This is a genomic window from Psychromonas sp. SR45-3 (assembly GCF_014163575.1).
Classification (GTDB): domain Bacteria; phylum Pseudomonadota; class Gammaproteobacteria; order Enterobacterales; family Psychromonadaceae; genus Psychromonas; species Psychromonas arctica.
The window spans coordinates 57672-115342 of the sequence record NZ_JACJDP010000009.1 but is presented as its reverse complement, the minus strand read 5'-3'; the positions used below and the strand labels follow the sequence as shown (position 1 = coordinate 115342).

Here is a 57671-nt window from a genome sequence, read left to right as displayed (position 1 = left end):
TCTTGATTGAACGCTTCTATTGCTTGTTCATCATCTTCGGTAAAGTTAGCGACTTTTTCGCGCCACTCCATTTGTTGAATTAAGAAACCAGTATCCTGAAGGGTACGCTGTTCTAATTCAATATCTAAGCCACTCAGTTTTAGTAGGTACTGGGCTCGCAAGCAACTGTCTTTTAAGGTTTGAAAAGCATCATTAATTTCTGTGCTTTTTTGCATAGCTTGTAGGCGTGCACGATCATCTTGCATTGTGAATTTATCTGGATGGAATTGTTTTTGTAAGTCACGGTAAGTTTGAGATAACCGAGTTTGATCGACAGAAAATTCAACAGGTAGAGAAAATAACTCAAAATAATTCAAAACGATTTCCTAACTTGGTAATAATAAAACAATAAAGTCCGACCATACTAGTGTATTAGTCAGACTTCAATAATATCGAGACTTGCGTTTTTATACGCTAAAGCTTTCACCACAACCACATTCACCATTAGTGTTAGGGTTATTAAATTCAAAACCTTCGTTAAGACCTTCTTTAACAAAATCTAACTCAGTACCATCTAAATAAAGTAAGCTTTTTTTATCAACAATAATATTAACACCGTGGTCGGTGAACATTTCATCATCGTCGTTTAGAACGTCTACAAACTCAAGTACATAAGCCATTCCAGAACAGCCTGAAGTTTTAACACCGATCCGTAAGCCTAGGCCTTTACCACGGTTTTTTAAAAAATTTGATACATGCTTTGCAGCAGGTTCTGTCAGTGTAATAGCCAAAATCGACTCCGTTTATTTAATTCATAAACACGCTAAGTGATAGTACAACACTATCACTTAGCTATGTTTTCTAAGCATTTTTGCTTTTGTAATCTTCAATTGCTGCTTTAATTGCATCTTCTGCAAGAATAGAACAATGAATTTTTACAGGAGGTAAAGCAAGCTCAGCAGAAATTTCAGTATTAGAAATTTTTCCAGCTTCTTCTAATGATTTACCTTTAACCCATTCAGTCACTAATGAGCTAGAAGCAATTGCACTACCACAACCGTAAGTTTTGAACTTAGCATCTTCGATGATACCGTTCGCATCAATTTTAAGCTGTAACTTCATTACGTCACCACAAGCTGGTGCGCCAACCATACCCGTTGCAACACTTTTATCATCTTTATCAAATGAACCAACGTTACGTGGATTTTCATAATGGTCGATTACTTTTTCGCTATAAGCCATGATTGTATTCCTTATATTCTTTTAATAGTGTTTACGTCGGTATTGATTAATGATGAGACCATTCAATGCTGTTTATGTCGATACCTTCTTTGTACATATCCCATAATGGCGACATATCACGTAAACGGCCGATGTTTTCACGGATAATTTTAATAGCGTAATCAATTTCAGCTTCAGTAGTGAAACGACCAATACTAAAACGAATTGAACTATGTGCTAATTCGTCGTCGCGACCAATTGCACGTAAAACATATGAAGGCTCTAAACTCGCAGAAGTACACGCACTACCAGAAGAAACTGCTAAGTCTTTCAGTGCCATTACTAATGACTCACCTTCAACATAGTTAAAGCTAATATTAATATTACCTGCAACGCGATTTTCTAACGAACCATTAACATACACTTCTTCCATATCGTTAACGCCATTTAATAGACGATTACGTAATGCTAGAACACGTTCGTTTTCGCTTGCCATCTCTTCTTTTGCAATACGGAATGCTTCCCCCATTGCTACAATTTGATGCGTCGCTAATGTGCCACTACGCATACCACGCTCGTGTCCACCACCGTGCATTTGTGCTTCTAAACGAATACGCGGTTTACGGCTAACATATAATGCCCCAATACCTTTAGGGCCGTAAATTTTATGACCAGAGAAAGAGATTAAATCCACTTTCATTTTTTGTACGTCAATTTCAATTTTACCGGCACTTTGTGCGGCATCAACGTGTAAAATAGTCTTATTAGCACGACATAATTCACCAAATGCAGCAATATCTTGAATAACACCAATTTCGTTATTCACATGCATCAGACTTACTAATACTGTGTCGTCGCGTAATGCTTCTTTTAATTGTTCAGGTGTTACGATGCCATCTTCTTTTGGGTCAAGATAAGTCACTTCAAAACCTTCACGCTCTAATTGACGACAAGTATCTAAAACCGCTTTATGCTCAGTTTTAGCAGTAATAATATGTTTACCTTTTTTCTGGTAAAAATGTGCAGCACCTTTAATTGCAAGGTTATTTGATTCAGTTGCACCTGATGTGAAAACTATTTCACGAGAATCTGCATTTAATAAGTCGGCAATTTGCTCACGAGCAATATCAACGGCTTCTTCAGCCTGCCAACCAAAACGGTGAGAACGTGACGCTGGGTTACCAAAGTCACCATCTACTGATAAATACTGCACCATTTTTTCAACAACACGAGGATCAACGGGGGTTGTTGCTGAATAATCAAGATAAATCGGTAATTTCATTTTTTTCTCCACTGCCCTTATTTAGAGATAATATTAAGCAGTTCGTTATTAGTAAATTTATTATTTTGTTGTTCAGAAACATGCTGTACATGTTCACTAGCCATTAATTCATCTAATGTAATACCGTCTAAAAATGAACTAATTCTGGTACTTAATTGCTCCCATAAAGAATGCGTTAAGCACTGTACGCCATCTTCTTGACAACCACCTTTACCTGAGCATTTACGCACATCAACGCTTTCATTTACTGCATCAATTATCATTGACACTGAAATCTCTGATTTGCTTTTGCCCAACTTATAACCGCCACCGGGACCACGTACACTACTTACTAGCTCTTTTTGCCTAAGCTTTGAAAATAATTGCTCCAAATAAGAAAGCGATATTCCTTGGCGCTCAGAGATCTCAGCAAGGGGTACAGGGCCATTGTGCTCTTTTATTGCAACATCTAGCATCGCAGTGACCGCATAACGGCCTTTTGAAGTTAATTTCATAGTAGAGTTCGCTATAATAAGTGTTTAACAACCATATCGGTTAAAAACGAATGACTTAATACACTCAGTATAAATACCTGACAAATTTAGTCAAGTAAAAAACCCTACACTTTAGTTGGTTTTATTTTTTATTGATGCTTTCATCTTTTAGCGCACCTTTCTCTACACTTTCTATGGATTTTTGCATGCTACTAAAAATACCTCTAAGCATTCTTAACTCATTGATTTCAGGACGAGCACGATTCAATAGACGACGTAATTTATCCATCACCAAGCCCGGATGAGCGGGTACAATAAAGCCAATTTGAAACAGTGTTTTTTGTAAATGTTCTAGCATACCTTCGAAGTCAGCCGCTCTCGGGTACTCCTCGACAACCTCAGGAAATGCTTCTGAGGCTAAAAATGCCATTCGCACTTCATAGCTTAATGTTTGCACGGCCATTGCTAAGTTGAGTGAGCTATAGTCTGGATTTGCAGGAATAAACACATGAAAATGACACTTTTGTAGTTCATCGTTGGTTAAACCGCTGTTTTCGCGACCAAAGACTAATGCTACTTTGTGTTTTTTTCCTTCACTCGCAACTTTAACACCCATTTCTCTTGGATCTAACATAGGCCAATCAAGGGTTCTAGGGCGCGCACTTGCACCAACGACCAAACCACAATCTTCAATACCTTGATCGAGTGTTTTATAGACTTTATGATTTTTTAATACATCGCTGGCTCCAGCTGAAAGAGCAACCGATTTACCATCGACTTCACATTCAGGATCGATCAACACTAAATCAGTCAAGCCCATTGTTTTCATTGCTCTAGCAGCGCTGCCAATGTTGCCAGGGTGAGAGGTACCAATTAATATAATGCGAACGTTATCTAGCATCATTTTTCCTTCGTGAAGAGTAAATTTTTTGAGCGCAAAGTTTAGCACTGTTTGTATAACAACTAAACCATTGTAACTGGGCATTTTAAACTAAAACGGCATTTAATAGATGAATTTTCAAGCAATTAAAATATTGCACAATTATGTGACCTGTGTATAATTTCGCGCCGAAGGAATTTCCCTTCATGTTCTTTTAAAATCTAATGGTGATCCTATGCATCCAATGTTAAATATTGCGATTCGTGCTGCGCGTAATGCGGGTAAAGTAATTGTAAAAGGTTATGAAAATTTAGAGTCTGTTGAAGTTGAAGAAAAATCACTTAACGACTATGTAAGCAGCGTTGATAAAGAAGCTGAATTAGCAATTATTGGTACATTACGTAAATCATACCCAGACCACAGTATTATTGCTGAAGAGTCAGGTATTGATAACGGTGCAGATACTGATCACCAATGGATTATTGACCCACTAGATGGGACATCAAACTTCATTCACGGTATTCCTCATTTTGCCGTTTCAATTGCATTAAAAATCAAAGGCCGTACCGAAGTCGGCGTTGTTTTTGACCCTATCCGCAATGAATTATTCTCAGCAGTTCGTGGCCAAAGCGCACAAATCAACGGCTACCGTACCCGTACTAGCACAGTGCCAAAATTAGCTGGTACTTTGTTAGCAACAGGTTTCCCGTTCAAACAAAAATACAACCTAGAAACATACTTAAACATCTTCCAAGATTTCTTTAAGGATGTTGCTGATATGCGTCGTGGCGGTAGTGCTGCACTTGACCTAGCTTACGTTGCTGCAGGTCGTATGGACGGTTTCTGGGAATTTGGTTTAAAACCTTGGGATATCGCAGCCGGCGAATTATTATTAAAAGAATCTGGCGCAATGATGACTGACTTTAACGGTGGTAATGACTACTTTAAATCAGGTGATGTTGTTGCAGCTAATCCAAAACTTTTAAAAGAAATGTTAACGGTTATTCGTAAGCATAATGCTTAATTAATCGTCTTTCATTTGTTGAAAAAAACAAAAGAACAACCATTAGATTAAAAAAAGCCAGAACAAATTGTTCTGGCTTTTTGCTATCTAGCGATTAATTCATTTGTTATCCACATAAGAAGTAAATTCTTTAACTTTGCTTTAAAAAACATTCCCCTCGATCACTTATCACACAAGGTTTAGTGTACAAAGTCTAGACAGCACACCGCTTATTGTGGTTTAACGTTGTGAAACGATTAATAAACTAAAATAGATCATCACAGTGCCAGACAAACGTTGTGTCCAACGATTTAACCACGACTCTTTTTGTTGCTGCAAACTTTTTAACTTATCAACGACAAAAATCAATGAAGTAAACCAACTAATAATAAATACAGCATGGATAGCAACAAACAAAAATGCAGTGCTTATATGCGCTTCATCAAAACCAATGAATTGTGGAAAAGCAGCTAAATAAAACATCGACACTTTTGGATTTAGTAATTGTGTTAAAAAACCTTCATTAAAAAAAGTAATAAACCTACGTCCCATTACACCCAGCTTCTTTTCTGCTGGGCACTTCGCCGCTGCGTTCATTAGAGCTTCTGCACTGACTTGAATGTTTCCTCCCTCGTTAAATTTTTTACTGTTATTAAAAGAGGTGTAAATAGCTTTAACACCAATATAAAAAAGGTAGGCAGCTCCTAGTAACTTTATTAACATAAATAATTCAGCGGATTGCATAACTAACGCAGATAACCCAAAGATAGATAATCCTCCATGAATAAATGTTGCACAAGCAATACCCACTACATTAATTAAAGCTGACGATTTAGGGTTGCTTGCTATCGTTTTAAGTATTAAAACACCATTAGGGCCCGGTGAAATAACCAGCAAAAATGCCACTAAGCTAAACGCTAACACTTCATTCATCTTTATTGCTGCTTATTGGCGCAATGTTAAAGCAATACTCACCACAGCATGGTCAGTGCTTTCACCATCGATATCAAAACTTGGATTAATTAAATGTTTGTCCGTATTGGTATAATCACTGACTTCAAAATAACTGGATTGATCAGCAGCATCAAACTCACTGGATAATAAAATATAATCTAACACTGAACTGCCTTGCCCAAAATAATGGGTGGCAGCACGCGTTAAAAGTACTTTAGCATCAGCTGACTGATTGTCTTTATATAAGTCCCAGGCATCTCGTAAAGCGTAAAACTTGACTAGCTTTTGCTGCGTTTGGTCATTATTAAAAAGCAAATTCGGGGTTACTAAGTGCGCTAAAATACCATCACTTAATGGGTTATTAAAGTCTCCCATCAATATCATCGCATTCCCTTTTTTCGCACGTCTCTCCAACATTTTCATCATTAATAGTGTTGCTTCACTACCACGTTGAACCGAAGACGCCCACCCTCCTGCAACTTGTGCTTTAAACTGCTGAAGCACATTTCCCTCTAATGAGGTTAATTTATCTGTTTGTGCCTGCCAAGATGCTCGTTTTGATTTAAAATGCACCACATAACAATCACTGTCCCCTATATGGGGCAACTCAATGGTAGCTCTTAACACTTTACGACTAAAACTAAAGTCAGCTGTTAACCCTAATTGCAAAGCAAGTTCAGTATCAACAGCAACGCTAGAAATAGCTTTGATTGGAAATTTACTTGCTAAAGCAACCACAGGATCACGATAGATAAAATCATCTATCACAGTAGGCAGATCAATCACTGCGAAGTATTGATAACCTGCCTCCTTTACTAACGCCTGCAATGACTCAGCACTAAAAACCTCCTGAAAGCCAATCACATCAGGCTGGTGTGTTGTTAAATAGGTTGTTATCCACTGTTGCTTTTTTTGCCACTGTTGTACGGAATAGATGCGATCAAAATCATAGAAAGCATCAGGTGGTGCTAAATAATTAAAAAGATTAAAGGTCGCCACTTTAATCTTTGTATATGCCACTTCATTACTTACCTCAGAATTAGGCAGCAGTGAGTTGGCTTCATTTATACTAGGTGTTAATACCGAATTATTTGACACAAAATCCTCATTATCAATGGTCATTGAACCAGTATCGCACAGTGTGAATGACTTTCACGATAATCGCTATAAATAACCTCTGCTTAGAGTAAGCAAAAACAGTCGAAGGTGTTATTTTCATGCATTTAAAATTTTTTAGGAAAATATACTGCAGCTTCCATGAAGAGTCTTTGAGCTTGGTAGATAAAGCACATACTGAAACAATAAATGCACAGTAATAGTCAAAAATTAAGCAGCTATATAAATGGCTATAAGCATCAATATAACTCACAACTGAATGACAAATAGAAAGAGAATGACAATCTGAAAGCATTGCACTTAAAAATAAGCCTTATCAAAACATCCGACTAATACGATACAAAAACCTATTGGTTGCAACTATTTACAAAAAATTGCTCATTAATAGCACAAGTTTAGTACGAATAAATAATCAAATGATGATCATATCGGCTTAACACATTACACTGTGCTTTATTCAATCAATACCACTCCCCTCAAGAGGATATGTTTAATGAAATTATTTTTAAAGATAGCAGCAGCTTTGATTGCGCTTTTATTATTAATCGTCATTATTGTTGTCACTTTCATTGACCCTAATGATTATAAACAGCAGATTCAAGATCAAGTTAAGAAGTCAGTTAATAGAGACTTGGTCATCACAGGCGATTTAAGTTGGAGTTTATACCCTCTATTAGGTTTCCAAAGTGGTCAAATTACCCTATTCAATAGCCCAGAGTTTAAAGAAAAGACACTATTAAACGTCAAAGAAACAGCAATTTCTATCAGTGTATTACCTTTATTGAAAGGAAAATTAGAAGTTGGCGAAATTATCTTGGATGGTGTCGAATTTAACTTGATCACCAATAAAGATGGCTTATCAAATCTAGATAACTTACAACCTGAAGAAACAACAGACACGGCTAACGCACCAGAAGAAGAAACATCGACACAAGACCCTAGCGCGCCATCAGATCCCTTAGATCTGTCACAATTCGTACTGTCTGGCCTGAATATTACTAATGCGCAATTAAAAGTGATTGATCACCAAAAAGGTGAGACACAAGAAGTTGACATTAATAGCATGAGACTGAGCGAGTTTGCTTTTGATCAAACAGCTCACTTCAGCTTAAACAGCACGCTAAAAAATGTACAAGTTGAGGCGGATATTTCATTAGAAACAGATCTATTTGTGGACGCCGCATTAAATGTTGTGGAACTCACTAATTTAACCATTGAAAGTGACGTACTTGCTGACGCATTATCAGGTAGTACCCTAAATACCAAATTTAAAAGTGGATTAAAATACCAAGTTGGCACCAAGCAGTTAGATATCAAAGCCATCACCATTAATAATCAATTTTCAGGGGCATTCTTGGAAGGTGACATTTATATCAACAGTAGTGATATTAATATTAAAGACCATAGCCAACTTACACTGGGCAAACTGATCATGACCAGCAGTTTAACCGGTAGTAGTCTAGACAATAATAAATTAGAAACTAACTTACAAACAAATCTGGCAGCTGATATCAATAAAAAAACAGCGGCGATAAATAAGTTTGAACTTAAAAATACAATTACAGGTGAGCAAATACAGGGCAATGTAAATCTTTCATTTAAACAAATGAATGTCAGTAATTTTGAAAAAATTATTATTAATCAATTCAAAATGATCAGTGAATTAAATGCCCCAAGTATCAGTAAAGAAAAAATCAACAGCACGATTAGCAGTGAAATTAACTACGACCTTGCTAAGCAAAAACTTAGCCTTAATAAGCTGCAAACAACAGTTAATGATATCGAGTTAGGCGGAGAATTAAGCTTCATCCAACAAGCGGTTCCTGTTATCCGTTATAACTTAAAAGGTAACGTATGGGACTTAAATCCCTATTTAGCTTCAAGTACAACAACAGAGTCAAGCAACAAAAATGAAGAAGCAAGAAAGTCAGGTGAAAAAGCACCAACCACAGAAAAAGAAGTTGAGCCTGACTTAAGCAGTCTAAAAACCTTGGATATTAAAGGTGATTTAAGTATTGCAGGCGTACTTTATCAAGATATTAAAATCGGAAAAATCACTAATAACTTAACCGTAAAAGATGGCAGAGCGACGCTGAAACCGTTAACAGCAAAACTTTATGATGGCTCATTAAATATTGATGCTTGGGTTGATGAAAGTGGCGGTAAAAACACATATAAAGCCACAACCAGTATTAGCAATATCACCTTGATACAATTATTAAAAGACACAGCTCAAGTGGATCTATTAAGCGGTACTGCAAATATGAACTTAGTCGCTAGTGGGCAAGGTTTAACAGCCACCAAAATTCAACAAGGTATTGTTGCCAAAGGTGACTTTAAAATACTTGATGGAGAATTATATGGGATTAACCTTTCTCATGAAATACGTGTCTTAAAAGCAAAAATACAAGGTAAAACAATCGCACCGGATAAACTGGTTAAGAAAACAGATTTTGCTTCATTACTAGGTGACTTTACTGTAGAAAAAGGCATTGCTAACAATCAAAAACTGACCATGTTATCACCCGTTATTCGTTTAGATGGTACCGGCATTGCCAATACTATCGAGCAAACGATTGACTATAAATTAGGTGTAACACCATTATCGAAAACAGATGAAAGCACCAGTTATGTAGATCTAAATGGTATCTCTATACCGTTGCGTATCAAGGGAACTTTTACAAAACCAACCTTTGCTTTAGATACTGAAGGCGCATTAAAAGCGCAAATAGACGCAACCAAAAAAGCGGTAAAAGATAAAGCAGAACAAGTCATCAAAGATAAAGCAAAAGACATTCTTTCAGGTAAAAAAATATCCAAGGGTGACTTAAAAGAAGAAGCAAAAGATTTAGAGAAAACATTAAAAGGTTTATTTAACTAACTTTTTTACCCTTTCAAGTCTTAAATACAAATAGCTGACACAGGAAACTGTATCAGCTATTTTTTTAATGTTTTTCTAGGGTTACTGACGAAAAAATAACAGTAATTACATAATAATATCAATCTGGATAAATGATCTAGATTACTACCTTTCAATTAGTTAATTGCGTTAACCTTGTACCGCGAATCAACCAAAAGAGATTAATGCCTAAATTATTTAATGCTTGTTACATTTATGAAGCTTGCAACAAAGAAATAGCCCACATTAACAAGTAAAATTGCCTACATTAATTAATATGATTGCTATAACATAAATAAAGAACCTATCTTTGTAGTAAGGACGCTTCCTTGACATCACCAATACTCGACTTTTTAAACAAACAAATATCCATCAAAAAGGTAGCTATTAAGGAAAATACAATCGTCTGTCGCTTAGGAGATCATTGCGATAATCTTGTGGTATTAACCAAAGGTAAAGTGAAAGTCATGCGTATTGCGGAAGATGGCAGACATATTACACTTTACAACGTTCATGCTGGTGAAAGCTGTGTATTAACCACGTCCTGCCTATTTAATGAGAAAGCATTTCCCGCTATTGCAATCACTCAAGTTCACTCAGAAGGTTATGTTATCTCCAAAAATCAATTAAAACATTGGTTAACGACAGAGCCTATATGGCAAGCTTTCATTTTTAAAATGTTAACCGAACGTATGGCAGACCTAATTTTAAAAGTCGATGAACTTGCCTTTGATTCATTACAAACACGATTAATACATTGGTTATCTGTACACAACCAAGCACCACGTTTAAAAATAACTCATCAAGAGATTGCACAAGAACTCGCTTCATCAAGAGAAGTGATCAGTCGCTTACTTAAAAAACTGGAAGAGAAAGAATTGATAGAGTTACACCGAGGTGAAATAGTCTTACGTAAGCAGCTTTTATCCTGACTTTTGTGCAAGTCAATCTATCCAATTAGATATATCATTTTATTTGAAAAGCATTTAAAAACATCTATTTAAAATAAGTATAAAAGCAATGTGACAATAGTTACATACCCGCCAGTTATGAAGCGTAATAATACCTCAAGAGCAAACAACAGGAGGTATTCTCATGAACAAAAACATCGGCAATACGGATCGCACCATAAGAATGGTATTAGGTTTAGCGCTTATTATTTGGGGTATTATCAGCGTTAATTACTGGGGAGCTATTGGTATTGTGCTGATAGTAACGGCATTAGTAAAAACCTGCCCAGCTTATACTATCTTAGGCGTCAAAACCGATAAAGACGAACAGTAACCCTGTTTATATATTTGGTTATGCCATAGTATCTCGGTTGCATAACCAATACAGACGACCAAATCACCAGCCTAATAAAAACCAACAAGTGAATGACGAATAACAGATAAGATAAAGGGATCTGTCTCGACACCACTTTCAAGCAACAAATGCCCTCCCCTCCTCGAAAACTAAAACCTTTAGCACTTGTACAGACGTATTGAAGTTTCAGCTCGTGACTGAACAATGCATTTTGATTGGTAACAGGTATAATAAATGACTTAAATTGACTTTCACATCAAGGAGAACTTATCTAGTGAATATGATTAACGGGCTTAAAGATATAATTGATAGTTTTGATACCTTCATTCTTGACCAATGGGGAGTACTGCACAATGGTGGTGATGCATTCCCAGAAGCTATTAACGCATTAAAATTTTTACAAGCACACAACAAAAAAGTCGTTATCTTATCTAATAGTGGTAATACTGGAACGTTCTCCTATAGCCGCTTACAAGAGTCAGGCATTAGCCGTGATTTATATCTTGATGTACTAACTTCTGGCGATCACATGCGCCATAACTTTGCTTCAGACAAATTCAAACAGTTGGGTAACCAAGCTTTATATTTTTCTTGGGATAATAACCACAGTGTACTAGCAGATTGTGGCCTGACTGAATCAACACGAGATGAAGCTTCGTTTATATTATGTTGCGGGGTTGATCGAGGTAGCCTCAAGGCTTATTTAGATGACTTAAAATGGGCTTATCAGCATAAACTTGAATTGGTGGTGAGTAACCCAGATCTGGTTGCTATGCAGCCCGATGGCACCTTAAAAACTTGCCCTGGTTCGATAGCGAGTGCTTACCAAAAGATGGGGGGAACGGTGCACTGGCACGGAAAACCACAGCAAGAAATTTATAGAATGTGTAAAGAGTTAGTGGGAGGTTGGGAAAATGCGATCGCCGTAGGTGATAGTTTAGAGCACGATATAGCGGGTGCGAATGCAGCTAATATCAGTAGCTTATTCATCACTAGTGGTATTCATGCGAAGAGTATTAGCAACCATCAAAGTATTGAAGATTTATGTAATGAGTATGCTGTCAAACCTACTTTTTATGTCGATTGGTTTAAACAATAATAAAATTAATCATACTCATGTTGATAGTGACAGGCAGCCCTATACGGTGCCTGTTATCACAGTGATGTACATTAACACTTTTTAATTGGACAGCTTGTATATTGAATAATTTATAAACTGCATTGCCCACAACTTACTTATCACCACGCTCAATCGTATCGCTTGTAAACTAAATTAACTAAGTTTTAGCAAGGTGATTAAACGTTAAACAACCTTATTTTGTTCAATGAGGAGCTTTTCAAAATCAATGTGTGAAAGAGGTTTAGCTAATAAATAACCTTGTCCCAGCAGACAACCCGCATCTATTAATAGTTGCTTTTGTTGTTCTGTTTCAATGCCTTCTGCTATTACTTCAATATTCAGTTTTTTTGCCATCACTATAATGGCTTCACATAATGCAACATCTTTATTATCAGCTGACATATTTTGCACAAAACTTTTATCAATTTTCAAATAATCAATAGCATAGTTTTTAAGGTAAGAAAAAGAACAATAACCCGTACCAAAATCATCAATTGACACAGCAATACCCTGCTCTCGTATCGTATCGAGTACATCAACCACTTCATCTTGATTTTCCATCACTAAGTTTTCAGTGATCTCTATAGCGATCGCTTCACATGGTATTTCTCGTGTAATTAGGGATTCAGCCCAAGATTTAATTTGTTGGCCGTCATTTTTAAACTGTACAGGGGAAGTATTAATACTTATTGTTAAATCCTTACAGTATTGATTTCGCCAAATTTTAGTTTGCTCTGATACTTCCTCAAATATCCATTGACTAATTTCTATAATGACCCCGATTTCTTCGGCAATAGGAATAAAGTCAAAGGGCGAGATCAGACCTTTCTCAGGGTGCTGCCAACGGATCAAGGCTTCTGCTTTAATGATTTGATTATTTTCCAAATTCACAATGGGCTGATACACCATATAGAACTGATTTTGCATTACCGCAATGCGTAGGTCCTGAATGATCTCCATTCGTTTCATAAAGTCTGTACGCATATTATCAGTAAAATAATGAACACTATTGCGACCTTGAGTTTTAGCGCGATACATTGCTTGGTCTGCATTTCTCAATAAGGCATCAATAGTTAAGGCATCATTTGGATAAAATGCGAGACCGATGCTCGCGGTACAAAAAATATTTTTTTCCTGAATAAGGTAAGGTTTAGCCAGTGAATTTGATAATTTTTGTGCAATTTTATCTATATCTTCTGGCGTTGTTGTGCCCACAAAAACGATAATAAATTCATCGCCACCTAAACGCGCCGCAATATCATTTTTTCTGATACAAGCCTTAATACGCTTTGAACATTCAACCAAAACAGCATCGCCAACACCATGTCCTAAGGAGTCATTAATATCTTTAAACTTATCAAGATCTAACATTGCAATAGCGAGTTGCTTTTTATCACGTTCGGCATTATTAAGCGCATTAGTTAAATGTTCATGTAATAAATTCCGATTAGATAAATGAGTCAAGCTATCAAAATTGGCTTGCTGCCAAATTATTTGATCTGCATTTTCCCGTTCTATCGCAATCCGAGCAAGGTTCACAAATTGTTCGATAAGTAAAAAATCATCACTCTTGGGTGTCGATATTTTACGATGGTAGAGAGAAAAAGTACCGAGTACATTTCCTTGATTGCCAATAATCGGCTCAGACCAACACGACGCTAAATTTGCTTTTTTAGCTAACACTTTCCAAGCAAACCAATAAGGGTGAGTAGCAACATCAGAAACAATCACTCTTTTACCTGTAAAGGCAGCTGTTCCACTGGAACCGACTCCGTCACCAATCACTAAACCATCAATTAAGCTTGTATAAAATTCGGGTAAACTAGGAGCAGCACCAACAGTTAAATGCTTGCCTGTTTTATCAAGTAATAAAATACTGCAGATAGTATCTGGTAATTCATTTTCAATAGAATGTATCACTGCAGGTAATACTTTAGATAACTTACTTGAACCAGCAATCAGCTCAAGAATATTATTACGAAGTTGGCTTATTTTGTCTTTTTCTAATAACTGCTTATTTTTATTTTGCATAAACATTGAAAAAATCATAGAAAATAAATTGGTAACAAAAAATGCACCAACAATACGAGACAATGTAAAACTATCAAATTGATCATAGGTAAACAAACAAGCGACAGTAATCAAAAGTAGATTAAATAAACTGGCAACAAATATGGGTAATAGATAAAAACTGGCGATAATGATTGGGAAAAGCCAATAAATTAGCCCCGCCCCTTTTACATAAATACCAATTAAAATAGTAACTTGTGCAAGAACCGCGAATATAGCACTAAAAAGCTTAATGTTACTGGTAAACCACACCCCGAGAAATACAGAAAAAATACCACCAACGGCTGCAATATCAACAGCAATATGCGCGATATCGTGCGCTAAAAGACTTGTAATAAGAAAAGGGAATAAGACTAATGTTGCTGCAGCAGTAATGGCTAATAGAATTTTATCTTCTAAAGTACGCTGCTTTAATTTAATAGGCATACAGGTCTAGCTTCCTTTTAATGGAGTCTATTATAAAAATATTGCCGAGATCCAAGCCAATAGAGTTGAAAAGATATTATACATAATAATATACGAAAAAAAGCAAATTAAGCACCTCTTTTGAGGTGGTTAATTTTGAGTTATTGAAGTTAATTATTAGGTAATATAGTTATCAATATTGTAAGAGCTCTCATACTAATGAGAAAATTTATTCAACGTGATTGATATTATATTTAAAGAACTTTCAATTGCTTGCTTCACCTATTATCAAAAATATTAACGATACGCTGATGTTGCCACAGCCCCCGATTTAATAAGCTAAGAAAACCTATCTGACTGAAAATTAAATAAATAATATATAAAAACCAATCAACAACCAACTAAATTAAATGAGGGAGTTGAATTTTTTAAAAATCACTGAGTTAATTAGGTAAATAGGTGCAAATAGTGATTAAAACTAGTCATTATTTTAAAAGCAGGTTATCTACTATTTTATATAGTCATCACTATCCACCATTCGCAATTCAGACAGTAAAAATCAGTAATAAGTGGTAAGTGGTAAGTGGTAACGACGATTTAGCGTTCACGGCACAAATAAGCACAACGAACACTAATAAATATAAAATGGTATTAAGATTTATCAGTAAGTTGATATTAATGATGAAGACTGTGTTATAAATGACCACTTTCGAACATCTAAAAACTTAAACGTTATAACACATCACTTCAGAATAAAACGTAGTAAATAGGCGAATACACTCAGGGCAAGTACACTGCCGAACCAAATTATAACCATCCATCCCCATTGCTTTAATGATTGTTTCATTAATGGTACCCCTCGTCGTGTTTTAATTTACCCCTGAACACCCAATAAGCATAACCGCTGTACGCAATCACCATGGGTAATAAAAATACCGTACCGGTCAGCAAAAACTTTAAGCTACTGTCTGGCGCTGCTGCATCAGCATAAGTAACAGCGAAAGGGACAATATATGGGAAGGTACTAACAGAAAACCCCAATGCAGAAACAATAAATAACCCAATGCCAAACAAGTATGCCCGCACTGCTTGATGATTGTTTAAGGATTTAAATAATTGCCAAATACATATCACAGCCAATGCCGGTACCATAAAATAAAGCATCGAATTAGGTAAGTTAAACCATCGCTGAGCAACAATTTCATGAGTTAATGGCAACCAAGCACTTACCACAACAATACAAAGTACTAAAGCCCCCCCCCAATATTTAGCCACATCATAATATCTATCAGCTAACTCCTGAGGTAACTTGATCACTAACCAACACGCACCTAATAACGCATAGGCACAAATAGTTGCAAAACCACAGAATAGAGTAAACGGTGTAAACCAATCAAACCATCCTCCCGCATAACTTCTAGCATCGACTTCGATACCTTGTAACATCGCACCTAGCATGATCCCTTGAGTTGCAGCAGCTGCAATAGAGCCTGCAAAGAATGCGATAGACCAAACAAACTTTCCTCGTTTAGTTCTAAATCGATACTCAAATGAAACTCCACGTAATACTAACCCCAGTAGCATAATAATTAACGGTGCATAAAGCGCTGGCATCACAATAGAGTAAGCGAGTGGAAATACAGCAAATAATCCACCGCCACCTAGCACCAACCAGGTTTCATTACCATCCCAAACAGGTGCAATGCTATTCATCATTAAATCTCGTTCTGCTTCATTAGTTGCTTTGGGAAAAAGAATGCCTATTCCCAAATCAAATCCATCTAGCACAACATATATTAATACGGCAAAACCAATCAACCCGTACCAAATTAAAGCGTAATCCATATGTTTCCCCTAAGGTAGTCTGTTCGGATGTGAAGCAGGCGGCACTTCAGCACCATCAGGAAGTCGAGCCTCTAACGCTTGCTCATAGCGTGTAGGCGATTTTTGCATTAAGCGAATGATATAAAAGAACCCAGCCCCAAAAACACACAGATAAACAATAACAAATGCGGTTAAAGACCAAGTTATTGCAACTGCGTCTATTGGTGACGCAGAGTCAGCAGTTCTTAATAATCCATACACAGTAAATGGTTGCCTACCCACTTCAGTGGTTATCCAACCAGAGATTAAAGCGGCAAAACCAGCAGGACCGAATAAAACACAGGCTTTGTGAAATAATGGTGTTTGATAAAGCTTACCTTTTTTACGAAGCCATAAACTGACAAGACCAATCATCAACATACCAAAACCAATACCCACCATTCCCCTGAAACTCCAAAAAACAATCGAAACGGGTGGATGATCAGCTTCAGGAAAAGCATCAAGGCCTTGTACTCTGCCGTTAAGTTCATGGGTTAAAATAAGACTACCTAACTTAGGAATAGCTACCTGATATTTCATCTCTTTAGCTTGATCATCAGGTATGCCGAAAAGGATCAGGGGAGCACCGTCATGAGAGTCATAATGCCCTTCCATCGCAGCTATTTTTGCGGGTTGATGCTGCATCGTATTTAAACCATGAAAATCACCAACAATAATTTGCAGTGGCGCGACAATAACAATCATCCACAACGCCATTGAAAACATAGTTTTGGCTAGCGGATTATGATTTGCTTTAATTAGGTGGTGCCCCGCTACTGCAGCCACCACAAAGGCAGTCGTCAGATAAGAGGCTAACAACATATGCACTAAACGGTATGGAAATGAAGGATTAAAAATAATCGCGAGCCAATCTTCTGGGATAAATTGTCCAGCCTCATTTATCGAATACCCAGCAGGTGTTTGCATCCAACTGTTAACTGACAAGATCCAAAAGGCCGAGAGAAAAGTACCAAAAGCAACAACACAGGTAGCAGAGAAATGTAGTTTTCTGCCCACTTTTTTCATACCAAACAGCATCACTCCAAGAAATCCAGCCTCTAGGAAAAATGCAGTTAAAATTTCATAGCCCATTAATGGCCCAAGGATAGGGCCCGTTTTATCTGAGAATACACTCCAATTAGTACCAAATTGATAACTGAGTACAATCCCACTAACCACGCCCATGCCAAAAGTAACAGAGAATATTTTCAACCAATATTTATAGATTTGAATATATTTGTCATCGTTGGTTTTCAGCCATAAGCCTTCTAATACAGCTAAGTAGGAGGCAAGCCCGATAGTAAATGATGGGAATATAATGTGGAAAGACACAGTAAATGCAAATTGAAACCGTGCCAGATCTAATGCCAAAGTGTCCATAATCACTCCTAATTTGTATAGGATCATGTACGCTTTTTGAAGCAATAAAGATCAAGTTTTCTCTAATGTTTTTTATCAGCTCACTCTCTTTCAGAGTAGGTTTTTATATAAAAAAACAAATAATATATACTCAGGTCAATACCATTGATAACACCAATTTATTCACTCTCTAAAGTCAAATTTAGTTATTAATATTAGAGGGATATAATATGTTTACGAGTTATTTAACCAGCCATTAAGACTGTGTACAGCCTTCTTAACTAACTTAAATTACGATTAATGAAAGTGAAAGAGAAAGTGCAATTACATTTAATTATAAGAGATAGTTTGGATTGCTTAATTGAAGACGTGTGATTAAATCGATAATAGATTATTGCGAAGTAATTTAATGTAGAAATTAGTGACGATAGCAGTGTTGTATCACTTTGCTTGAGCCAATAAATAAAATCCTGTAAATAATGATGTCTAACGATGGCCAAATAAAATTCTCTTTTTAAACACTCCTTTTGAACATCACTGCTTCATTTATGACCTGCTTTTATAACGCTCGCAGCGATTCCTCCCCTTTTCCTTGCTTTGGTATAAGGCAAGATCTGCTTGTTTAATTAACTCAACAGATTTAATGTTTAATTGAGGGATCATTGATGCGATACCTAAACTAATTGTGACATGCTTGTATGATGACTCACTATGGGAAATGTTTAAATTACTCACTGCAAGCCTTACCTTTTCTGCTACTAAAGCACCTTCTTTAATATCACTTTCTAGTAGTATAACAAACTCCTCACCACCATAACGAGCCAAAAAATCAGTAGGTCTATAAATAGTCTCTTGGATAGTTTGAGCTACTTTTTTTAAACAATCATCACCCGCTATATGTCCATAAGTATCATTAAATTTTTTGAACTCATCTATATCAATGAGTAAAAGAGTTAACGGTTGTTGGCTACGCGTTTTCACCAACCATAAATGATTAAGCGTTTTATCTAACCACCTCCTATTAAATACGTCAGTTAGCCCATCTACTTGTGACAATGACTCTAATACCGCGTTCGATTTTTCAAGTTTATCATTTCTCTCATTAACCATATCAATAGCTGCATTAAAACCAATAATCAAATCACCTATTTCATCTTTTTTATAACCTTTAATATGTGTCAGTGATTTTTTTTGCGATACCATTTCCCTAACAGATTCAGCAGCCTTTTTTAATGGATTAAAAAAGAAGAATAAAAAAAACATAATCGCCAAAAAAACAGAAACACTAACAATGATCCCATTAATAATTGCTGTTCGTAAACTTTCGTTTATTAATTGATAAACCTTGGCCACAGGGGTTCTTACCATAACAAACCAATCTGGAGAGTTAATATCAGCCGTAGCTGCTAACATCTCACCTTCAACTGATGTAACTGTATTGCCATATCCATTAAAGCCCGCCATTACCTCGTCGAGGAATGCATCCATCCCTTTTTTTGGCGTTGCTTTTAACACTAGATTTGGATCGCTCGATGCTAAGAATATTTGATTTATTCTTGAAATGACTAATATATCGCTTCGTTCACTAAAGTCTTTATCAAAAATATACTCCATAAATCCGGGGCGGTTCAAGAAGATTGGTGCTTCTAATATGCCTAATACTTTCCCATTTTGATCTCTTAACGCTTTTGCGATCACAACCAGTACTTCACCCATAACTTCAGAACGAAAAGGTGAACTAATAATAACGCCTTGGCTATTGTTTGCCTTTCTCAACCATTCGTAATCAGTCATTATTAAGTTTTTTCTACCTGGAATAACCGGATATTCAGCTATAGCACCCTGTCCATTTGGGCTTATAACTGCAAAGCCCTGCGGAAAAAAATCAGTAAAAACAATATTATTTTTAATGATTTCCGTTATAAAGACTTCTGATTGTATTTTTTTAGGAGGGATTTTATCAGCTAAAGCAACCAAAAAACTCGTTCGCATTGTTATTTTTTTTGAATGTCTTTTGCGATATATTTAGCTTGTGTATATTGCTCTTTATTAATTTGTATTTTTATTTCAGATTTAAGTATTAAAAAATTATAAATTTGAAGCAGCGTAAAAGCGACGATGGTAAACACCGAAACATAGAAAGATAATTTAGTGGAAATACGTGATGGCCTCACTTTATCTAAAATAGTTATCATCTACTCATAATTTATTAGTTAATATTTAAAGGCAAACATACCTCTTTTATTCTATAAAAGTTAGTTGTTTTTTTGATAAAATTGCAGTTCATCAATAAATTGTTTTTAAAAAATTTAGTTTGGAACAGCTATTAATTTTAACAATGCAACATTTACAGTGGCAGTAAGGCGTATCAACAAGTAACACTTGGAGGCTGCCAAGATTGCGTCATAACAAATCACCTCCGTGCATCTAAAACCACATCACTAAAGCCAGGTTGATTATGAATTTCAATCAAAATTGATAGGTCCTAAACTACGGGAAACAAGCCCTCCTTGTTATGCGCTCCGTAGGCGATTAATCACGATTAACTTAACAAGCTCTCCTTTACCAATATGTTTGATTGCGCTTTTAACAGAACTTGTTATTATTTGCGGTGATTATAGTCGGGGGGCCATTGGCTGAGAGCGATGTGATATCAAGATTAATTGATAAAACGTCGATACCCGTTGAACCTGATACAGTTAACACTGACGCAGGGAACTATGTAGAAACCATTCCTGTGGCATTCCTTTGCTTTGTATTGGTTGATATCAGTTCCGATCGCGTTGTGAACGGAGCCATTATGTCTGACCTTACGCCTAACACTATTTGTAACCCTATTCGCACACCGATTGTATTGACTATTGCAGGCTCTGACAGCAGTGGCGGCGCAGGCATTCAAGCTGATATTAAAGCAATTTCAGCAACCGGTAGCTATGCTTGTTCTGCGATTACCGCCATTACTGCGCAAAATACACAGGGTGTGTCAGCGATCTTCCCAATCCCCCTCGAATATGTTGAAAAGCAATTAGATGCCGTGTTTAGTGATCTCAATATTATCGCGGTTAAAGTAGGTATGTTAGCAGACAGTGAAATCATCAAAGTAGTGGCTAAAAAACTAAAGCAATACAATCCACCTTTTTTAGTAATTGACCCTGTGATGGTGACCACCAACGGTGATTTATTATTAGAAAACGCTGCGATTCAAACCCTAAAAACTGAATTACTACCAATGGCTGATTTAATTACCCCTAATCTGCCTGAAGGTGCTGCATTGATTGACAGTCACATTCCCACCAGCGAACAACAGATGCAGGCAATGATTGATGCTTTACGTCAGTTAGGTGCTAAAGCCGTGTTATTAAAAGGTGGGCATTTAGAACAAGATGAAAACAGTAATGATTTATTAATTTTGACGAACTCAGTACAGCAACTCACAGCAAAACGTATTAATACTAACAACAACCATGGAACAGGCTGCACCTTATCTTCAGCGATAGCTTCATATTTAGCTCAAGGCCATGAATTATCAAAAGCAGTACAGCTTGGTAAAGATTATATTACCCAAGCATTACAACATGCTGACCAACTTAACATTGGTCAAGGCCGCGGCCCTGTAGATCATTTTTATGTATTGAATCAATAAGTGCTTACCATGACAAACAACCTATCGTCACAACCATCAAGTTCAGTAGTTCAAAGCGCGCCCAGCATTGGTATTCATAATGCCAGTTTACGCTATCACAATAGTGAACAGCATGTATTGTCGTCATTGACTATGCATATTCCAGCGGCGCAATGGACTTGTATTCTGGGGCGTAGTGGCTGCGGTAAAAGCTCTTTGTTACGTTATTTGGCGAACTTATTAAGTGATAAAGTACAATGGTCTGGGCAACTATCCACCAGCACTAATGTTGCACTGCAAGGTCAAATTGCCTATATGGCACAACAAGATTTATTAATGCCCTGGTTATCAGTATTAGATAACGTACTGCTCAGTGAGAAATTCACACCTAACCCAAAACCGTCGCAGCGTGATAATGCACAACAACTGTTACAGCAGGTTGGTCTTGAACAACAAGCCCATTATTTACCACAGCAATTATCTGGTGGAATGCGGCAACGTGTTGCATTAGCTAGAACCTTAATGCAAAACAAGCCGGTGGTATTAATGGATGAGCCTTTCTCTGCATTAGATGCAGTAACACGCTACCGCTTGCAAAACTTAGCACATGAATTATTAAAAGATAAAACCGTAGTCTTAATTACGCATGATCCACAAGAGGCAATCCGTTTAGCAAACCAGCTTTATATTATGCAAGGCCAACCCGCATCTGCAGAATCATTAGATGTACCTAGCACTCTAGCACCAAGACAATTTGATGCACAATGCGCAGCTCTTCAGCAGACTATTCTTGACCGTTTGGAGCAAGATTATGCGTAATTTTCTTGCCATATCAGGTTTAACTAAATCGCTTGAAAATAAAAAGAGAGATAGCAATAAAACACTACCACCAGTGTTACGTACTCTGCTCACTTTTATGATTATAATTGCGATTTGGCAAACGATTGTAGTGCTCTTTGAACTACCCTCTTTTATTTTACCTGAGCCGTTAGCAGTATTTGAACGCCTATTTACACGTTATGAAGTGTTATTAAAACATAGTTGGGTGACCACACTAGAGATACTTTTAGGATTATTACTAGGTCTTTCCATGGGCCTATGTTTTGCGCTACAAATGCTGCTGTTTAAACCCATTAAACGATGGTTATTACCGATCCTGATCACCAGCCAAGCGATTCCTGTTTTTGCGATTGCGCCTATTTTAATGATCTGGCTAGGATACGGTATTTCCTCAAAAATAGTGATGGCGGCCATGATCATCTTTTTTCCTGTAACCACCTGCTGCTACGACGGGTTAAAGAATACTCCTTCTGGTTATCTTGATTTAGCTAAAACCATGGGCGCGACTAAATGGAAAATGTTACGTCATATTCAACTGCCTGCTTCTTTACCTACTTTAGCATCTGGTATTCGTGTTGCGGTGGTTATTGCGCCGATTGGTGCGGTTGCCGGTGAATGGGTAGGTTCAAGCGAAGGTTTGGGTTATTTGATGCTACAAGCTAACGCGCGCATGTTAATTGATGAAATGTTTGCGGCCTTATTTATTCTATCTGCGCTCTCTGTGAGTTTATATTTCATTACTGATAAGTTACTAAAAAAGCTAATCCCCTGGGAGATCTAAATGCGCCGTTTTTAATGGCGCCAAACTAACCCTAAAACTAAAACAACTAATACAACTAATACAACTAATACTATAAGGAAATACAACACATGAAAAAGAGTTTCATTTTAACTGCATTGTCTCTAACGGCGGCATTATTTTCATTCTCCGCCCAAGCGGAAGATAAAAAAGTCACGCTGATGTTAGATTGGTTTGTTAACCCTAACCACGGCCCAATTGTTATTGCTCAACAGCTTGGTTATTTTAAACAGCAAGGTCTGTCTATCGATATCCAAGAACCTGCAGACCCAAGTATGCCACCAAAATTAGTTGCGGCTGGTAATATTGACTTGGCAATTACTTATCAGCCAAACCTGATCATTGATGTATCAGAGGGGTTACCACTAGTGCGCTCAGCCACTTTAATTGCAACACCGCTAAATACATTAATGGTATTAGACAACGGTAAAATTGATTCACTCAGCGACCTTAAAGGTAAAAAAGTCGGTGTGGCTATCTCAGGTAGTGAAGAAGCAACAATCGGAAAAATGCTAGAAACAGTACAACTCGATTATAAAGATGTAAAAATCATTAACGTAGGTTGGGCGTTATCGGCTTCATTAGCATCGGGCAAAGTCGATGCTATCTGGGGAGGATTACGTAACTTTGAAACTAACCAGTTAGAACTGGAAGGATTTAAAGCTAAAGCTTATTTCCCCGAAGAGCATGGTGTTCCTGTCTACGATGAATTGGTATTTGTTGCAAACGCAAATAAGTATGATACCAAAATGATTAAAGCCTTTAACAAGGCCATAGAGCAAGCCACTATTTATATAGTTAACCACCCGCAGCAAGCATGGAATAAATTTGTTAGTTACGCACCTGATACGTTAAATAATGAGTTAAATAAACGAGCATGGCGCGATACATTAACTCGTTTTTCATTACGCCCTGCTGCTATTGATTTAAAACGTTACGATGATTATGCGCGATTTATGTTTGATAACAAACTGATTAAAAGTCTGCCAAAAGCAAAAGATTACATGCCAATATTCGAATAGTTAGCGCACTCGTATCAGGCTTAAATAGATAACTAAAAAACAGCGAGAGAATAATGAACCATCAAGATTTAATTAGTGCTTGCCAGTCTGACTGGGATGCCTACACAAAACACCCATTTGTGATGCAATTAGGTAACGGCAGCTTAGCGCAACCATGCTTTTTGCATTACCTAAAACAAGATTTTTTGTTCTTAAAGCAATATGCGCGAGCTTATGCATTGGCCATTTATAAAGCCAATACGCTAGCAGACATGCGTAAGGCATTACCTAGTGTACATGCTTTACTAGATTCCGAGATTAGTCACCATGTAACTTACTGCGCAAATTGGGGCTTAACAGAAGCAGACTTAGAAGCAGAGGATGAAGACTTTGGTACTGTCGCTTACACTCGTTACGTGTTAGATGCAGGCATGACCGGTGACCTCGTTGATTTATATGCAGCGTTAGCACCCTGTTCTATTGGTTATGCAGTGATTGGACGTTTATTAGCAAATGACAAAAACACTATAATAGATGGCAATGAATTTGCTAGCTGGATTGATTTATACAGCGGTGAAGAGTTCCAACAAAGTGTTGCTGATGGCGCGCAACATTTTGACCAGTTGTTGGCTGAAATAGACATTAACACCCAACGTGGTCAACACTTGGTGAAAGTATTTAAAACAGCAACCAGAATGGAAGTTGCCTTCTGGCAACAAGGTTTAAACGCCGCTATTTAAATAGACGTAGTGCTAAATAAAAACAGAAATAGAGGGGCAAATATGTCACTAATAGCAACAGAAAAGCGACAAGTTATCAGCAGTGCATTGAATGCATTACGTGCGCAAAAGCCACTCGTCCTGAACATTACCAATTATGTGGTGATGAACAATACTGCCAATGCATTATTAGCCATTGGCGCTTCACCTATCATGGCACATTCACGTCAAGAGATGGCAGAAATGATGTCATTTAGTGGCGCATTGGTGATAAATATTGGCACCTTAGATAGCCAATGGATACCACGTATGATCTACGCGGTTGAACAAGCGAACCTCAACAATAAAGCCGTGGTATTAGACCCTGTGGGTTGTGGTGCAAGTACTTTACGAACTGAAACATCACGCCAAATTGCAGCACTTGCAAAGCAGTTAATTATTAGAGCTAATGCATCTGAGATCATTGCTCTAGCAGGAGAAAAAGCACAAAGCAAAGGTGTAGATTCACTTGATAGCAGTGAAGCGGCAGTTGGCGCAGCGCGTTACTTAGTTGAAACTTACCAATGTAATGTCGTTATTTCTGGCGAAGTTGATTACATAATCAGTGCTGAGAGTGAAATATCATTACATAATGGCGATGCAATAATGCCTAACATTACAGGAATGGGTTGCAGTTTAAGCGCATTAACGGGGGCTTTTGCTGCTATCGGTGAAAACACTGGTTTAGCGGCTGCAGCCATATTTGGCATCGCAGGGGAAATCGCTGCTAAGCAATCTGCAGGCCCAGGAAGTTTGCAAATGAACTTGTTAGACGTGTTATATCAATTAGATGATATAGCGATTGCCGAACACTTAAAAATAACTATTAATAAATAATACAGTCGTTGCTGGATCAGTAAGTGAAAGTGACCTTATTACTTTCACTCTACTCAGTTATATTCTTTGCTATTGCTGTTTAGTACTATTGATTAGCATTGCTGTTTAGCATTTCAACTTAACATTGATATGTAGCAACGATATTTAGCCATGCTATTTACGTAATCCATTTTTTTATTGTATCCGCCACAGGAAAGCAACATGAACCCATACCGTTTATATTTAGTCACCGATGATCAACAAGATCTTTATACCTTAATTAATGTAGTTAAGGAGGCGGTAGCTGGAGGTGTCACCATGGTACAAGTGCGCGAAAAAAGTAACGATATACAGTCTTTTATTACGCGCGCTAAAATGGTTAAAACTATACTTCAAGGTACTGGTGTTCCGTTAATTATTAATGATCGAGTTGATGTCGCTTTAGCGGTAGATGCCGATGGTGTGCATTTAGGTCAATCGGATATGCCAGCACAAATGGCCAGAACATTAATGGGTCCAAAAAAGTTGTTAGGTTTATCGATAGAGAATGAACAACAATTATTAGAAGCCAATACACTACCACTGGATTACATTGGTTTAAGTGCCATATTTGCTACACCAACAAAAACCGATACGCTTAAACAATGGGGTATCGGCGGTTTACAAAAAGCGATTAATGTTTCTCAATTTCCCATTGTGGCTATTGGTGGTATTAATCACAGTAACCTTGATCAAATCATTAACACGGGTGTTGATGGTGTAGCGTTAGTCTCTGCTATTTGCCACGCTGATGATCCTAAATCTGCTGCAGCAGCGCTGTTAAAACAGATACAAACTGCGACACCATAAGCCTGTTGAAATAAAAGCGGTTAACCACAAAGCTAAAAAAGATAAGATCAAAAGCGGTTAACCACGAAATTAAAAGAAGGTTAAATCAAAACCCTTATGCCTAACAACTAAGTTTAATGCACCGAGTTCTAAATATTTTCATTTTCACCCATTCTTTTTTGCACTTCTTCATGCCCTTGGTGTAGCGCAGCGCTTCGTGGTAAATCTGTTTTTTTAAATCAAAACCCTTATGGCTAACAATTAATTTTAATGCAGTAAATTCTAAATATTTTAATTTTTACCCATTCTTTTTGCACTTCTTCGTGCCCTTCGTGTAGCGCAGCGCTTCGTGGTAAATACGTTTTATAAATCAAAAGCAATTAACCACGAAGGCACGAAGGATAAAGAAGGTTAGGTCAAAATATAAACAGGTATGAGAGTTTTAAGTTTTTAATTATTTCCTTCGCTCCCTTCCTGTAGCACAGCGCTTCGTTGTTAATATCTTTATTTTTATCTTTTATTTTGCCACGAATGACTTCTCACCACAGCATTTCGATTAAGAATAACTTACAATATTATTCAACTTGTTAATTAAATCAAAACACTGGCTGACGATGAATATTACGCTCAAACAATTGCATGTATTTGTAACTATTACTCAAGAAAAGACCTTAACCACTGCAGCTGAGAAATTATTTCTGAGTAAACCGGCAGTAAGCATGGCCTTAGCTGAACTTGAAAAACAGCTAGGGCATAAACTCTTTGAGCGCACTAATAACCGATTATTAATCAATGAAATGGGCAAAGCTTTACTACCATTAGCCGATGAACAAATAGAACGCAGTAAAGCCATTACTAGTTTATTTGATAAAAATAATTTCCAAGGAAAACTAAGAATTGGCTCAAGTAATACCGTCGGAAACCATTTATTGCCTAATTTATTAGCAGAATTTAGGGATATTAAGCATCATCAAGCTCAATCCATATACGTTGATAACAGCACTTGTATCGGCAAAAAACTTAAAGAATATGAGCTAGATATTGCCTTAGTTGAAGCTTTAGTGATTGATAAACAATTGCATATTGAGCGATGGATCAAAGATGAGATGGTGATAGTCGCTAGCCCGGCTCACCCTCTAATGAACCAAGAACAAGTCTCTATAGAAGACTTAAACCACCAGCATTGGATTTTACGAGAGCAAGGTTCGGGTACAAGGGAATTTTTTATTACACACATTGGTCAGCATTTAACAGATCTTGATATCACCTTTGAATTACGCTCTACAGAGGCAATCATTAACTGTTGCGCTGTAGGATTAGGATTATCTTGCATGTCCGCGACTGCTGCTCGACATGCCCTACAAGATAAACGTTTAGCAACTTTGCCCATTAATATCGATATGTCACGAGACTTATATATGGTATGGCACAAAGAAAAATACCAGAGCCCAATATTGAAAGAATTTATTGGTTTTTGCCAACAATGGACCTTAAAAGCTTGATTGGAAACATGGCCATTTTACTTCCTTAGTTAGCCTATTTAAATACTACGCTTCAGTCATATACTTAAATAGGCTCGACATTTGAAAATAAAATCAAATAAGCAATGGAATAAATAGAAAAAACAGCGACTTGCTATCATTTTTATTAAATAATGCGCCATAAAACTACCCATATTTAAATAATAGCCTATCCTAAACGCTTCATTATGTGTATTTTAAAAGGCGATAAAAGAATATGGCGAGAAGTAAAACCACCTCTACAGACGATGTATTATTAGTATTATGTAATTCGGTAAAGTCTGTTTTAAGTAGCGCAACGGGGCGAACGATTAACTATTCTTCAATGGTTCAAAAAATCAATAAAACCTGCCTTAAACCCGACATTGGCTGTTTTGTATTATTTGACGGTGGTTTTTCTGGATTAGTTATTTTGAATTTTAGTGCCGCTGCCGCAATGGAACTATATACCACGTACATGACCAACATGGGTTTATCCGAAGAAGACCTAGCCACATCGCATACCGCTGATGATGTGAGTGATGTGATGGGTGAATTAATGAATCAAGCCGTTGGTGATTTTACAGGTGTAATAGGCCATGAGTTACATACCTCTATCAATCAAAATCAGCCTAAAATGCTGACGATTAACAAGCAAGTTGTGCTCTCTATTGATACAAATCTAGATCGCCCACAGGCAAGACGAGTGAGTTTTACAACAGCAAAAAATAATATTTTTTATCTTGAACTTGCGATGGACAAAACAGAGTTTATTAAGTTACCTAATTTTGAAGAGCGAGAAGCATTTGATCCCGACTCTCTGATTGAAGAAGAGAACAATAAAACATTGCAGGCAAACACAAGTACACAAAACACATCGGTATCTGAGTCTGATTTATTTGATGAATTAGGCATTTAGCTTTACTGATTAGCTGTAACGAACCAAAATTAATTAGCTATATTCACACATTTGATAGGTACATAAAAAAAGCTTGCTGAGAAAAACTCTGCAAGCTTTGCTTTTATAACATTACATTGATTAAACGATGATTAAGCTTGTTTATTCATTTTTGCATGTTGTTGGTGAAATGCGTCGAACTCAATTTGTGAAATTTTTCCATTCTTATCAGTATCTAATATTTCAAAACTTGGGCGTTTCTGACCTTTTTTAGCTTTAACCATCGCATTAAACTCTTGCTCTGACACCTGACCATTATTATCAGTATCTATTTTGTCAAAGTGCCTAAGTAAACGTCCTTTCGCTTCGTTTTTAGCAATTGAACCATCATTATTGGAATCAACCATTGCAAAAGTTAGTTTTTGATCGCGCTTGCCTTTTCCCATCTTTTTCACTAATTCAAATTCAGCACTTGTGATTGCACCATCTGCATCGGTATCAACTTTATCAAAGCCTTTCAATAAACGACCTTTGGCTTCATCTTTAGTTATTTTACCGTCGTTGTTGGCATCGACTTTAGCAAAGGTAGCTTGTTTATGACCTTTACCTTTTCCTTTGTGCATTACTTTCATGGCATCAAATTCTGCACTAGTGATTGCACCATCTGCATCTGAATCAATCTTATCGAAACCTTTCAATAAACGCCCTTTGGCTTCGTCTTTAGTAATTTTACCATCGTTGTTAGCATCGACTTTAGTAAAGGTAGCTTGTTTATGACCTTTACCTTTTCCTTTGTGCATTGCTTTCATAGCAGCAAATTCTGCTGCTGTAATATCGCCGTCACCATTACTATCAAAATCAGCGAATACAGCTTTTTTACGGCCTTTTCCTTTATGCATTGCTTTCATCGCTTCAAACTCAGCTTTGTTAACACTGCCATCACCATCGCGATCGATACGGTCAAAATGTTTAGCCATTCTTGAACCCGCTTCTGCTAATGTAATTGCACCATCGGCATTCACATCAAAACTTTCAAAATCACGTTTACTTTTACCATCTGCTGCCATTGTTAAAGCGCTAGAAACCATTAATGCAACACCGCTTAATATAAATAATTTTTTCATGTTAACCTCTATTCTAATTTACCAAATAAAGCTCTTTCTGAGCTGATGTAAAGACTATAGGTAAACATTGTGCAGGAAATATGGATAAAAAAAGGAGTTAACGCTTTTAGGCTATTTTTAAGGACAATTATTCATTAGTTGCTGACATTGAATAGAATAAAGAGAAAGGCTTACTATTTAAAAAGTGCTGGATTCAACATTAAAGCACCTTGTGCTTTTTAACAATAAGCAGAAAATAAACAAATCTAATAGGTAACGTTCGCTGTTAAATAGGCCTGACATTTATTAACTTCAACGACTCCTGAAATTCAAAAGTGTAATCAATTATCACAGAGCAAACTTATAGCCCACCCCATATATTGATTGAATACAATCAACCTCAGCATCAACATTTTGAATTTTACGACGTAAATTTTTAATATGGCTATCAATCGTTCTGTCGGTAACAATACGATTGTCAGAATAGATTTGTGACATTAATTGTTCGCGGCTAAACACTTGGTCTTTATGTTGGTGAAAATGAGATAGCAAACGAAACTCCGCACGGGTTAAGCTCACTTCTTTACCTTTAACCAATACTTGCATGGTGCTTTCGTTGATACTCAATACTTTATCTACTGTTTTGATCTCATCGGTAGCGCGACGCAAAATATTTTTCACACGCACCACCACCTCTCTTGGGCTGTAAGGTTTACAAATATAATCATCGGCTCCAAGTTCAAGCCCGACCAAGCGGTCAATTTCATCTACTCTTGCCGTTGCCATCACCACGGGTAGGTCAGTGAAAGTACGTAGCTCTCGATAGATATCTAAGCCATTTTGGCCCGGCAACATTAAATCTAATATGATCAAATCTACAGGGTTTTCTTTTACCCAACTGACAACGGATAACCCATCATTAAGAATGTGTGCAATAAAACCAGATTGACTAAGGTATTCACTAAGTACTTGTGCTAAAGAATGTTCATCTTCCACGATTAAAATGTGCTGTGGCATTATTTATTTCCTATTTATTGGCAAACTAATAGTAATGGCTAATCCGCCTAAAGCAGAATGGCTCGCAACCATACTACCTTGATGTGCTTGTACTATGGTTTCACAAATTGACAACCCTAAACCAGCCCCTCCACTTAACCGACTACGTGATTCATCAACCCGATATAATCGTTCAAATAACTTAGGTAAAGCGGCATCAGGGACACTAGGAGCGCTGTCTTCAATACAAATAGAAAGCTGTTTTTTATTTGCTTTAATATGCACTTGTAATACGCCTGGCGAATCCGTGTAGCGTAAGCTGTTTTCTAATAAGTTAGAAAATAACTGCGTTAATGATTTTTGATCTCCTTTAATATAAACCGGCTTTTTAAGATCAAAATAACTGTGTAACTGTACCTGTTTTTCCTGACACCGAAGCTGATATTGATTGCAGCTAGTGGCCAATAATTGTTGCACATCAACCGAATCCATTAAGCTAAATTGTAATCCTGCATCGGATAATGATAATTGATATAAATCATTCACCAGCTGACTTAAGTTTTGAACTTGATGGTGTAAAGAATCAATATACTTTGGTTCAGGTTGACGAATACCATCCTGTAATGCTTCGATTTCACTTTTTAACACTGAAATAGGCGTGCGTAGTTCATGAGAAATATCTGCTAACCACTGCTCTCTGGTCTTTTTTTGATGCAACAAACTTTGACTTAATTCATTAAACCTCGTTGATAATGCAGCAAGCTCATCTTCACCTTGTACCTCTATTTGCGTTAAATAATCGCCTTGCTGTAAAGAATTAGCCGCGCTTTCAAGGCGTTTTAGTGGCGTTAAAAAATGCCGTACCAATAACCATGATAGTGAAAATGACAATAAGGTTACCCACAACACAATCCACATTAAGTTATGCTGCTGTTGGCGATAAAAACTACTCTCTAATGCACCTGATATAGTGTTACGTTTTTTAGTGATCACCCAACCAACCGTCTTATCTTGATAGATAATGGCCACTTTAATGAGATCTTTTTTACTTTTGGGTTTACGTTGGTTTAATAGAGGTTGATAATCTTTATCTAAAATAACAATACGTTGCATTAGGCGTTCAACATTCTTTACCGATGCTTGTCGAGGTTGATTATTTCCATGACGTGGCCGAGCAAAGACTTGTGCAATAACATCACCTACAACATTTGGAGACAAATCTTGCCAACCATTTAACATTGAATAAAAAGGCGCAATATTCTCAGCAACCAGTTGTAATTTTTCCTTTTCACCGTGATTTAGATAATTCTGCAGTCCGGTTTGAAAGCTAGAATTCATTAACCAGGCCATGCCGATTACCATTAAAGAGCTAATGAATAGCATTGAAATGAGAATTTTCTTGAACAAGGTTAAACGCATCTAGCACCCTTTTATCTAAATTTATTATCGACGCTTAACTGTAACATAAACTGCAATTTATTCTGTAGCGAGAATTAATACTGCAGCCGCTAAATAAATCATTTACCTTAAAATATTTACTCAAAACGATTAGCTTAAAAAAAAGCCACTAAGTGAATCACTTAATGGCTTTTCGATGACATATTATAAAATATGTTGAATATTTATAACTTGAATAACAAGCTCATAAAATACTGTTTAACACGGTTAGATATTTTCAATCGCTGTATTTAATGTTGCACTTGGACGCATTGCTGCAGATACTTTAGCTGGGTCAGTGTGGAAATAACCACCTAAATCAACTGCGACACCTTGTGCATCGTTAAGCTCTTGTACAATTTTAGCTTCATTGCTTAATAACACGTCTGCAAATGGTTTAAATTGTGCTTGTAACTCAGGATCTTTAGTTTGTGTAGCTAACGCTTCTGCCCAGTACATAGCTAAGTAGAAGTGGCTACCACGGTTATCTAATTCTTTTACTTTACGAGAAGGAGATTTATCTTCTTTTAAGAATTTACCGTTAGCAGCGTGTAATGCTTCCGCTAAAATAACTGCTTTTTCATTACCTGTTTTTGCTGCGATATCTTCGATTGAAACAGCCAAGGCTAAAAACTCACCTAACGAATCCCAACGTAAATGGTTTTCTTCAACAAATTGTTGAACGTGCTTAGGTGCAGAACCACCCGCACCTGTTTCAAATAAACCACCACCAGCAAGCAGTGGAACAATTGAAAGCATTTTGGCACTAGTACCCAACTCTAAAATAGGGAATAAATCTGTTAGGTAATCACGTAATACGTTACCCGTTACAGAGATAGTGTTTTTCCCTTCCTTAACACGTTGTAAAGAAAACTTACATGCTTCTACAGGTGTTAATATTTGAATATCTAAGCCTGTTGTATCATGGTCTTTTAAGTATTCATTTACTTTAGCAATCAAGTTTTTATCGTGTGCACGATTTTCGTCTAACCAGAAGATTGCTGGTTGGCCTGTTGCTTGTGCACGACTTACTGCTAAACGAACCCAATCACGGATTGGAATGTCTTTAGCTTGACACATACGCCAGATATCACCGGCTTCAACATCGTGAGACATTAATATGTTGCCCGCAGAATCGATTACGTTAACAGTACCTGCTTCTTTGATTTGGAATGTTTTATCGTGTGAGCCGTATTCTTCAGCTTTTTGAGCCATTAGACCTACATTTGATACGTTACCCATTGTTGCAGGGTCAAATGCGCCATTCTCACGACAGAATTTAATCGTTTCTTCGTAGATACCTGAGTAACAACGATCAGGAATCAATGCTTTAGTATCTTCAAGCTTGCCTTCTGCATTCCACATTTGACCGCTAGAGCGAACCATTGCTGGCATAGAAGCATCAATAATCACATCGCTTGGCACGTGTAAGTTAGTAATTCCTTTATCTGAATCAACCATCGCTAGGCTTGGACGAGTAGCGTATACCGCTGCAATATCAGCTTCAATAGCGGCTTTTTGTTCTGCAGGTAGGTTAGCAATTTTTGCGTAAACATCACCTAGACCATTACGTTCATCAACACCTAACTCTTTAAATAAGTCTGCATGCTTAGCAAATACATCTTTAAAATAAACAGTTACAGCGTGACCAAACATGATTGGGTCAGATACTTTCATCATGGTTGCTTTAAGGTGTAAAGAAAGCATGATGTTGTTTTCTTTTGCTTCCGTCATCTCTTTTTCATAGAAAGCACGTAACGCTTTTGCACTCATACGAGATGCGTCAATTAATTCATCTTTTAATACAGGTGTAGATGCTTTAAGTACCGTTTTTTCACCAGCGGCATTGGTAAACTCTATTTTCACATCATCATCTTGGCCTAAAACAACTGATTGCTCTGAGCTATAGAAATCACCATCATCCATGTCTGCTACATGAGATTTAGAGTCTTTAGACCATTTCCCCATACGATGTGGGTTGTCTTGTGCGTATTGTTTAACCGCATCGGCAACACGACGGTCAGAGTTACCCTCACGTAAAACAGGGTTAACCGCACTGCCTAATACTTTTGCATAACGCGCTTGCGTATCTTTTTCTTCTTCAGTAGTCGCTACTTCAGGGTAATTTGGTAACGCAAAGCCATGTGCTTGTAATTCTTTGATAGCTGCATGCAATTGTGGAATTGATGCACTTACATTGGGTAATTTTATGATATTTGCTTCGGGCGTTTTCGCTAAGTCACCTAGTTCGGCTAAGGCGTCGGCTTGCTGTTGTGCAGGAGGTAATTTATCAGAAAAGTTAGCAATAATTCGAGCAGCTAGAGAGATGTCACGCGTTTCTACAACGATGTTTGCAGCTTTAGTAAATGCATTAACGATTGGTAATAGAGAGTGAGTTGCAAGCGCAGGTGCTTCATCTGTTTGTGTATAGATGATCTTTGCTGATTTATCTGTCATTTTATTTCCTTTAACAAAAATTTATGAAGTGAATTGTTAGCGTTAAAAATGTTATCAAATTGTTACGCATAATAATTACGCGCATATCATATCGGAAAAAACAAAATTATCTAGTTTCAGACCCTTATGTCGTCGATTAAAACGAGATCAAGATCATTATTTGTGAACTTGTGCTTGTTAACATCAAGTAATCAAATAATGTCAGACAGCGCTATTTGATACTGATAAACATAACATTTCATAAGCAACTCTGCCTTAATATTTTATTCTGATACAATGTTTTTTTTGACTGCTTTTAAGGGCAACAAATGAACCAACCTCCAATAAAAAAAACCAATAACACATTCAAAGCAGATGCAAAGAGCAGCCCACGAAAAACGAAAAAGCCTTCGCACTTTAATGTAAAAAAAGCAGCGCATAAAACATTTGTACCCAAAAAAGTATTACCTAAAGCAATGCAAAAAATCGTTTTATTTAACAAACCTTTTGATGTGCTAAGCCAATTTACCGATGAAGGTAACGCAGACAGTATTCGCGAAACCTTAAAAGACTACATTACGATCCCTAATATCTATGCGGCGGGTCGTTTAGATAGGGATAGTGAAGGTTTATTGGTACTAACCAACGACGGGCAATTACAAGCGGACATCACCCAGCCAGGCAAAAAGACAGAAAAAACCTATTGGGTCCAAGTTGAAGGTGCCCCCAAGGAAATTGATTTAGACAAATTGCGTCAAGGTGTGAAATTAAAAGATGGTATGACCATGCCTGCAAAAGTAAAAATAATGGACAACCCTGATATTTGGGAGCGATACCCACCGATACGTGAACGTGCAAACATTCCTACTACTTGGTTAAGCATTACTATTTCTGAAGGGCGCAACCGACAAGTACGCCGAATGACGGCTAATATAGGCTTTCCAACATTACGTTTAATTCGTTACTCCATTGGGGAATGGACGATTAAAGGGCTTGATAACGGAACTTTCAAAGTACTTTAAAAAGCAATAAGCTATTTAACAAGTAATCAAAATTTTAACAATAAAAAGCCCGAAGTATTTATACTCTCGGGCCGTTATACCAATAACCATTTATACTATATAGTTACTGTTCAACAATCAACAAGTACTACTGTAGGTTGTTGCAGACATAAAATCACAAAATGATAAAAATATAATTAGCTTATTTCGCTCTTTTCTTTGTGACAGAAAAACCTAAACCTACTAAACCCAATCCTAATAAAGCGATGGATAACGGCTCAGGAACACTTTGAACAGCTTCATTAACAATAACATCATTTATAGCCCAATGCTGTCCATTGCCAGAATGCATAGAACTCTTAATATAATCATTACCCGTTAGTATAGAGAAAGAAGTAAGGTCTACCCAGTTTGCTATAAAATCAATAGCTTGAGTAGTTATTCCAAAATCGATAGTGTTTACTAAATTCACTCCATTATAACCATTGATAGTCAAGGTTTGACTTCCCCAAGCACCTGCGACGGTAAATCCATTTAAATTGAATGTATCAAGATTATTCCATGTAAAGGTTGATGATTGTGCCTGATTTGTATTAAAGGCAACATAGTCACTGCCAGTTGCGTCTGCAACTTGCTTATAACCAACACCATCACTATGACCCGTTCCATCTAAAAAACTCACGCTATTGCTTGTCTCAAAATTTGCATTTCCACCCTGTTCAAAACTGATTGTTATTGCTTGAGCAGAGGCAGACAGTCCAATGGTAGATAAAATAAGAGTGTTGATCATGTTTTTCATTTTTAATGCCTTAAGTTATAACTCTAATTGAGTAGAATACCAAGGAGAAGCAAAAAACGAGCCAACAAATCAAACCATTGATTCTAATAGGATTTATTTATATTTTAATCAATAAATAATTAACCTGTAAATTAAACCAACACTTTATGGATAGCATCTGGGTTTATTGAAGGTATTAACGCTTATTTACTACTCGATATCCATCGACATGCAAAAAGTCAGTAAACTGAAAAATATAAAGTTTCTAGACATACAGGAGAAGACCTAACGAATCGAAAGGTCATCGTGTCACGCATGGTATGGATGACCGAGCTTGCAACTGAATAATACAGATGAATAATGCAGCTGAATACAACCCTAAAGGCCACAAAAATTAATTTCTAAAAAGCCCCGCTCTTTAAAACTCGCTGTTAAGGCTGTTAAATGTGCTTTGTTTTCAAACTGACGAGTATAAAAAGCCTGATGATTTAAGAGATAATTGTTTAATGGTTGAGGGTTTAATAACGGATCATTAAAATATCGGGAGTTTAATAACTGTTTTACACGCAACGCAATCGCTTGCCCAGAATCAACTAAATGAATCGGCTGAGCGAAACAGGCACTGATTTCTTCTCTGAGTAGCGGAAAATGAGTACATCCCAATACTAATGTATCTGGCATGTTATCTTCATTCTTTAACCAAGGGGCTAATATTACTCTAAAACTATCTGCATCAAGTACTTTCCCTATCAACTTATCTTCAGCTAATTCAACCAATTTCGTCGAGCCAATACGCAATACCGTTTTGTCAGCAGCAAATTCATTAATTAACGTATCGGTATAAGCACGCTCTATGGTACCCGGCGTTGCCAATAATCCAATCACATTATTAGCGGTGATTAAAGTAGCAGGTTTGATGGCAGGGACAACACCAACAATAGGAATAGTAAAGTGCTGGCGTAATGCATCAAGCGCCACAGTGCTCGCGGAGTTACACGCGATAACAATTAAATCAACCGAGTGCAACTGCATAAAATCAGTTAATAATTGTGTTAGTCGATTAATTAATTGTTCTCTTGGCAGTTCACCATAGGGAAAATAAGCATTATCAAACAAATATTGACACTTGATAGTGGGATTATATTTAACTATCTGTTCGTAAACAGATAAACCACCGACTCCAGAATCAAATATAAGTACTCGTTTGGCTGACATTTTCTACTTCCTTGGCAAAAAAAGTATTTTAGCCTGTAATCAAAGCAGAAAGAAATAAAATGATCATTAACCTGATAATAATGATGGTCGGTTTTAGCTAGCCAACAGCTACTCGCTGTTTTAGAATGCCCCTCCATTTAAATGCTATTGAAAAATAGCCAGCGATAGATATAAAAAAACAGAGGTTATTATGAGCTTAGAATTTGTTGATCCGGATAATTATGAATCACAATTAGACGCTAAAAAAGAGCAATTTACAGCTCTCTTTTCAACCTTTGAACTCCCTGAATTAGAGTGTTTCGATTCACCAAAAACACATTACCGTATGCGTAGCCAATTTAGAGTTTGGCATGAAGATATGGACCTGTATTTTTACATGACCGACCAAGAAACGCGCCAGCGTATACGTGTCGAACAATTTGCTCCTGCGAGTGAATTAATTAATCGATTAATGCCACGCCTAGTAGAAGAATTAAAAGTATCGCCTATTCTTCGCTATAAATTATTTCAAGCTAATTTTTTATCGAGCATGAGCGGTGAAATTATGGTGAGTTTTCTTTACCATAAAGTGTTAGATGATGAATGGTTAACGGCGATTAAAGCATTAAAAGCCCGCTTATCTAAAGAGTTTAAGATTAACTTTATTGGTCGAGCACGCAAACAAAAACTGATTGTCGACCATGACTATGTAATAGAAAAACTAAATGTAGATGGACAACAATTAATATATCAACAAGTTGAAAATAGCTTTACCCAACCTAATACAGAAGTTTCGATTAAAATGCTTGAGTGGGCTATCGAATGTACACGATATAGTGAAGGTGATTTATTAGAACTGTACTGTGGTAATGGCAATTTCTCTTTAGCATTGGCAAAAAACTTCAACCGAGTCTTAGCGACAGAAGTATCTACGCCATCGGTTAACTCTGCTCAGTATAATATTGCCGCGAATAATATTGATAACGTGAAAATTGTTAGAATGTCTGCTGAAGAATTTACTCAAGCAATTAATGGCGAGCGAGAGTTTAATCGTTTAAAAGAAAAAAATGTCGATTTATCTAGTTATCAATGTAATACCATTTTTGTTGATCCACCACGAGCTGGCCTTGATGATGATACCATTGAAATGGTGCAAAAATATGACAATATCATGTACATCAGCTGCAATCCTGAAACATTAAAAGCGAATCTTGATGTATTTACTCAGACACATGATATTAAGCGATTCTCTCTATTTGATCAGTTCCCTTATACACACCATACCGAAGCGGGTGTGTTTTTAGTTAAAAAGCAGTAACTGTCCAAAAGCTTGCGTCATCACAACAAGTAAAATAAAGTCTCGATAAATACAAAAAAGCTGCATACCTAAATATGCAGCTTTTTATTTTTACACTTGGATTATTAATTTACTCGCTTATTAACAGACTAAAAATCAAGTCGTGGCTAGATGCTTATTAAAAAAGTCGATACTTCTATCCCAAGCAAGGTCGGCCATGGTTGGAACGTAGCGAGCTGTTGAGTCATTATGAAAGCCATGGTTTGCTTTTTCATACATGTGCATTTCATAATCCACATTATATTTTTTTAAGTCCGCTTCATATTCTGGCCAATACGCATTCACCCTTTTATCAAGTTCAGCTAATTGAATTAATAAAGGTGCTTTAATATTTTTTCTTAATTCTGCTTTAGCAGGAGTCCCGTAGAACGGCACACCTGCATCGAGTGTTTCAGGGATCGTAGCTGCAAGCATATTGACAATATAACCACCAAAACAAAAACCTACTGCACCTAGTTTTCCAGTACTCTGTGGATGTGTTTTTAAATAGTTAGCAGCTGCAATAAAGTCTTCTTCGATTTTATTTTTATCAAGCGAACTTTGCATCTTTTTACCCTGGTCATCATTACCAGGGTAGCCACCAAGTGAATGCAATACATCAGGTGCAAAAGCAATAAAACCTGCTTTTGCCAAACGACGAGCAACATCTTTTATGTAAGGATTTAAGCCTCGATTTTCATGAATAACTAGTACTACAGGTAATTTACTATCTACAACTTTTGGTGTAACAAAATAGCCTCTGCCTTCACCATGCCCTTTCGGTGATGGGAATGTTTGGTAAGTTGCTGTGATATCGTCATCATTAAATGAAATTTGTTCTGCGAGTGCATAATTAGGCGTTAATGCCGTTGAAAGTGTTGCTAAGGTAATACCGGCTCCTGCAATACCAGCTAGTCGTCTTAAAAATGTACGTCTATCTATATCCCCGTGTGCATATTCATCATACCAATCAAAGGCTTCTTGAGGTATCTGCATGCTAGGTTGTTTTTCTGGAGCTTTAGTTATATTAGCTTTATTAGTCATATTCACACTCTCATTATTAATAAATTATTACATTTAAAAACGATCGTTCAAACAATAACCAATTTTAAACCTAGTGTAAAATTTATTATTAATGATCAGTGATCATCAACCTACTCTTAGCGTTATTTTAATATTTATTATTTTTACAAAAATGTTAACGAGCTAATAACCGATAAAGTTGGGCAGTAACTTAGTGAATTGACAACTATTTGAATAGTTTTAACTGACAGCTTTGATATAAGAACCAATCACTGTTACTGCATATTGAGCTTGAATTTCAACTAACGCAGAGGCAATATGCTCTTCTTCTTGATGTCCATCTATATCAATAAAAAAGTGGTAGTTACCTATTTGTGAACGAGTAGGACGAGACATAATAGAGGTTAAATTTACTTTTTGCATTGCAAAAGCGCTGACAATACTACCTAAAACACCGGGGCAATCTTGTTTGTTATTAACAACTAAAGTGGTTTTATATTCTTTACCCAGGATCCGTGCTTGAGGTGTTTCAGAAAGCACTAAAAAACGTGTTTGATTATTAGCATAATTGGTTACATCATTATCAACGATGATTGCTTCAGTCGCATGTGATAAGGCATGTTGCGGAATAATTGCACCAGCCGATTTACCTTTTTGTTGCGCTAACACCAAGGATTCAATATTACTTTGAGTATTGTGTATTCTCACCCCTTCCAACCCATTGATGAATTCAGAGCATTGTCCATGAGCAACAAACTGAACATACAAATCACGTAGATCAGAGAACTGCTCACAAAATCCAACAAATGAGAATTGAATCGGCAATAACAGTTCAGAAATAACAAATAGTTTAGTATCCAATAATTGGTCTAAAACCACCTGCACATAACCTTCAGATAAATTTTCAATGGGTAAAACACCTAATTGACAGTCTTTACCGACGGCTTGAAAAGTTTGTGACAGCGTAGAATAATATTTAATATCCGCGCAGGGAACGGGATCTTTATCTTGAATAGCTTGAATATATTGCTTAGTAGCGAGATCTGAGAATGTATCTTTTGGGCCAAGTGTCGCGATAGTAAGCATAGAATACCGAGTTGTTCTTAGAGAGTAGAAATAAAAAGGTGAGCCTTAGCTCACCTAATAATATGCTAACTATTTAGAAGTCCATGTTAGTTTTTAATTTCTTAAGGGCATTCGCTTCTAACTGACGAACACGCTCCGCAGAAATATCATAACGCGCAGCTAAATCGTGTAAAGTGGCTTTTGGCTCGCTTAACCAACGAGAATTTAAAATATCTTGACTACGTGCATCTAACGTTGATAACGCTGAATACAATTTATTCTTTGTATGAGACTCAGTATTTTCTTGCTCAATTTGAGTTTCAACGCTTGCACTTTTATCTTCAAGATAGTGCATCGGTGCAAAGGTATTGTCATCATCGTCATTAACACTTAAATCAAATGACTGATCTTGAGCATTTAAACGTGACTCCATTTCAAGTACATCTTTAGTACTTACATTTAACTCTTCAGCAACCGCTTCTACTTCTTCTTTTTTGAACCAACCTAAACGTTTTTTAGATTTACGCAAATTGAAGAATAATTTTCGTTGTGCTTTTGTCGTTGCAATTTTTACAACACGCCAATTACGGATAACGTACTCATGAATTTCTGCTTTAATCCAATGCACAGCAAAAGAAACAAGACGTACCCCAACCGTTGGGTCAAAGCGTTTAACCGCTTTCATTAATCCTACATTACCTTCTTGAATTAGATCCGCTTGTGCTAAGCCGTAACCAGCATAACTTTTAGCAATGTAAGCAACAAATCGTAGATGCGACATAACTAATTTTTTTGCGGCTTCTAAATCACCTTTGTAATATAGACGCTCTGCTAACTCTTGCTCTTCTTCAGCACTTAGCTTAGCAAATGAGTTTACAGATTGAACATAGGCTCCAATACTTCCTTGAGGAACTAGACTCATTGAATTTATTGTATCACTCATGTTTCACCTTAATACTTGAAGTTTTAATAATAAGTGTTTCGATACTAATCAAACACTTTATATTATACAGTAGCAAATTGAAAATAAAATATTTTACTTGCCTAATAACCCTAACTGGCTATCAAAAAGTTGAAGTAACATTTTTTATCTAACTTGCGTTTTACATAACGGGATAACCAATATTGTCCGATACTATGATGTTGAAAAACATCTCGAAAATGTAATGAATTGATACGCATAATCTGACCTTCAAATAGATCAAAAGTTCCGTAAGCAATCAAGCGCCCATCAATACGAATAACAAGAATTTCTTTACAATCAGCAATCAAATCGATCAGCTTCATGCCTTTGTGGAAGGCCATTTGCTCTTGAATGAGCACCTGACATGTCGGTGACGAAATGGGTAACAACTGAATATCAACATTTTTTTTCATAAAACACCTGAAATCAAATCCTCTAAGCAAACCCGTGAAGTAGATCACATATTACAGGCAAAACAAAAGAGATCAAGCAGTTAGTTTTTTATTTTTTTATAAAAAATTGGTGTTAATTTATTTCATAAGCGTCTTTAAACTACAACTATAATGATAAAAACTACTTCGGTTCAATTTTCACAAGATATTGTTTTACCGAGATAAATGAAGCAATAAAACCTAATACAGCACCAACAATAAGTAGTGTGATAGATTCATCAAAATTCAATGATATGATTTGAAATTGTGCCTGATAAAGGCCGGTTAAATTCATTACCCCTGACTCCAACCAAATAACCAGCACCCAAGAAAATAACCAAGCAATCACACCACCCAAAAATCCATACCAAGCTCCAATATATATATAAGGTAACTGGATAAAACTGTTGGTTGCTCCGACTAACTTTAAGACTTCTATTTCATCGCGCTGGTTAAGGATATTAAGCCGGATCGTATTACTAACAATTAATAACACAGATAATAATAATAATGTTGCAATGCCAATCACCATATCAACCACTAGATAGAAAATAGCCTGTAACTTTTCTATCCAATCAATATCAACACTCACCAAGTCAATATCTTGTTCTCGTTCAAGTTTAGCCACTAGCAATTTACTACCCGCGGTATTCATTGCAGATTTGACAGGGACAACCACCAATACTGCGGGTAATGGGTTTTCATCTAAATAACTTAATGCCTTTGAAAAACCAGACATCTCTTTAAACTCTAACAATGCTTGATGACGGGAAATATAAGTAACGGCTTCAATATCTTCATACAAACCTAACTTATTAATCAGTACTTGCACCCGTTCTTCAGAAATATTCTTTTTTAAAAAAAGGCTTACCTCAGAAGCGCTATCCCATTGCCCACTCACGCGTTCTACATTTTTATAAACCACATGAAAAACAGTGGGTAAAGATAATGCAACACCCAACACGAGAATTGTCATCAAGGTCGCAAACGGAGTTTTCCATAATTCAAAGAAACTATGAATAACCTGATGCACGTGCTGTACTAAAGTTGCCTTAACACGGCCAATAAAAGACACTTTATTAATTTTAGGAGAGCCAGATAGCTTTCTTTTTGCACCCATCTTATTACTCATTGCGTTCCCTTAATAAGCCGTCATTGATCATATCACCATCACGTAACGTGAGTGTACGGTAACGCATCTTAGCAATTAGTCCTAAATCATGTGTGGCAATTAACACGGACATACCAAATTGATTTAAAGATTCAAACAAGGTTAAAATTTCCAATGATAATTTAGGATCTAAATTACCCGTGGGTTCATCTGCTAATAATAAAGGAGGTTGATTAATAATAGCTCGGGCTATCCCTACTCGTTGTTGCTCGCCACCGGATAAATTGATAGGAAAGCTGCTTTCTTTCCCCGTTAATCCCACTTTATCTAAGGCGGCTAAACTACGTCGCTTAATTTCATAACGGCTATAACCTTCAATTAATAGAGGCAAACCAACATTTTCAAGTACGGTACGATTCATCAATAAACGATGATCTTGAAAGATCATACCAATATGACGGCGTAAATAGGGAATATCATTACCTTTGATATGACTGATATCATTACCATTTAAAACAATACGCCCAGTCGTAGGGCGTTCCATTAGACTCACCAGCTTTAATAAAGTGCTTTTACCAGAACCAGAGTGACCGGTAATAAAAGCCATTTCGCCTTGTTTTAAATGAAAGTCTACTTTATTTAAAGCGATTTGGTCATCGGCATAAATTTTGCTGACTTCTTCAAATAATATCATTGTCTATTTTACCTTATGACTCATCTTCTTTAGAGAAAAGAGCATCAATAAACTCTTTGGCGTTAAACTCTCTTAAATCATCAATCCCCTCTCCCACTCCGATATAACGGATAGGTAACTTAAATTGATCGGCAATAGAGAAAATAATCCCCCCTTTTGCAGTACCATCAAGCTTAGTAAAGGTAACACCAGTCAAACCTACCGCTTGGTTGAATAATTTAACTTGGCTAATCGCGTTCTGACCAGTACCCGCATCAATTGTTAACATAATTTCATGAGGGGCCGTTGGATCTTTTTTACGCATGATACGTACTACTTTTGCCAACTCGTCCATCAAGTGATCTTTATTTTGTAATCGGCCAGCTGTATCTGCAATTAACACATCGATACCCCGTGCTTGCGCGGCATCCATCGCATCAAATAAAACCGACGCACTATCTGCCCCCGTTTGCTGAGCAATAACAGGAATTTCATTACGCTCACCCCAAACTTGTAACTGCTCAACAGCGGCGGCACGGAACGTATCACCGGCAGCAAGCATTACTGATTTACCTTCATTTTGGAATTTTTTAGCTAATTTACCGATAGTAGTAGTTTTACCAACACCATTTACACCAACCATTAAAATAACATAAGGTTTTTTGGTCACATCAATCACTAAAGGTTTTTCAACTTCATGTAGTATGTCTGATAAGTCTTTTTTCAATAACTCATAAAGAACTTCTGCATCTTTTAACTGTTTGCGATTTGCATGCTCCGTTAAATTATCAATAATACGTAATGTTGTCTCAACGCCGATATCCGCGACAATAAGTTGCTCTTCTAGTTCTTCAAATAGCTCATCATCAATTTTTTTGCCTTTAAATAACGATAGTAAACCACTACCAATATTAAGCCGTGTTTTCTTTAAGCCTGCAGCAAAACGAGCAAAGAAACCTAATGTGTTTTTTTGTTTCTCTGCTTCAACTTCTTCTTCAGCAACTAACTTTGCCTCTATTTCAGCTTCTTGTACTGCCTCTTCATTTGCCTCACTTTCTACCTGTTGACGCGCTAACTCTGCATTTTTCTGTGCTTCTTGATATGCCAATCTTGCTTTAGCAGCCGCCTCTTGTTGAGCTACTATTTCAGCCTGACGTTGTGCTTCTTCCGCTGCCGCTTTTTCTCTTGCCTCAAGTTCAGCTTGCTTACGTGCTAATAGCTCTGCTCGTTTGACTGCTAACTCTCTTTCTAATAGCTCTGCTTGTTCTTTTTCTGCTCGCTCTTTTTCGGCTAGTTCGGCTTGATGTTTTTCAACTAGTTCAGCTTGACGCTTTGCTTCTTCGGCAGCAGCGATCTGTTGTGCTTCAAGCTCAGCTTGTTTGCGTGCTAATAGCTCTGCTTGCTCTTTTTCAGCTCGCTCTTTTTCAACTAGCTCGGCTTCTTCGGCAGCAGCGATCTCTTGTGCTTCAAGTTCAGCCTGTTTACGCGCCAATAGCTCTGCTTGCTGTTTTTCAGCACGCTCTTTTTCAACTAGCTCGGCTTGACGCTTTGCTTCTTCGGCAGCGGCGATCTCTTGTGCTTCAAGCTCAGCTTGTTTGCGCGCTAATAACTCTACTTGCTGTTTTTCTGCTAACTCTCTTTCTGCAAGTTCGGCTTGACGCTTTACCTCTTCAGCAGTGTCTTTTTCACTCGCTTCAAGTTCAGCTTGTTCACGCGCTAATAGCTCTGCTTGCTCTTTTTCTTCTTGCTCTGTTTTCTTAGCTGGTTTTTTTGAAAACCATGAAAACAATCCTTTCTTTATAGACATTGATTAAAAACCTTACTAACAACCTGTTTACCCTGCTAAAATAGCAATCGTATTGAAATGCTATATTAACACTATGCTTGCCGGACTAAAAATTATATGAGTAAAAATCATCGTACTTTAACCAAAGAAAACAATAGAAAATCAATGAGTGACGGATTTATCCGCTTAATCTCTGGTCAATGGCGAGGAAAAAAGCTTCCCGTTAAAGATAAACAAGGGTTGCGGCCGACAACAGATCGCACAAAAGAGACTCTTTTCAATTGGTTAATGCATGATATTCGAGATGCAAATTGTTTAGATTGTTTTAGTGGAAGTGGAAGTTTAGGTTTCGAAGCGTTATCTCGTTATTGTCAATTTTGTACTCTCTTAGAGCTTGATAAACAAGTCGCTAAGCAGTTACAAATTAACTTAACCTCCTTAAACGTAGAAAATGCGCAAATTATTCAAGGCGACTCCCTAAAATACCTTAACCAAACCGCGACTCAAGACTACGATGTGGTTTTTATCGATCCGCCATTTAATCTAGGCTTAGCTCAACCTTGTATAGAACAATTAGAAGCAAATGGATATTTAGCCAATGGATGTCTTATTTATCTGGAAGTTGAAAACAGCTTAAACACGCTTCAAATCCCTAATAACTGGCAACTATTGAAAGAAAAAACATCAGGCCAAGTTCGTTATCAATTATTTTCAAGAGGTTAAACAATGACTTATTTTATTCCCTTTGCAAAATTTTTAATGATCATTATTTGGACCTTGTTGCTTGCTAATTTATTTTTCCCATTCCCTGGAAAAGCTGCAATGGCCTTTTACTTTTTATTAGCTTTTGTGATTGTCATGCATGCGATCCAATTGTTAGTTATTTATGGGGCATTTGCTGAAAAGCTAAAATTAACCAAAAAAGAAGCTTTTGAAATTTTCTTTTTTGGTGTATTCAAAATGTGGCAATTAAAGTCACGTCTTATATAAACACATTTACTATCACCACACTTTTTTTAATATTACCCAATAAAAAAGGGAGAGCATTATAAATGCCCTCCCTTTTTGTCGTCTTCATTTCATTCCATTGAGATTGACCGCATCCCTGTGGCTCCATGACAATGCTTTTCCAAGCTGATCCCCTTGCCAATCCTTTGGCGGCTCCTTATCCTTGTAAACAGTTCCACTGCATCAATGCTACTTCCTTTACTTGTTAATGAGTATAAGAAATTATTAACAATAAGTGACTGCATGAAATAATAAATAGTTTCTAAACACTAAAAAAACACATACAAATTGTTAAAAAGTCTAGTATTCAGACTGTTAAATTAAATTGATGAGATATGGAGAGAGATTTCTTTTTTAAATAAAGCAAATAACAGTATCAAGGATGGTTGATCTCTTAGGGTAAGTTTATCTCTGTGTAGAATAAGCCGCAGCCAATAATAAAAAAGTCACCGTAGTGACTTTTAATGATGCATATTTTAATAGGTTTAGCTTTTTGCATAGAGAATATCTTTGGTTATTGACCCCACTCGATAATGCCATCTACTTTTTTACCATCTTCACTCACCACTAACCATTTTATATGCTTTTCGCGCATTAATTCTTCAGCTTCAGTTAAACGCGCAGAGGCAGAAATTAAACGTGGCGTAGGGTTCATTAAATGTTCAGCTTGGCTATCAACAATACTTTCGCCAGCAATTAAGAAACGACGAACATCACCATCGGTGATAACCCCCTGTAAATTACCATCTTCTAACACCAAAGCTAAACCGGTACGCGTTTCAGTCATCACCATTAACACATCAGTCACCGACGTATCAGCGCTTACAACAGGCAAGTTTTCACTGCGCATCTCATCGCGAACAAAAGTTAATAAACGTTTACCTAAGCTACCACCAGGATGAAAGCGAGCAAAATCCATTGGACTAAAGTCTCTTTCTAACGTTAAAGTGTTCGCAAGTGCGTCGCCAATCACTAAGGTCAAGGTAGTAGAAGTGCTTGGTGCGAGGTTATTGGGACAGGTTTCTTTTTCTACGCTCGCATCGAGTACAACATGAGAATTTTTAGCAAGTGTCGACGTTGTACCACCGGTAATTGAAATTATTTTATTACCAAAATGTTGCAGCGATGGAATTATTTTTAGTATCTCATCTGTTTCGCCACTATATGAAATTAATAACAATACATCTTCTTTTGTTACCATGCCTAAATCACCGTGAAAAGCTTCACCTGGATGCATAAAAAAAGAAGGTGTTCCAACAGAGGCAAGTGTAGCGGCTATTTTAGTACCGATATGCCCTGATTTTCCCATTCCAGAAACAATCACACGTCCAGTACAGTTTTTCATTAAAGCCAACGCTTGAAGATACGCTTCGCCAACATGTTTACTATGTGTAGTAATTGCCGCACTTTGTACTTCAAATACGTTTTTGAGTTCTTTTAACAATTGAGACTCTGGCAATGCAAAACGGGACATGAAAATTCCTTAGTGTAGGAGGAAAAATAATAAATGAAGAAATGGTCGGTATGGGAGGATTCGAACCTCCGACCCCTGACACCCCATGCCAGTGCGCTACCAAACTGCGCTACATACCGATTTGTGTAAGTCTAATTATTTATCATGAAGTTGCAACAAAAAAAGCAAGTCTAAGCGTAAACAATAAAGAAAAAGTAACGTAATTGAAACGAATTGACATATTGTGACAAAAATTGAGTCAAAAAAATACCCGCACTCGGCGGGTATAGTAGATCACTTAAATATACTCATTCAAATGAATAGAAATTATAAACAATCAAACTCAACTAAAGGTTCAACTTCAGCATCATAATCAACACCATCAATACCAAAACCAAATAATTGTAAAAATTCATCTTTATAATCTTGGTAATCTGTTAGTTCAAACAGATTTTCAGTTGTGATTTGAGGCCATAGTTCTGTACAAGCTTGTTGAACATCATCACGCAATTCCCAATCATCAAGGCGTAAACGACGAGCTTCATCCGTTGTAGGCGCTGAACCATCAGCTTTGAATAATTGCGTAGTAAATAGACGGTGAATCTGTTCCATACAACCTTCGTGTAAACCTTTTTCTTTCATGATTCTAAAGACCATTGAAAGGTATAGAGGCATAACAGGGATAGCCGAACTTGCTTGTGTCACAACACTTTTTTGTACCGAAACATAAGCTTCACCACCTAAAGAGGCTAATTGAGCTTGGATAGCAGTAGAAGCACGATCTAAATCTAATTTCGCTTTACCTAATGCGCCATTCCAGTAGATAGGCCATGTTAATTCAGTGCCAATGTAAGAATAAGCAACGGTTTTAACACCTTCAGCTAACACACCCGCATCGGCTAGTGCATTGATCCAAAGTTCCCAGTCTTGTCCACCCATGACAGTCACTGTATTCGCAACTTCTTCTTCAGTTGCAGGCTCTACTGATGCTTCAATGATCACGTCTTTGTTAGTATCAATAGCAGTTGAAGTGTAAGTTTCACCAATTGGTTTTAAGCTTGAACGAATCACTTCACCAGTATCTGGTAACTTGCGTACAGGCGCAGCAACAGAATAGATGATTGCATCAATTTGACCTAAATCAGCTTTGATTGTATCGATAACAAGTTGCTTTGTTTCGTTCGAAAATGCATCGCCATTAACGCTTTTAGCATATAGACCATCTTCTTTAGCTTGTTTTTCAAACGCAGCACTATTATACCAACCTGCTGAACCCGCTTTACGATCGGTTGCTGGTTTTTCAAAAAACACACCGATTGTTGAAGCATCACTTCCGTATGCAGCAGCAATACGAGATGACATGCCGTAACCTGCAGAAGAACCAATCACTAATACACGTTTAGGGCCTTTTTCAATTTTGCCTTGCTTTTTAGTGTATTCAATTTGTGCTTGAATGTTTTTTTCACAACCCGTTGGATGAGTAGTTGTACAAATAAAGCCACGAATCTTAGGTTTAATGATCATATTTTTTCGCTCTTATGGTATTTGAAACCTTTAATGAGAGTATTAACGATAGAAAATCACTGCACTCGCATTAAAGGCGTAAGTAAAATTATCGCTAATATACCTGTTCTCTGATGAAATGCCAAAAACAACAAGTATTGTTACCGATCTACTGATGCTAATTTATTCAACCGTTGACATTGGCAAACATAAAGTAGGTTTATTACCGCCTAGTCCCATTGCCTGTCTAATAAACTGCTTTTTTAGTGGACTGATAGTATCAGCCATTAACAGAGCAACATCTCTTAAAACTTTTTGTACAGGATTTTCCCCATTAAATAATTGTTTTAATAGCTCCATCGACGCAATCATTTCTGTTGCTTCGGTTTTACGCCAGCGCTCAAAGTGACGTAAATTACTGTACAAACCAATATCATTACCTAATGTCACATTTTTTAATATTTCTTGCCCTAAACAAGCTGCATCCAATAAACCTAAATTTACACCTTGGCCAGCTAACGGATGAATGGTGTGTGCAGCATCACCAATTAGTGCAACACGATGTTTCGCAAAGTCTCTCGCATAGCGCATACTTAAAGGTATGCTTTGACGTTGCCCCTGTACTTCACAGGGACCTAGGCGATTGTCAAAGGTGCGACTTAGATGATGGTTAAAAGTTTGATCATCTAAAGCCAGTAAAGCTTGTGCTTTTTCAGGCGGCAACGACCACACAATAGAACTAAGGTGCTGCTGGTATAAAGGCAAAAAGGCTAGCGGCCCTTGCGGGGTAAATATTTGGCGAGCACAGGCTTGGTGATTTTCAACGGTTTTTATCGTAGCAACAATTGCATGATGCTCATAATCCCATTGTGTTAAGGGAATATTAAGTTGCGATCTTACCCATGAATTAGCACCATCGGCAGCCACCACTAACTTCGATGTCAGTTGTTTGCCGCTGTGTAATGTTAACCAAACTTCACCTTCTCCGATGGCCATACTTTGTAGTGAGTCGGGACAGAAAAAAGTTACATTTTGCTGTTGTTGCACACTATGATGTAAAGCTTGCTGTAAATTTTTATTTTCAACAATGTATCCTAAGTCTTTTTGGTCTACTTGTTTGGCATCAAAATCAATTTTACCAAAGCTATCTTTTTCCCACACCTGCATCGTATGATACGGTGTAATACGTTGCGCTTTTAGTAATGGCCAAATACCTAAATTATCAAACAGGGTTTTGCTAGCAAAGCTAATCGCACTGACCCTACTTTCTGGTGTATCACTTAACGCCACTGTTTCATTAGCTTCAATGATAGCAATAGATAAATGGCTTTTAGCTAAACATTTGGCTAATGTTAATCCGACCATTCCGCCACCAACAATAGTGACATCATAAGACTGCATCATGACAAGTTCTCACTGTTAAATAAATCAAACTGGCCTTTGGCTTGTTCGATAATGGGTTGTGATAAAAATGGAAAACAGCTCATTGCTTGTAAACCAATATTACGAGGAATGCTCAATAATGGATATTGGTTACTGAATATTCTCACTAAACTATCCGTCATCAAAATAGTGCGATGATGATCTTTAGCACGACATTGCCAATAAGTATTTAACATTGAAAACGAGCCAATATGCTCTACTTCTGATTGTGTGACCACTTTAGCTAGAACAAATAGGTCACGTAATCCCAAATTGAAGCCTTGGCCTGCAACGGGGTGTAAACTATGCGCCGCATTACCAACACATAAAACACGATGCGCAATCGGTTTAGTTGTTTTTACTAAGCTTAACGGATAAATATCTCGCTTTCCTGTTTCTTCAAATATACCGGCACGAAAACCGAACTGTTGCTGTAATTGAGCAAGAAATAAGTGATCCGGTAATTCTGCAATTTGTGCTGCTTGCTGATGCTCAACGCAATACACTAATGAATAGCGATCTGCCGTTAACGGTAATAAAGCAATAGGGCCGCTTTTACAAAATCGCTCGTAGGCAATATTTTGATGTGGTTTAGAGCAACGAACATTGCAGATGATAGCACTACGGTCATAGTTATAGCGCTCTGTATCTATTTTAGCTAGCTCCCTGACTTGGCTTTCACTACCATCGGCGCCCACACATAATTTTGCCTCAATACACTGACCATCACTGAGTTCACAACTAATTGCATCAATACCTTGCTGAAAATGTTTGAGTTTCACATTGTACCGTGTCGTTAACGATGGAAAAGCGCCTAATGCTCTTGCTAGTACTTTCCCAACATGTCGTAACTCAACAACATAGCCAAAAGTTTCACCTTTATTATTTGGCATTAAGCCTAAGGCTCCAAAGTAGCCTTTATCTGAGACTTGAATTTTATCGATAGCTTGCGCATTAATTTCAATCTCAGACCATAATGCTAACGAGTCTAAAATATCAACCGATCCAGCATTTAAGGCAATACAACGCGCATCGAAGCTAGGATTACGTTGCTTATCAGATACCGTTTTATTAGCTAGAGACTGATTTTTTTCAACACGCTGTGCGTTTTCATCTAGCAATAACACTTTAAGCTGAGCATTTTGTTTCAACAAAGATAACGCTAATAATGAGCCAGATAGACCAGCCCCTACAATAACAATGTCATAACTCACGTTATCACATCGGTCATCCGAGAGTGTGTCAATCTGGGTAATGTTGTTTTTAACCATGCATCAATGCTTCAATATCTTGGATGCTTTTTGGTACTGCTGAAGTCAAAATTTCGCATCCAGTGTCAGTAACAATCACATCATCTTCAATACGAACACCGATACCTTTCCAATGGTCTTCAACATTTGCATCATTACTAATATAAAGCCCAGGTTCAATGGTGATCGCCATGCCTTTTTCTAATAAGCGCGGTGTTTCGATACTGCCAGAGTCCCCGACATCGTGTACATCTAAACCAATAAAGTGCCCTAAACCATGCATATAAAAATCTTTATGTTTATCTTCCTGAATCAGGGTTTCCAGCTCACCTTGTAAAATGCCCAATGCCAGTAAACCTTCACACATTTTACGCACAACTAACTTATTGATCGCTAAAACACTAATATTCGGCTTTACTTGCTCAAGTGCAAATAGCTGACAATCTAAGACTAGTTGGTAAATCGCCGCTTGCTCTTCAGTAAAGCGACCATTAACAGGAAAAGTACGTGTAATATCGCCAGCATAACCTTGATATTCAGCACCCGCATCAATCAGCACTAAATCACCATCCTTTAGTTGCTTATCATTTTCGGTGTAATGCAAAATACAGGCATTATTACCACCAGCAACAATACTGTTATAGGCAACATCACGTGTCCCCTGCCTTGCGAATTCATATTCAACTTCTAGCTGTAATTGGAATTCCCACATACCCGGTTTACACTGTTGCATAGCACGTACGTGGCCTAGCGCAGAGATTTCTCCTGCTTTACGCATTAAATCCTTTTCAGCATCACTTTTGAATAAGCGCATTTCATGTAACTGCGGTTGCCAATTTAAAAACTGATTGGTTGCAATTAAACCACTGCGCGTTTTATTGCGTAATTTATTGAGAATGGTTTGTAAGCGTGTATCTAAACTTAAACCACTTAATACTGGATAATATACTGTCTCGATGCCGGCCAGTAAATCTGCTAGAACGACTTCTAACTCATCAATAGCAAAGGCTTGATCCATCGATAATTCAGTAACGGCTGCTGCTTGACCTAATCGATAACCATGCCAGATTTCAGCCGTTTTATCTTTTCTACGGTTAAATAACACACTGCTAATTAGCCCTTTTCTTTTGATCAATAACAGGCATGCTTCCGGTTCATTAAATCCAGTCAGGTAATAAAAATCACTATTTTGACGAAAACGAAATTCGGTATCGTTACTTCGAATCAATTCTTCATTAGCAGGAAAAATAGCCATGCTATTGTCTAGCATACTATTAGAGAATAAATGTCGGCGAGTGTTAAATTCAGTCATGTGTTCTCAACTTAGTGAAGGGTATTAGAAATAGGAGTTGCCATGTTACGGGAAAAAGTATTAAAACATAACATAGCGCTAACGCGAAGGTACTCAACAATTTCGGCAAAAGCAATTTCAGATTCTTCATCTTCTTGTTCAAAATCTAAAGATAATTGTGAGATATCACGAATATCTCGAATTACTTCTTGTACATCTTCCGATGCTTGATTTAATGCTTGTTGCACCATTCCAAAACCGACTAAAAAACCCTGAGCCCATTGCGCCATCGCTTCAGCTCTTTCATCTAGAGGTTTTTCATCATCAGGCAATAATAAGTTAAAGCCTAAACCGTCGTCTGCACATTGTTTCACCACCTCCGAATAAATATCAGCAACAAGCTTTTTTATTGGCTGTGGTAACGCCATTCCCTCATTAACAACATCATTAAATAATGGTTGCCAACTTTTATCATCAAGTGCAATACCACCACAAACAAAGCCAGATAAGACCCCGTGCGTTTCGGCAGCATTGGTGAATAACTCAGCACCTTCAAGGGCTTGCGAAATTTTGTCAAAACTTGGTAGTACAGCTGAATTCATAAGGACACTCTTAATCAATAAAAGATAATAGCTATATTCTATCATCCACTGGATCTCGTCGCCACTAAGTACTTGAAACTTGATAGCTAGGTCGATATAGTTCGCCCATTATATGATATTTTTTTAGGGAGGTTCACTGTTCCCTTAATTTGCAACACTAACGGGGGCTTTTATGGCACATCTTGATATTACTATTTTAGGCCAACAATACAAAATCAGCTGTCCAGAAGGTGAGCAAGAAAGTTTATTAGGCTCTGTTGAACAAGTTAATGAACATTTAAAAGAGATGAGAACCTCTTCACGAACATTAAGAAGCGATCAATTGGTTGTAATGGCAGCATTAAATTACCGCCATCAACTGAATACATTAAAAGAAGAAAATCAAGCACAGACTGAACAATTAAATAAACGTATTCAACAACTACAAGATGCTATTAATGGTGCATTAGATAACACCACTCTATTAAAAGACTAACATTACAGTTTTAAAAAAACATTTTATTTTCTGCTTTATTTAGCGAACAACTTTATATTTTTTCATCCCTTTAATATTGCTAATTGAAACCACTAACACTGCCTTTGATTAATTTTATCTATACGATTAAAAATTCAGCATTCAATGCAAAAGTTCTTATTTTTTGCCAAAAACCCTTTTAAAAACGATTAAATGTATGTACAGTTTATTTAACCCTCGGGTACCCGTTAATCTTGACTAAGTCCCTGAGCCGATAAGCATTACCCTGGTGAATTTGTTTGGATACTATTGTGTAAGCTCGACTTGTATCGAGAAACCTGCGGTAGACACGAGTACACCAACCTTGACCTTCGGGTTCAAGGTCACAGTCAAAAGCGGTATCCTTGGGTTAACTTCAATTCTTTATTATCATTTATGTTTGATCCCGGTATATCTTTCTCCTGTCATTAATCAGTTTAGTTTCAAACACTCCTTTGCTTCTCTTATTTTGTTTACTGCTAATTTTGAGTTAATCTTAATATATACTTTTAAAACTCTCGTTATCACTAAGCAGAAATAAAATAATGACTAATACTATTTCTACACAACGTAATACCATTCGACAACAAGTACGAAGCGCACGTAAAGCGTTGTCCCGCAATGAGCAACAACAAGCGTCTTGTCGATTGTTACAAACCTTAAAACAACACCCTAAAGTGCAACAAGCACAACATGTATCAGTGACTTTAGCCTATGACGGTGAAATAGATCTCAGTCCTTTTATTGATTGGTGCTGGCAACAACAAAAACAAGTGTATCTACCTGTTGTGCATCCAACTAAAACGGGGCAATTATTATTTCTCGCGTATCAAAAAAATACTGAAATGATCATCAACCGTTATGGGATCGCCGAACCTAAATTAACACATGCAACAAAAAACATTAAACAGACCTGTCCTGCAGATGCCTTAGATTTGGTGTTAACCCCGTTAGTCGCCTTTGATCAACAAGGTAACAGAATAGGTATGGGAGGAGGTTATTACGACAGGTTATTAGCGCCTTGGTTTACTCAAAGAACCGGCCCCTACCCTATTGGCTTAGCGCATGATTGCCAATATATAAATGCCCTACCGATTCAAGAGTGGGATGTCCCTTTGCCAGAGGTGATCACACCGAGTCAACACTTCTACTTTGAATAATCCAAAGAACTTCACAACGTTCAAGTTTCATCTCCCAATGACCAGCAACTTTTCTAGGCAAGGCAAAGTTTATATAGCCTGAGTTTATGAAGTGTTGTTAGGGAATGTCATATTCCACATAACAGGGCAACAATACAGTATTTAAAGTTCACGGATGTTCTTAACCATAAGACGCCATGCACTTTGTTGAAAAATGCGCTAATGCCAACTCCATTAATTATGTGATCAAATATTGCACAGAAACAATGAGTTAATTTAAGGCAGAAATTGTGACAAACGGTTCTTCCCTTTAAAAAATTTCTAACGCAGAAGTGATGCATTTTAACCAGCAAGGTTGATCAGCTATTTCGTGGAATCGGAATTATATCACTAGGCCATATTATGCCAGCCCCTATCAAAAACTCCTTGTGATGAATAAAATTTAAACAACAAAGATCAACACCTCTTAAGTATTTAACGATTTTTCATAAATTTAGCTTAAATTAAAAGCACGGTTAAGGGTATAATCGCGCCACTTTAACGACATTGCTCACTCAATAGGATACAAGTCATGACTCAAGACGAGAAGAAAAAAGCTGCCGCTTATGCTGCCTTAGAATACGTAGAAAAAGATACCATTATTGGTGTTGGTACAGGTTCAACGGTTAATCATTTTATCGATGCATTAGCGACCATAAAAAATGACATCGTAGGTGCGGTCTCAAGCTCAGATGCATCAACGGCTAAGTTAAAAGGTTACGGCATTGAAGTTTTTGATTTGAATGAAGTGTCTGAGTTAAGTGTCTATGTTGACGGTGCCGATGAAATTAATGCCTACAATCACATGATCAAAGGTGGCGGTGCAGCATTAACTCGTGAAAAAATTGTCTCAGCTGTTGCTAAAAAGTTTATTTGTATTGTTGATGATACTAAAAATGTTGATATTTTAGGTGCTTTCCCACTACCAGTTGAAGTGATTCCGATGGCTCGTAGCTATGTAGCCCGTGAGTTAGTTAAATTAGGCGGAGATCCTGTATACCGTGAAGGCGTGGTCACTGATAACGGTAACGTTATTCTAGATGTACATAATCTTAAAATTGCTGAACCATTAAAATTAGAAAATCAAATTAACTCAATCGTTGGTGTAGTGACAAATGGTTTATTTGCAAACCGCGCAGCTAATGTT

General features: G+C 37.1%; 53 protein-coding genes, 1 tRNA gene, 1 other RNA gene and 1 riboswitch (2 of these 56 cut by a window edge). Of the genes, 22 read left to right on the top strand and 33 right to left on the bottom strand.

Going from position 1 to position 57671, the window contains the following annotated elements; genetic code table 11:
* The 6 genes from hscB to trmJ form a co-directional block, all read right to left on the bottom strand.
* Positions 1–356, bottom strand: the 5' portion of a protein-coding gene (hscB, locus tag H5084_RS07490; RefSeq protein WP_028868607.1) for a co-chaperone HscB. It extends 154 nt beyond the left edge of the window; only the first 356 of its 510 coding nucleotides appear in the window; the start codon lies at positions 354–356; its stop codon lies beyond the left edge, outside the window.
* A 90-nt stretch (positions 357–446) separates the two neighbouring features.
* On the bottom strand, positions 447–770 hold the full coding sequence (iscA, locus tag H5084_RS07485) for an iron-sulfur cluster assembly protein IscA (RefSeq protein WP_028868608.1): 324 nt from the start codon (positions 768–770) through the stop codon (positions 447–449).
* Positions 771–840: 70 nt separating this feature from the next.
* Positions 841–1221, bottom strand: coding sequence for a Fe-S cluster assembly scaffold IscU (iscU, locus tag H5084_RS07480; protein ID WP_028868609.1), 381 nt, complete (start codon positions 1219–1221; stop codon positions 841–843).
* A 46-nt stretch (positions 1222–1267) separates the two neighbouring features.
* Positions 1268–2482 carry an IscS subfamily cysteine desulfurase gene (locus H5084_RS07475; protein WP_028868610.1) on the bottom strand — a complete coding sequence of 405 codons (1215 nt, stop codon included), beginning with the start codon at positions 2480–2482 and terminating at the stop codon, positions 1268–1270.
* A gap of 17 nt (positions 2483–2499) precedes the next feature.
* On the bottom strand, positions 2500–2976 hold the full coding sequence (iscR, locus tag H5084_RS07470) for a Fe-S cluster assembly transcriptional regulator IscR (RefSeq protein WP_028868611.1): 477 nt from the start codon (positions 2974–2976) through the stop codon (positions 2500–2502).
* 121 nt (positions 2977–3097) lie between these two features.
* Entirely contained in the window at positions 3098–3856 is a 759-nt protein-coding gene (gene trmJ / locus H5084_RS07465) for a tRNA (cytosine(32)/uridine(32)-2'-O)-methyltransferase TrmJ (RefSeq protein ID WP_028868612.1), read from the bottom strand.
* Between the two features lie 214 nt (positions 3857–4070).
* On the opposite strand from trmJ, the gene suhB reads away from it, so the two are divergent.
* Positions 4071–4859 carry an inositol-1-monophosphatase gene (suhB, locus tag H5084_RS07460; protein ID WP_028868613.1) on the top strand — a complete coding sequence of 263 codons (789 nt, stop codon included), beginning with the start codon at positions 4071–4073 and terminating at the stop codon, positions 4857–4859.
* Positions 4860–5078: 219 nt separating this feature from the next.
* On the opposite strand, the gene H5084_RS07455 is transcribed toward suhB, so the two are convergent.
* On the bottom strand, positions 5079–5771 hold the full coding sequence (locus H5084_RS07455) for a LysE family translocator (protein ID WP_182690070.1): 693 nt from the start codon (positions 5769–5771) through the stop codon (positions 5079–5081).
* Between the two features lie 12 nt (positions 5772–5783).
* Complete coding sequence (locus H5084_RS07450) at positions 5784–6890, bottom strand: endonuclease/exonuclease/phosphatase family protein (protein WP_310735740.1); 1107 nt, start codon at positions 6888–6890, stop codon at positions 5784–5786.
* 511 nt (positions 6891–7401) lie between these two features.
* Here H5084_RS07450 and H5084_RS07445 point away from each other — a divergent pair.
* The 4 genes from H5084_RS07445 to H5084_RS07430 all read left to right on the top strand — a co-directional run bounded on the left by H5084_RS07445 (position 7402) and on the right by H5084_RS07430 (position 12211).
* On the top strand, positions 7402–9789 hold the full coding sequence (locus H5084_RS07445; protein WP_182690068.1) for an AsmA family protein: 2388 nt from the start codon (positions 7402–7404) through the stop codon (positions 9787–9789).
* Positions 9790–10136: 347 nt separating this feature from the next.
* Positions 10137–10739 (top strand): Crp/Fnr family transcriptional regulator, encoded by a 603-nt coding sequence (locus H5084_RS07440; RefSeq protein ID WP_084296257.1) that lies wholly within the window; start codon positions 10137–10139, stop codon positions 10737–10739.
* 163 nt (positions 10740–10902) lie between these two features.
* Entirely contained in the window at positions 10903–11091 is a 189-nt protein-coding gene (locus H5084_RS07435) for a DUF2892 domain-containing protein (protein WP_028868617.1), read from the top strand.
* A gap of 301 nt (positions 11092–11392) precedes the next feature.
* A complete protein-coding gene (locus tag H5084_RS07430) occupies positions 11393–12211 on the top strand; it encodes a TIGR01459 family HAD-type hydrolase (RefSeq protein ID WP_182690080.1) in 819 nt (272 codons plus the stop codon).
* Between the two features lie 204 nt (positions 12212–12415).
* On the opposite strand, the gene H5084_RS07425 is transcribed toward H5084_RS07430, so the two are convergent.
* The 5 genes from H5084_RS07425 to H5084_RS07405 form a co-directional block, all read right to left on the bottom strand.
* Complete coding sequence (locus tag H5084_RS07425; protein WP_220485918.1) at positions 12416–14728, bottom strand: EAL domain-containing protein; 2313 nt, start codon at positions 14726–14728, stop codon at positions 12416–12418.
* A gap of 721 nt (positions 14729–15449) precedes the next feature.
* The gene (locus tag H5084_RS07420) at positions 15450–15554 is read right to left on the bottom strand and encodes a DUF2474 family protein (RefSeq protein ID WP_166370635.1); all 105 of its coding nucleotides are present in this window, start codon (positions 15552–15554) and stop codon (positions 15450–15452) included.
* Positions 15554–16552: a cytochrome d ubiquinol oxidase subunit II gene (gene cydB / locus H5084_RS07415; protein ID WP_182690067.1), complete on the bottom strand. Its 999-nt coding sequence runs from the start codon at positions 16550–16552 to the stop codon at positions 15554–15556. Before cydB ends, H5084_RS07420 begins: the two co-directional genes overlap by 1 nt.
* Before the next feature lie 9 nt (positions 16553–16561).
* Positions 16562–17953 carry a cytochrome ubiquinol oxidase subunit I gene (locus tag H5084_RS07410; protein ID WP_409077631.1) on the bottom strand — a complete coding sequence of 464 codons (1392 nt, stop codon included), beginning with the start codon at positions 17951–17953 and terminating at the stop codon, positions 16562–16564.
* A gap of 522 nt (positions 17954–18475) precedes the next feature.
* Positions 18476–19906, bottom strand: a complete 1431-nt coding sequence (locus tag H5084_RS07405) for a diguanylate cyclase (RefSeq protein WP_182690065.1) — start codon at positions 19904–19906, stop codon at positions 18476–18478.
* 635 nt (positions 19907–20541) lie between these two features.
* Positions 20542–20663: riboswitch (TPP riboswitch) on the top strand.
* A gap of 66 nt (positions 20664–20729) precedes the next feature.
* On the opposite strand from H5084_RS07405, the gene thiD reads away from it, so the two are divergent.
* From thiD to H5084_RS07360, 9 genes are all read left to right on the top strand, one after another.
* Positions 20730–21572 carry a bifunctional hydroxymethylpyrimidine kinase/phosphomethylpyrimidine kinase gene (gene thiD / locus H5084_RS07400; RefSeq protein WP_037071524.1) on the top strand — a complete coding sequence of 281 codons (843 nt, stop codon included), beginning with the start codon at positions 20730–20732 and terminating at the stop codon, positions 21570–21572.
* Between the two features lie 9 nt (positions 21573–21581).
* On the top strand, positions 21582–22370 hold the full coding sequence (locus tag H5084_RS07395) for an ABC transporter ATP-binding protein (protein ID WP_028868646.1): 789 nt from the start codon (positions 21582–21584) through the stop codon (positions 22368–22370).
* Positions 22363–23172 carry an ABC transporter permease gene (locus H5084_RS07390; protein ID WP_182690064.1) on the top strand — a complete coding sequence of 270 codons (810 nt, stop codon included), beginning with the start codon at positions 22363–22365 and terminating at the stop codon, positions 23170–23172. Before H5084_RS07395 ends, H5084_RS07390 begins: the two co-directional genes overlap by 8 nt.
* A gap of 89 nt (positions 23173–23261) precedes the next feature.
* Complete coding sequence (locus H5084_RS07385) at positions 23262–24212, top strand: ABC transporter substrate-binding protein (protein ID WP_028868648.1); 951 nt, start codon at positions 23262–23264, stop codon at positions 24210–24212.
* A gap of 53 nt (positions 24213–24265) precedes the next feature.
* Entirely contained in the window at positions 24266–24931 is a 666-nt protein-coding gene (gene tenA / locus H5084_RS07380; protein WP_028868649.1) for a thiaminase II, read from the top strand.
* A 42-nt stretch (positions 24932–24973) separates the two neighbouring features.
* On the top strand, positions 24974–25786 hold the full coding sequence (gene thiM / locus H5084_RS07375; RefSeq protein ID WP_051369123.1) for a hydroxyethylthiazole kinase: 813 nt from the start codon (positions 24974–24976) through the stop codon (positions 25784–25786).
* Positions 25787–25987: 201 nt separating this feature from the next.
* Positions 25988–26614, top strand: a complete 627-nt coding sequence (gene thiE / locus H5084_RS07370; RefSeq protein WP_182690063.1) for a thiamine phosphate synthase — start codon at positions 25988–25990, stop codon at positions 26612–26614.
* Between the two features lie 593 nt (positions 26615–27207).
* Positions 27208–28095 (top strand): LysR family transcriptional regulator, encoded by an 888-nt coding sequence (locus H5084_RS07365; protein ID WP_028868652.1) that lies wholly within the window; start codon positions 27208–27210, stop codon positions 28093–28095.
* A gap of 235 nt (positions 28096–28330) precedes the next feature.
* Positions 28331–29011, top strand: a complete 681-nt coding sequence (locus H5084_RS07360) for a DUF3334 family protein (protein WP_028868653.1) — start codon at positions 28331–28333, stop codon at positions 29009–29011.
* A 131-nt stretch (positions 29012–29142) separates the two neighbouring features.
* On the opposite strand, the gene H5084_RS07355 is transcribed toward H5084_RS07360, so the two are convergent.
* From H5084_RS07355 to H5084_RS07340, 4 genes are all read right to left on the bottom strand, one after another.
* Positions 29143–30114, bottom strand: a complete 972-nt coding sequence (locus tag H5084_RS07355) for an EF-hand domain-containing protein (protein ID WP_037071514.1) — start codon at positions 30112–30114, stop codon at positions 29143–29145.
* A 327-nt stretch (positions 30115–30441) separates the two neighbouring features.
* On the bottom strand, positions 30442–31110 hold the full coding sequence (locus H5084_RS07350; protein ID WP_028868654.1) for a response regulator: 669 nt from the start codon (positions 31108–31110) through the stop codon (positions 30442–30444).
* Between the two features lie 3 nt (positions 31111–31113).
* Positions 31114–32508 carry an ATP-binding protein gene (locus H5084_RS07345; RefSeq protein ID WP_037071516.1) on the bottom strand — a complete coding sequence of 465 codons (1395 nt, stop codon included), beginning with the start codon at positions 32506–32508 and terminating at the stop codon, positions 31114–31116.
* Positions 32509–32754: 246 nt separating this feature from the next.
* Positions 32755–34983 carry an NADP-dependent isocitrate dehydrogenase gene (locus tag H5084_RS07340; RefSeq protein ID WP_182690062.1) on the bottom strand — a complete coding sequence of 743 codons (2229 nt, stop codon included), beginning with the start codon at positions 34981–34983 and terminating at the stop codon, positions 32755–32757.
* Positions 34984–35291: 308 nt separating this feature from the next.
* Between H5084_RS07340 and H5084_RS07335 the strand changes: the two genes are divergently transcribed.
* Positions 35292–35984: a pseudouridine synthase gene (locus tag H5084_RS07335; protein ID WP_182690061.1), complete on the top strand. Its 693-nt coding sequence runs from the start codon at positions 35292–35294 to the stop codon at positions 35982–35984.
* A 181-nt stretch (positions 35985–36165) separates the two neighbouring features.
* On the opposite strand, the gene H5084_RS19715 is transcribed toward H5084_RS07335, so the two are convergent.
* A complete protein-coding gene (locus H5084_RS19715; protein WP_259396698.1) occupies positions 36166–36762 on the bottom strand; it encodes a PEP-CTERM sorting domain-containing protein in 597 nt (198 codons plus the stop codon).
* A 357-nt stretch (positions 36763–37119) separates the two neighbouring features.
* On the bottom strand, positions 37120–37956 hold the full coding sequence (gene murI / locus H5084_RS07325) for a glutamate racemase (protein WP_182690060.1): 837 nt from the start codon (positions 37954–37956) through the stop codon (positions 37120–37122).
* Between the two features lie 190 nt (positions 37957–38146).
* Here murI and trmA point away from each other — a divergent pair, with 190 nt between their 5' ends.
* Positions 38147–39253, top strand: coding sequence for a tRNA (uridine(54)-C5)-methyltransferase TrmA (gene trmA / locus H5084_RS07320; protein WP_182690059.1), 1107 nt, complete (start codon positions 38147–38149; stop codon positions 39251–39253).
* 135 nt (positions 39254–39388) lie between these two features.
* Here trmA and H5084_RS07315 read toward each other — a convergent pair whose 3' ends face one another.
* The 7 genes from H5084_RS07315 to ftsY form a co-directional block, all read right to left on the bottom strand.
* Positions 39389–40315 (bottom strand): dienelactone hydrolase family protein, encoded by a 927-nt coding sequence (locus H5084_RS07315; RefSeq protein ID WP_182690058.1) that lies wholly within the window; start codon positions 40313–40315, stop codon positions 39389–39391.
* 219 nt (positions 40316–40534) lie between these two features.
* Positions 40535–41380 carry a prephenate dehydratase domain-containing protein gene (locus H5084_RS07310; RefSeq protein WP_182690057.1) on the bottom strand — a complete coding sequence of 282 codons (846 nt, stop codon included), beginning with the start codon at positions 41378–41380 and terminating at the stop codon, positions 40535–40537.
* 73 nt (positions 41381–41453) lie between these two features.
* On the bottom strand, positions 41454–42302 hold the full coding sequence (gene rpoH / locus H5084_RS07305; protein WP_028869231.1) for an RNA polymerase sigma factor RpoH: 849 nt from the start codon (positions 42300–42302) through the stop codon (positions 41454–41456).
* Positions 42303–42412: 110 nt separating this feature from the next.
* Positions 42413–42736 (bottom strand): hypothetical protein, encoded by a 324-nt coding sequence (locus tag H5084_RS07300; protein ID WP_028869232.1) that lies wholly within the window; start codon positions 42734–42736, stop codon positions 42413–42415.
* A gap of 160 nt (positions 42737–42896) precedes the next feature.
* Positions 42897–43886: a permease-like cell division protein FtsX gene (gene ftsX, locus H5084_RS07295; RefSeq protein ID WP_051369178.1), complete on the bottom strand. Its 990-nt coding sequence runs from the start codon at positions 43884–43886 to the stop codon at positions 42897–42899.
* Entirely contained in the window at positions 43879–44559 is a 681-nt protein-coding gene (gene ftsE, locus H5084_RS07290; protein WP_028869234.1) for a cell division ATP-binding protein FtsE, read from the bottom strand. The genes ftsX and ftsE overlap by 8 nt, the downstream gene beginning before the upstream one ends.
* 13 nt (positions 44560–44572) lie before the next feature.
* The gene (gene ftsY, locus H5084_RS07285) at positions 44573–46345 is read right to left on the bottom strand and encodes a signal recognition particle-docking protein FtsY (protein ID WP_028869235.1); all 1773 of its coding nucleotides are present in this window, start codon (positions 46343–46345) and stop codon (positions 44573–44575) included.
* A gap of 96 nt (positions 46346–46441) precedes the next feature.
* On the opposite strand from ftsY, the gene rsmD reads away from it, so the two are divergent.
* Positions 46442–47047: a 16S rRNA (guanine(966)-N(2))-methyltransferase RsmD gene (gene rsmD, locus H5084_RS07280; protein WP_182690056.1), complete on the top strand. Its 606-nt coding sequence runs from the start codon at positions 46442–46444 to the stop codon at positions 47045–47047.
* Between the two features lie 3 nt (positions 47048–47050).
* Positions 47051–47314 carry a DUF1145 domain-containing protein gene (locus H5084_RS07275; RefSeq protein WP_028869237.1) on the top strand — a complete coding sequence of 88 codons (264 nt, stop codon included), beginning with the start codon at positions 47051–47053 and terminating at the stop codon, positions 47312–47314.
* 532 nt (positions 47315–47846) lie between these two features.
* Here H5084_RS07275 and H5084_RS07270 read toward each other — a convergent pair.
* The 7 genes from H5084_RS07270 to H5084_RS07240 form a co-directional block, all read right to left on the bottom strand.
* Positions 47847–48806, bottom strand: coding sequence for an SIS domain-containing protein (locus tag H5084_RS07270; protein ID WP_182690055.1), 960 nt, complete (start codon positions 48804–48806; stop codon positions 47847–47849).
* Positions 48807–48848: 42 nt separating this feature from the next.
* Positions 48849–48925, bottom strand: a tRNA-Pro gene (locus H5084_RS07265).
* Between the two features lie 187 nt (positions 48926–49112).
* On the bottom strand, positions 49113–50309 hold the full coding sequence (fabV, locus tag H5084_RS07260; RefSeq protein ID WP_028869239.1) for an enoyl-ACP reductase FabV: 1197 nt from the start codon (positions 50307–50309) through the stop codon (positions 49113–49115).
* A 162-nt stretch (positions 50310–50471) separates the two neighbouring features.
* Positions 50472–51692 carry an FAD-dependent monooxygenase gene (locus H5084_RS07255; RefSeq protein WP_182690054.1) on the bottom strand — a complete coding sequence of 407 codons (1221 nt, stop codon included), beginning with the start codon at positions 51690–51692 and terminating at the stop codon, positions 50472–50474.
* A complete protein-coding gene (gene ubiH, locus H5084_RS07250) occupies positions 51689–52981 on the bottom strand; it encodes a 2-octaprenyl-6-methoxyphenyl hydroxylase (RefSeq protein ID WP_084296286.1) in 1293 nt (430 codons plus the stop codon). The genes H5084_RS07255 and ubiH overlap by 4 nt, the downstream gene beginning before the upstream one ends.
* The gene (pepP, locus tag H5084_RS07245; protein ID WP_028869242.1) at positions 52974–54272 is read right to left on the bottom strand and encodes a Xaa-Pro aminopeptidase; all 1299 of its coding nucleotides are present in this window, start codon (positions 54270–54272) and stop codon (positions 52974–52976) included. The genes ubiH and pepP overlap by 8 nt, the downstream gene beginning before the upstream one ends.
* Before the next feature lie 11 nt (positions 54273–54283).
* A complete protein-coding gene (locus H5084_RS07240) occupies positions 54284–54853 on the bottom strand; it encodes a UPF0149 family protein (RefSeq protein ID WP_028869243.1) in 570 nt (189 codons plus the stop codon).
* Between the two features lie 172 nt (positions 54854–55025).
* On the opposite strand from H5084_RS07240, the gene H5084_RS07235 reads away from it, so the two are divergent.
* The 4 genes from H5084_RS07235 to rpiA form a co-directional block, all read left to right on the top strand.
* Entirely contained in the window at positions 55026–55328 is a 303-nt protein-coding gene (locus tag H5084_RS07235; RefSeq protein WP_028869244.1) for a cell division protein ZapA, read from the top strand.
* Positions 55329–55537: 209 nt separating this feature from the next.
* A non-coding RNA gene (gene ssrS, locus H5084_RS07230) (6S RNA) lies at positions 55538–55722 on the top strand.
* A 169-nt stretch (positions 55723–55891) separates the two neighbouring features.
* Positions 55892–56506, top strand: a complete 615-nt coding sequence (locus H5084_RS07225; protein ID WP_028869245.1) for a 5-formyltetrahydrofolate cyclo-ligase — start codon at positions 55892–55894, stop codon at positions 56504–56506.
* Between the two features lie 550 nt (positions 56507–57056).
* Positions 57057–57671, top strand: the 5' portion of a protein-coding gene (rpiA, locus tag H5084_RS07220; protein WP_028869246.1) for a ribose-5-phosphate isomerase RpiA. 42 nt of this gene lie beyond the right edge of the window; only the first 615 of its 657 coding nucleotides appear in the window; its start codon is at positions 57057–57059; the stop codon falls past the right edge of the window.

Coding starts and splice junctions, on each gene's coding strand:
- iscU (WP_028868609.1), bottom strand. CDS start 1,221: ATGGCTTATAGCGAAAAAGTAATCGACCATTATGAAAATCCACGTAAC.
- H5084_RS07475 (WP_028868610.1), bottom strand. CDS start 2,482: ATGAAATTACCGATTTATCTTGATTATTCAGCAACAACCCCCGTTGAT.
- iscR (WP_028868611.1), bottom strand. CDS start 2,976: ATGAAATTAACTTCAAAAGGCCGTTATGCGGTCACTGCGATGCTAGAT.
- trmJ (WP_028868612.1), bottom strand. CDS start 3,856: ATGCTAGATAACGTTCGCATTATATTAATTGGTACCTCTCACCCTGGC.
- suhB (WP_028868613.1), top strand. CDS start 4,071: ATGCATCCAATGTTAAATATTGCGATTCGTGCTGCGCGTAATGCGGGT.
- H5084_RS07455 (WP_182690070.1), bottom strand. CDS start 5,771: ATGAATGAAGTGTTAGCGTTTAGCTTAGTGGCATTTTTGCTGGTTATT.
- H5084_RS07445 (WP_182690068.1), top strand. CDS start 7,402: ATGAAATTATTTTTAAAGATAGCAGCAGCTTTGATTGCGCTTTTATTA.
- H5084_RS07435 (WP_028868617.1), top strand. CDS start 10,903: ATGAACAAAAACATCGGCAATACGGATCGCACCATAAGAATGGTATTA.
- H5084_RS07430 (WP_182690080.1), top strand. CDS start 11,393: ATGATTAACGGGCTTAAAGATATAATTGATAGTTTTGATACCTTCATT.
- H5084_RS07425 (WP_220485918.1), bottom strand. CDS start 14,728: ATGCCTATTAAATTAAAGCAGCGTACTTTAGAAGATAAAATTCTATTA.
- H5084_RS07420 (WP_166370635.1), bottom strand. CDS start 15,554: ATGAAACAATCATTAAAGCAATGGGGATGGATGGTTATAATTTGGTTC.
- cydB (WP_182690067.1), bottom strand. CDS start 16,552: ATGGATTACGCTTTAATTTGGTACGGGTTGATTGGTTTTGCCGTATTA.
- thiD (WP_037071524.1), top strand. CDS start 20,730: ATGTCTGACCTTACGCCTAACACTATTTGTAACCCTATTCGCACACCG.
- H5084_RS07395 (WP_028868646.1), top strand. CDS start 21,582: ATGACAAACAACCTATCGTCACAACCATCAAGTTCAGTAGTTCAAAGC.
- H5084_RS07390 (WP_182690064.1), top strand. CDS start 22,363: ATGCGTAATTTTCTTGCCATATCAGGTTTAACTAAATCGCTTGAAAAT.
- H5084_RS07385 (WP_028868648.1), top strand. CDS start 23,262: ATGAAAAAGAGTTTCATTTTAACTGCATTGTCTCTAACGGCGGCATTA.
- tenA (WP_028868649.1), top strand. CDS start 24,266: ATGAACCATCAAGATTTAATTAGTGCTTGCCAGTCTGACTGGGATGCC.
- thiM (WP_051369123.1), top strand. CDS start 24,974: ATGTCACTAATAGCAACAGAAAAGCGACAAGTTATCAGCAGTGCATTG.
- thiE (WP_182690063.1), top strand. CDS start 25,988: ATGAACCCATACCGTTTATATTTAGTCACCGATGATCAACAAGATCTT.
- H5084_RS07365 (WP_028868652.1), top strand. CDS start 27,208: ATGAATATTACGCTCAAACAATTGCATGTATTTGTAACTATTACTCAA.
- H5084_RS07360 (WP_028868653.1), top strand. CDS start 28,331: ATGGCGAGAAGTAAAACCACCTCTACAGACGATGTATTATTAGTATTA.
- H5084_RS07355 (WP_037071514.1), bottom strand. CDS start 30,114: ATGAAAAAATTATTTATATTAAGCGGTGTTGCATTAATGGTTTCTAGC.
- H5084_RS07350 (WP_028868654.1), bottom strand. CDS start 31,110: ATGCCACAGCACATTTTAATCGTGGAAGATGAACATTCTTTAGCACAA.
- H5084_RS07345 (WP_037071516.1), bottom strand. CDS start 32,508: ATGCGTTTAACCTTGTTCAAGAAAATTCTCATTTCAATGCTATTCATT.
- H5084_RS07340 (WP_182690062.1), bottom strand. CDS start 34,983: ATGACAGATAAATCAGCAAAGATCATCTATACACAAACAGATGAAGCA.
- H5084_RS07335 (WP_182690061.1), top strand. CDS start 35,292: ATGAACCAACCTCCAATAAAAAAAACCAATAACACATTCAAAGCAGAT.
- H5084_RS19715 (WP_259396698.1), bottom strand. CDS start 36,762: ATGAAAAACATGATCAACACTCTTATTTTATCTACCATTGGACTGTCT.
- murI (WP_182690060.1), bottom strand. CDS start 37,956: ATGTCAGCCAAACGAGTACTTATATTTGATTCTGGAGTCGGTGGTTTA.
- trmA (WP_182690059.1), top strand. CDS start 38,147: ATGAGCTTAGAATTTGTTGATCCGGATAATTATGAATCACAATTAGAC.
- H5084_RS07315 (WP_182690058.1), bottom strand. CDS start 40,315: ATGACTAATAAAGCTAATATAACTAAAGCTCCAGAAAAACAACCTAGC.
- H5084_RS07310 (WP_182690057.1), bottom strand. CDS start 41,380: ATGCTTACTATCGCGACACTTGGCCCAAAAGATACATTCTCAGATCTC.
- rpoH (WP_028869231.1), bottom strand. CDS start 42,302: ATGAGTGATACAATAAATTCAATGAGTCTAGTTCCTCAAGGAAGTATT.
- H5084_RS07300 (WP_028869232.1), bottom strand. CDS start 42,736: ATGAAAAAAAATGTTGATATTCAGTTGTTACCCATTTCGTCACCGACA.
- ftsX (WP_051369178.1), bottom strand. CDS start 43,886: ATGAGTAATAAGATGGGTGCAAAAAGAAAGCTATCTGGCTCTCCTAAA.
- ftsE (WP_028869234.1), bottom strand. CDS start 44,559: ATGATATTATTTGAAGAAGTCAGCAAAATTTATGCCGATGACCAAATC.
- ftsY (WP_028869235.1), bottom strand. CDS start 46,345: ATGTCTATAAAGAAAGGATTGTTTTCATGGTTTTCAAAAAAACCAGCT.
- rsmD (WP_182690056.1), top strand. CDS start 46,442: ATGAGTAAAAATCATCGTACTTTAACCAAAGAAAACAATAGAAAATCA.
- H5084_RS07275 (WP_028869237.1), top strand. CDS start 47,051: ATGACTTATTTTATTCCCTTTGCAAAATTTTTAATGATCATTATTTGG.
- H5084_RS07270 (WP_182690055.1), bottom strand. CDS start 48,806: ATGTCCCGTTTTGCATTGCCAGAGTCTCAATTGTTAAAAGAACTCAAA.
- fabV (WP_028869239.1), bottom strand. CDS start 50,309: ATGATCATTAAACCTAAGATTCGTGGCTTTATTTGTACAACTACTCAT.
- H5084_RS07255 (WP_182690054.1), bottom strand. CDS start 51,692: ATGATGCAGTCTTATGATGTCACTATTGTTGGTGGCGGAATGGTCGGA.
- ubiH (WP_084296286.1), bottom strand. CDS start 52,981: ATGGTTAAAAACAACATTACCCAGATTGACACACTCTCGGATGACCGA.
- pepP (WP_028869242.1), bottom strand. CDS start 54,272: ATGACTGAATTTAACACTCGCCGACATTTATTCTCTAATAGTATGCTA.
- H5084_RS07240 (WP_028869243.1), bottom strand. CDS start 54,853: ATGAATTCAGCTGTACTACCAAGTTTTGACAAAATTTCGCAAGCCCTT.
- H5084_RS07235 (WP_028869244.1), top strand. CDS start 55,026: ATGGCACATCTTGATATTACTATTTTAGGCCAACAATACAAAATCAGC.
- H5084_RS07225 (WP_028869245.1), top strand. CDS start 55,892: ATGACTAATACTATTTCTACACAACGTAATACCATTCGACAACAAGTA.